At 41.0% G+C, this 57,671-nt stretch carries 46 protein-coding genes and 5 tRNA genes; 27 read left to right on the forward strand and 24 right to left on the reverse strand.

Annotation, left to right across the window (positions count from 1 at the left end; all coding sequences use genetic code 11):
• The first annotated feature begins 117 nt into the window (after positions 1 to 117).
• Complete coding sequence (locus IJT21_09450; protein ID MBQ7578477.1) at positions 118 to 2,022, forward strand: flavocytochrome c; 1,905 nt, start codon at positions 118 to 120, stop codon at positions 2,020 to 2,022.
• A gap of 152 nt (positions 2,023 to 2,174) precedes the next feature.
• Here the strand turns inward: IJT21_09450 and IJT21_09455 are convergent, their stop codons facing one another.
• Positions 2,175 to 3,686 carry an IMP dehydrogenase gene (locus tag IJT21_09455; GenBank protein ID MBQ7578478.1) on the reverse strand — a complete coding sequence of 504 codons (1,512 nt, stop codon included), beginning with the start codon at positions 3,684 to 3,686 and terminating at the stop codon, positions 2,175 to 2,177.
• Between the two features lie 161 nt (positions 3,687 to 3,847).
• Between IJT21_09455 and IJT21_09460 the strand changes: the two genes are divergently transcribed.
• From IJT21_09460 to IJT21_09510, 11 genes are all read left to right on the forward strand, one after another.
• Positions 3,848 to 4,303 (forward strand): YhcH/YjgK/YiaL family protein, encoded by a 456-nt coding sequence (locus IJT21_09460; protein MBQ7578479.1) that lies wholly within the window; start codon positions 3,848 to 3,850, stop codon positions 4,301 to 4,303.
• A 21-nt stretch (positions 4,304 to 4,324) separates the two neighbouring features.
• On the forward strand, positions 4,325 to 4,771 hold the full coding sequence (gene tadA, locus IJT21_09465; protein ID MBQ7578480.1) for a tRNA adenosine(34) deaminase TadA: 447 nt from the start codon (positions 4,325 to 4,327) through the stop codon (positions 4,769 to 4,771).
• A complete protein-coding gene (locus tag IJT21_09470; GenBank protein ID MBQ7578481.1) occupies positions 4,753 to 6,447 on the forward strand; it encodes a DHH family phosphoesterase in 1,695 nt (564 codons plus the stop codon). Before tadA ends, IJT21_09470 begins: the two co-directional genes overlap by 19 nt.
• A 68-nt stretch (positions 6,448 to 6,515) precedes the next feature.
• Positions 6,516 to 8,789, forward strand: a complete 2,274-nt coding sequence (locus IJT21_09475; protein MBQ7578482.1) for a bifunctional (p)ppGpp synthetase/guanosine-3',5'-bis(diphosphate) 3'-pyrophosphohydrolase — start codon at positions 6,516 to 6,518, stop codon at positions 8,787 to 8,789.
• Between the two features lie 3 nt (positions 8,790 to 8,792).
• A complete protein-coding gene (gene dtd, locus IJT21_09480) occupies positions 8,793 to 9,239 on the forward strand; it encodes a D-tyrosyl-tRNA(Tyr) deacylase (GenBank protein MBQ7578483.1) in 447 nt (148 codons plus the stop codon).
• 33 nt (positions 9,240 to 9,272) lie between these two features.
• Positions 9,273 to 9,899, forward strand: coding sequence for an MBL fold metallo-hydrolase (locus IJT21_09485; protein MBQ7578484.1), 627 nt, complete (start codon positions 9,273 to 9,275; stop codon positions 9,897 to 9,899).
• 15 nt (positions 9,900 to 9,914) lie between these two features.
• The gene (locus IJT21_09490) at positions 9,915 to 10,973 is read left to right on the forward strand and encodes a rod shape-determining protein (protein ID MBQ7578485.1); all 1,059 of its coding nucleotides are present in this window, start codon (positions 9,915 to 9,917) and stop codon (positions 10,971 to 10,973) included.
• A 9-nt stretch (positions 10,974 to 10,982) separates the two neighbouring features.
• Positions 10,983 to 11,753 (forward strand): rod shape-determining protein MreC, encoded by a 771-nt coding sequence (locus IJT21_09495; protein MBQ7578486.1) that lies wholly within the window; start codon positions 10,983 to 10,985, stop codon positions 11,751 to 11,753.
• Between the two features lies 1 nt (position 11,754).
• Positions 11,755 to 12,225 (forward strand): hypothetical protein, encoded by a 471-nt coding sequence (locus IJT21_09500; protein ID MBQ7578487.1) that lies wholly within the window; start codon positions 11,755 to 11,757, stop codon positions 12,223 to 12,225.
• 22 nt (positions 12,226 to 12,247) lie between these two features.
• Positions 12,248 to 13,960 (forward strand): penicillin-binding protein 2, encoded by a 1,713-nt coding sequence (gene mrdA, locus IJT21_09505; protein MBQ7578488.1) that lies wholly within the window; start codon positions 12,248 to 12,250, stop codon positions 13,958 to 13,960.
• A gap of 298 nt (positions 13,961 to 14,258) precedes the next feature.
• Complete coding sequence (locus tag IJT21_09510; GenBank protein MBQ7578489.1) at positions 14,259 to 15,170, forward strand: hypothetical protein; 912 nt, start codon at positions 14,259 to 14,261, stop codon at positions 15,168 to 15,170.
• An 11-nt stretch (positions 15,171 to 15,181) separates the two neighbouring features.
• On the opposite strand, the gene IJT21_09515 is transcribed toward IJT21_09510, so the two are convergent.
• From IJT21_09515 to IJT21_09535, 5 genes are all read right to left on the reverse strand, one after another.
• Positions 15,182 to 15,254, reverse strand: a tRNA-Val gene (locus IJT21_09515).
• A 93-nt stretch (positions 15,255 to 15,347) separates the two neighbouring features.
• The gene (locus IJT21_09520; GenBank protein ID MBQ7578490.1) at positions 15,348 to 17,216 is read right to left on the reverse strand and encodes a PTS glucose transporter subunit IIA; all 1,869 of its coding nucleotides are present in this window, start codon (positions 17,214 to 17,216) and stop codon (positions 15,348 to 15,350) included.
• A 21-nt stretch (positions 17,217 to 17,237) separates the two neighbouring features.
• Positions 17,238 to 18,077 (reverse strand): HAD family phosphatase, encoded by an 840-nt coding sequence (locus IJT21_09525; protein MBQ7578491.1) that lies wholly within the window; start codon positions 18,075 to 18,077, stop codon positions 17,238 to 17,240.
• 31 nt (positions 18,078 to 18,108) lie between these two features.
• On the reverse strand, positions 18,109 to 18,357 hold the full coding sequence (locus IJT21_09530) for a hypothetical protein (protein ID MBQ7578492.1): 249 nt from the start codon (positions 18,355 to 18,357) through the stop codon (positions 18,109 to 18,111).
• A gap of 5 nt (positions 18,358 to 18,362) precedes the next feature.
• Positions 18,363 to 19,358 (reverse strand): hypothetical protein, encoded by a 996-nt coding sequence (locus IJT21_09535; protein MBQ7578493.1) that lies wholly within the window; start codon positions 19,356 to 19,358, stop codon positions 18,363 to 18,365.
• Between the two features lie 167 nt (positions 19,359 to 19,525).
• Between IJT21_09535 and IJT21_09540 the strand changes: the two genes are divergently transcribed.
• Positions 19,526 to 20,848, forward strand: coding sequence for an MATE family efflux transporter (locus IJT21_09540; protein ID MBQ7578494.1), 1,323 nt, complete (start codon positions 19,526 to 19,528; stop codon positions 20,846 to 20,848).
• Between the two features lie 4 nt (positions 20,849 to 20,852).
• Here the strand turns inward: IJT21_09540 and IJT21_09545 are convergent, their stop codons facing one another.
• Genes IJT21_09545 through IJT21_09560 form a run of 4 tightly spaced genes read right to left on the reverse strand, consistent with a single transcriptional unit; the run spans position 20,853 to position 25,085 of the window.
• Complete coding sequence (locus IJT21_09545) at positions 20,853 to 21,800, reverse strand: Hsp70 family protein (GenBank protein ID MBQ7578495.1); 948 nt, start codon at positions 21,798 to 21,800, stop codon at positions 20,853 to 20,855.
• Positions 21,801 to 21,837: 37 nt separating this feature from the next.
• Positions 21,838 to 23,148, reverse strand: coding sequence for a MiaB/RimO family radical SAM methylthiotransferase (locus tag IJT21_09550; GenBank protein ID MBQ7578496.1), 1,311 nt, complete (start codon positions 23,146 to 23,148; stop codon positions 21,838 to 21,840).
• Positions 23,121 to 24,065, reverse strand: a complete 945-nt coding sequence (locus IJT21_09555; protein MBQ7578497.1) for a 50S ribosomal protein L11 methyltransferase — start codon at positions 24,063 to 24,065, stop codon at positions 23,121 to 23,123. The genes IJT21_09550 and IJT21_09555 overlap by 28 nt, the downstream gene beginning before the upstream one ends.
• Positions 24,066 to 24,071: 6 nt before the next feature.
• Complete coding sequence (locus IJT21_09560; protein ID MBQ7578498.1) at positions 24,072 to 25,085, reverse strand: SEL1-like repeat protein; 1,014 nt, start codon at positions 25,083 to 25,085, stop codon at positions 24,072 to 24,074.
• A 229-nt stretch (positions 25,086 to 25,314) separates the two neighbouring features.
• Between IJT21_09560 and IJT21_09565 the strand changes: the two genes are divergently transcribed.
• A complete protein-coding gene (locus tag IJT21_09565) occupies positions 25,315 to 26,496 on the forward strand; it encodes a CapA family protein (protein MBQ7578499.1) in 1,182 nt (393 codons plus the stop codon).
• Between the two features lie 217 nt (positions 26,497 to 26,713).
• Here the strand turns inward: IJT21_09565 and IJT21_09570 are convergent, their stop codons facing one another.
• On the reverse strand, positions 26,714 to 27,808 hold the full coding sequence (locus IJT21_09570; protein MBQ7578500.1) for a hypothetical protein: 1,095 nt from the start codon (positions 27,806 to 27,808) through the stop codon (positions 26,714 to 26,716).
• Between the two features lie 494 nt (positions 27,809 to 28,302).
• Between IJT21_09570 and IJT21_09575 the strand changes: the two genes are divergently transcribed.
• The gene (locus IJT21_09575; protein ID MBQ7578501.1) at positions 28,303 to 29,550 is read left to right on the forward strand and encodes a replication-associated recombination protein A; all 1,248 of its coding nucleotides are present in this window, start codon (positions 28,303 to 28,305) and stop codon (positions 29,548 to 29,550) included.
• Position 29,551: 1 nt separating this feature from the next.
• Here the strand turns inward: IJT21_09575 and IJT21_09580 are convergent, their stop codons facing one another.
• The 3 genes from IJT21_09580 to IJT21_09590 are packed head-to-tail and all read right to left on the reverse strand — an operon-like array spanning position 29,552 to position 35,112.
• Complete coding sequence (locus IJT21_09580) at positions 29,552 to 31,216, reverse strand: GGDEF and EAL domain-containing protein (protein MBQ7578502.1); 1,665 nt, start codon at positions 31,214 to 31,216, stop codon at positions 29,552 to 29,554.
• Positions 31,217 to 31,244: 28 nt separating this feature from the next.
• Positions 31,245 to 33,185, reverse strand: a complete 1,941-nt coding sequence (locus IJT21_09585; GenBank protein ID MBQ7578503.1) for a response regulator — start codon at positions 33,183 to 33,185, stop codon at positions 31,245 to 31,247.
• The gene (locus IJT21_09590) at positions 33,166 to 35,112 is read right to left on the reverse strand and encodes a response regulator (GenBank protein MBQ7578504.1); all 1,947 of its coding nucleotides are present in this window, start codon (positions 35,110 to 35,112) and stop codon (positions 33,166 to 33,168) included. Before IJT21_09590 ends, IJT21_09585 begins: the two co-directional genes overlap by 20 nt.
• A gap of 425 nt (positions 35,113 to 35,537) precedes the next feature.
• Here IJT21_09590 and IJT21_09595 point away from each other — a divergent pair, with 425 nt between their 5' ends.
• Both IJT21_09595 and IJT21_09600 read left to right on the forward strand, forming a co-directional pair.
• Positions 35,538 to 37,991 carry a response regulator gene (locus IJT21_09595; protein MBQ7578505.1) on the forward strand — a complete coding sequence of 818 codons (2,454 nt, stop codon included), beginning with the start codon at positions 35,538 to 35,540 and terminating at the stop codon, positions 37,989 to 37,991.
• 17 nt (positions 37,992 to 38,008) lie between these two features.
• A complete protein-coding gene (locus IJT21_09600) occupies positions 38,009 to 38,875 on the forward strand; it encodes a response regulator (protein ID MBQ7578506.1) in 867 nt (288 codons plus the stop codon).
• Between the two features lie 76 nt (positions 38,876 to 38,951).
• Here the strand turns inward: IJT21_09600 and era are convergent, their stop codons facing one another.
• The 4 genes from era to IJT21_09620 all read right to left on the reverse strand — a co-directional run bounded on the left by era (position 38,952) and on the right by IJT21_09620 (position 43,953).
• A complete protein-coding gene (gene era / locus IJT21_09605; GenBank protein MBQ7578507.1) occupies positions 38,952 to 39,830 on the reverse strand; it encodes a GTPase Era in 879 nt (292 codons plus the stop codon).
• 3 nt (positions 39,831 to 39,833) lie between these two features.
• Positions 39,834 to 40,274, reverse strand: a complete 441-nt coding sequence (locus IJT21_09610; protein ID MBQ7578508.1) for a cytidine deaminase — start codon at positions 40,272 to 40,274, stop codon at positions 39,834 to 39,836.
• Positions 40,275 to 40,339: 65 nt separating this feature from the next.
• The gene (locus IJT21_09615) at positions 40,340 to 40,966 is read right to left on the reverse strand and encodes a site-2 protease family protein (protein ID MBQ7578509.1); all 627 of its coding nucleotides are present in this window, start codon (positions 40,964 to 40,966) and stop codon (positions 40,340 to 40,342) included.
• Positions 40,963 to 43,953, reverse strand: a complete 2,991-nt coding sequence (locus IJT21_09620; protein MBQ7578510.1) for a hypothetical protein — start codon at positions 43,951 to 43,953, stop codon at positions 40,963 to 40,965. Before IJT21_09620 ends, IJT21_09615 begins: the two co-directional genes overlap by 4 nt.
• 341 nt (positions 43,954 to 44,294) lie before the next feature.
• Between IJT21_09620 and IJT21_09625 the strand changes: the two genes are divergently transcribed.
• From IJT21_09625 to IJT21_09655, 7 genes are all read left to right on the forward strand, one after another.
• Positions 44,295 to 46,064 carry a C69 family dipeptidase gene (locus tag IJT21_09625; protein MBQ7578511.1) on the forward strand — a complete coding sequence of 590 codons (1,770 nt, stop codon included), beginning with the start codon at positions 44,295 to 44,297 and terminating at the stop codon, positions 46,062 to 46,064.
• A 3-nt stretch (positions 46,065 to 46,067) separates the two neighbouring features.
• Positions 46,068 to 46,670, forward strand: coding sequence for a thermonuclease family protein (locus tag IJT21_09630; GenBank protein ID MBQ7578512.1), 603 nt, complete (start codon positions 46,068 to 46,070; stop codon positions 46,668 to 46,670).
• A 43-nt stretch (positions 46,671 to 46,713) separates the two neighbouring features.
• Positions 46,714 to 47,970, forward strand: coding sequence for a 3-deoxy-D-manno-octulosonic acid transferase (locus tag IJT21_09635; protein MBQ7578513.1), 1,257 nt, complete (start codon positions 46,714 to 46,716; stop codon positions 47,968 to 47,970).
• A 54-nt stretch (positions 47,971 to 48,024) separates the two neighbouring features.
• Positions 48,025 to 48,099 (forward strand) — tRNA-Val (locus tag IJT21_09640).
• 16 nt (positions 48,100 to 48,115) lie between these two features.
• A tRNA-Asp gene (locus IJT21_09645) sits at positions 48,116 to 48,193 on the forward strand.
• Positions 48,194 to 48,217: 24 nt separating this feature from the next.
• Positions 48,218 to 48,293: transfer RNA gene (locus IJT21_09650), tRNA-Phe, on the forward strand.
• A 33-nt stretch (positions 48,294 to 48,326) separates the two neighbouring features.
• Positions 48,327 to 48,401: transfer RNA gene (locus IJT21_09655), tRNA-Gly, on the forward strand.
• A 153-nt stretch (positions 48,402 to 48,554) separates the two neighbouring features.
• On the opposite strand, the gene IJT21_09660 is transcribed toward IJT21_09655, so the two are convergent.
• The 5 genes from IJT21_09660 to IJT21_09680 form a co-directional block, all read right to left on the reverse strand.
• Positions 48,555 to 49,475, reverse strand: coding sequence for a hypothetical protein (locus IJT21_09660; protein MBQ7578514.1), 921 nt, complete (start codon positions 49,473 to 49,475; stop codon positions 48,555 to 48,557).
• Between the two features lie 209 nt (positions 49,476 to 49,684).
• Entirely contained in the window at positions 49,685 to 51,547 is a 1,863-nt protein-coding gene (locus tag IJT21_09665; GenBank protein ID MBQ7578515.1) for an iron ABC transporter permease, read from the reverse strand.
• An 18-nt stretch (positions 51,548 to 51,565) separates the two neighbouring features.
• Positions 51,566 to 52,555, reverse strand: a complete 990-nt coding sequence (locus IJT21_09670; GenBank protein ID MBQ7578516.1) for an ABC transporter ATP-binding protein — start codon at positions 52,553 to 52,555, stop codon at positions 51,566 to 51,568.
• 126 nt (positions 52,556 to 52,681) lie between these two features.
• The gene (locus tag IJT21_09675; protein MBQ7578517.1) at positions 52,682 to 52,900 is read right to left on the reverse strand and encodes a heavy-metal-associated domain-containing protein; all 219 of its coding nucleotides are present in this window, start codon (positions 52,898 to 52,900) and stop codon (positions 52,682 to 52,684) included.
• A gap of 9 nt (positions 52,901 to 52,909) precedes the next feature.
• Positions 52,910 to 54,424, reverse strand: a complete 1,515-nt coding sequence (locus tag IJT21_09680; GenBank protein MBQ7578518.1) for a carbon starvation protein A — start codon at positions 54,422 to 54,424, stop codon at positions 52,910 to 52,912.
• 111 nt (positions 54,425 to 54,535) lie between these two features.
• On the opposite strand from IJT21_09680, the gene IJT21_09685 reads away from it, so the two are divergent.
• Together IJT21_09685 and IJT21_09690 are read left to right on the forward strand one after the other, a co-directional pair.
• Entirely contained in the window at positions 54,536 to 55,240 is a 705-nt protein-coding gene (locus IJT21_09685) for an amino acid racemase (protein MBQ7578519.1), read from the forward strand.
• Between the two features lie 53 nt (positions 55,241 to 55,293).
• Complete coding sequence (locus IJT21_09690; protein ID MBQ7578520.1) at positions 55,294 to 56,511, forward strand: hypothetical protein; 1,218 nt, start codon at positions 55,294 to 55,296, stop codon at positions 56,509 to 56,511.
• Here IJT21_09690 and IJT21_09695 read toward each other — a convergent pair.
• Complete coding sequence (locus IJT21_09695; GenBank protein MBQ7578521.1) at positions 56,508 to 56,723, reverse strand: hypothetical protein; 216 nt, start codon at positions 56,721 to 56,723, stop codon at positions 56,508 to 56,510. The genes IJT21_09690 and IJT21_09695 overlap by 4 nt on opposite strands.
• Positions 56,724 to 56,814: 91 nt before the next feature.
• Between IJT21_09695 and IJT21_09700 the strand changes: the two genes are divergently transcribed.
• Positions 56,815 to 57,498, forward strand: coding sequence for a hypothetical protein (locus tag IJT21_09700; GenBank protein ID MBQ7578522.1), 684 nt, complete (start codon positions 56,815 to 56,817; stop codon positions 57,496 to 57,498).
• The last annotated feature ends 173 nt before the right edge of the window (positions 57,499 to 57,671 follow it).

Genomic DNA, 57,671 nt, shown 5'->3' on the forward strand with positions numbered 1-57,671 from the left:
CCCGCTCGGCGGCGAAAAAAAAAGCGCGCAATAAAATTTTTCGCATATAAATTTTCTGCACTGATATAATATTTGTAATTCAGAAATTTATTAATCATCAAGAGAGGAGCAATTCTCATGAAGTCGAAGAAGAGTATATTTTTTCTTGTGGCTGCAATCGCTATTATTTTCATAATGGTAAACACTCCCAGAGACAGCGATAATTCAATCACAGGAACAGGCACGGGCAACGGTTACGGCGGAAAAGATTCAATCACTGTAACAGTAACTCTCAAGGACGGCAAAATCTCAAATGTTACAGCATCAGGCCCCAACGAGACTCAGGGCATAGGCTCTAACGCGATCGAAAAAATGCCCCCGTTAATGGTCGAGAAAAATTCAATTACTGTAGACACAATTTCAGGCGCAACAATGAGCTCAACGGGAATTTTACAGGCAGCAGAAGCAGCACTCAAGGCCGCAGGAGTCAATCCTGAAAATTTCAAAGCAGCAAGCACACCCGCAAAAGCTGACAACGCACCCGCAAAGCCCGTAGAGGACAAAGAATTTACTACCGATATAGTAATCGTCGGTGCAGGAGGCGCAGGAATGGTCGCAGCAATCACAGCAGCAGACGCAGGAAAAAAAGTCATCCTCATCGAGAAACAGTCAATGGCCGGCGGAAATTCAGTCAGAGCTACAGGAGGAATGAACGCAACAAAAACACCTGAGCAGGACAATAACAAATTTACAGAAGATGCCGGGGTCGAGAAAACTTTAAAAGCTGCCGAAAAATTTGCTGACAATAAAGTAATAACAGAACTCGCTCAAACCGTAAAATCTCAATGGGACGCATATAAAGCAAACCCAACCGGATATTTTGACTCGGTCGAGTTAATGCAGCTTGATACTTTAATCGGCGGTCATGGAATAAATAATCCTGAACTCGTGAAAATTTTTACGTCAAATGCTGCCGGTGCTGTAGAGTGGCTCAAGACAATAGATATTGATTTAAGCTCGGTCGGTGCATTCGGGGGAGCGTCAGTAAAACGCATTCACAGGCCGTTAAACGAAGATAAAAAAGTCGTCTCCGTCGGTGCTTACATGATCCCGAAATTAGTAGCAGCCTGCAAAGCCCGTGAAAATATTACAATGTTAATGGAGACAGCAGCAGCAGGAATCTTAACCGACAAGGACGGCCAAGCAGCTGGAATTATCGCAAATAGTTCTGACGGCGGAAAAGTTATAATTCACGCAAAAGCAGTCATTCTCGCAGCAGGAGGTTTCGGCGCAAATTTGAAAATGGTCTCAATATTTAAACCTGAGCTCGAAGGCTTCATGACTACTAACGCACCCGGCGCAACAGGAGAAGTAATAACAATGGCTCAGACTCTCGGCGCAGCAGTTGTTGACATGAAACAAATTCAGATTCACCCGACAGTACAGGCCGATACAGCTTCACTCATAACTGAAGGACTCAGAGGCGACGGAGCAATTTTAGTTAATACGGACGGAAAACGCTTTACAGATGAGACCGGAACACGCGACGCAGTATCAGCAGCAGAAATCGCACAACCGGGGTCATTTTCGTGGCTGATAGTTGACTCAAAAATGGCAGACGCTTCAAATGTTATTAAGGGCTATATCTCAAAAGGTTTCACGAAAGAAGGCAAGACCTACGAGGAATTAGCAGCAAATATTGATATTCCCGCAGAAATTTTCGCAGAGACCATGAAAAAATGGAACAATTGCGTAACAAATCGAAGCGACCCAGATTTTAACAGAACAAGTTTTGCAGCTCCGTTAGACAAAGCACCCTTCTACGCAATCAGAGTTACAGCCGGAATCCATCACACAATGGGCGGACTAAAAATTGACGGCCAAACGAGAGTCCTTAAAGGCGACGGGACAGCGATTCCGGGACTCTTTGCGGCAGGAGAAATTACAGGCGGTATTCATGGCGGAAATAGACTCGGCGGCAACGCAGTAGCAGATTTCGTGATATTCGGACGTATCGCAGGACAGAACGCAGCCAATTTCTAACGATAAAAAATTTCATTGCCGGGTTGTGCTCATCAGCCCGGTTTTATTTTGTCCGTAAAAATATTGAACCTCCCAGTGCATATGCAAAGGAAGGCTTTAAATAAGGTAATAATATGACTTATGATATAACGCGCTTATTTTAGCACAAGATTTTATTTCGTGCGTCTTACTGCTTCTTTCATGATAACGTCGTGCGCTCCGCCTTCTATTAACGTAACCGGCGACACAAGGGTAATTTTTGCTTTCTCGCGCATTTCACACAAATTCAACGCCCCGCAATTACAGAACGTAGATTTTATTTTGCTTAATGTCTCAGTAACATTATCGCGCAAACTTCCAGCATAAGGCACATAACTGTCAACGCCTTCTTCAAATGATAATTTTACCTGCGACGAATCGCCAGAGTCGTAACGCTGCCAATTTCTAGCCCTTGACGAACCTTCACCCCAATATTCTTTTACGTAATTCCCGTTGACCATGACTCTATTTGTAGGACTCTCATCAAAGCGCGCAAAATATCGCCCTAACATGCAAAAATCTGCTCCCATTGCAAGAGCTAAAGTTATATGATAGTCCATTACGATCCCGCCGTCTGAACAAATCGGGATATAAATTCCTGTTTCCTTAAAATATTTATCGCGTTCTTGTGCGACTTCAATAACTGCTGTAGCTTGACCGCGCCCGATTCCCTTTGCTTCACGCGTTATGCAGATTGAACCGCCCCCTATACCGATTTTCACGAAGTCCGCGCCTGCCTCCGCCAAGAATCTAAAGCCTTCAGCATCGACAATATTTCCCGCACCGACTTTCACTTCATCGCCGTATTTATCGCGAATCCATTTAAGAGTCCTCCTCTGCCATTCCGTGAATCCTTCTGATGAGTCAATGCACAAAACATCTGCGCCCGCGTCAACTAATGCCGGGACTCTTTCCTCATAATCGCGCGTGTTAATGCCTGCTCCCGTTATGTAACGTTTTTTACTGTCAAGCAATTCTAAAGGGTTTTCCTTGTGCATGTCGTAATCTTTCCTGAATACGAACGCGACCATATTTCCTTTATCATCAATTACGGGAAGAGAATTTAATTTGTGCTCCCATAAAATATCATTTGCTTCACTCAAGCTCAAACCGTCATGAGCAGAAATAACTTTATCGATAGGAGTCATAAAATCGCGTACTTTCGAGTCTAATTCGGTGCGGCTGACTCTGTAATCGCGGCTCGTTACGATTCCTAATAATTTGCCCGTCAAGCTGCCGTCATGAGTAACTGCTACTGTTGTGTGTCCGGTTAATTCTTTGAGCGCAAGAATATCTTTGAGAGTCTGATCCGGCCCGATAGCTGAGTCATTTGCAACAAAGCCGGCTTTATATCTCTTCACGCGTTCGACCATTTCGACTTGTTTATCTATAGTTTGTGAGCAGAAAATAAACGAGATTCCGCCCTCACGAGCAAGAGCAATCGCCATATTGTCGTCAGAAACTGATTGCATTATTGCACTTGTGAGCGGGATATTAATAGAAAGGGGAGCTTCTTCACCCGCCCGAAATTTACAAAGAGGAGTCCGCAATGAGACATTTGACGGCACACAATTTTCGGATGAATACGTCGGAATCAGCAAATATTCCGAAAAAGTGTGAGAAGGTTCGCTATAAAAATAGGCCATGAAAAAATTTTCTCCTTTCAAATTATAAATATAATCAACAAAAATTTTTGCCCTGTATGATAACACATAATTTATATAAAAATTTTACGACTAATTAATGCGTGTATAATAATCTGCAAAATTAAATCATTATAATTCTTTAACAGGAGATGAAATTTTTTATGATACTCGGCACAATTCTATATCCTTCACGTTACAGCGGACTCGGTGAAGGCGTGAAAAAGGGTCTCGAATATATTGCAGAACATAGAAACGAGCTTGAAAATTTAAAACCGGGAAAATATCAGATCGACGGCGACAATATTTTTTTCGAGATTCACGAGGAAATTACGACCAAACCCGAAGAAAAATTTTTTGAGGCTCATAAAAAGTATTTGGACATTCACATAACTTTAACCGGCGAAGAATGGTTTGGCTATGCAATGATAAAGCAGCTGAAGGAAGCAAAGCCCTACGAGGAATCAACTGACACAGCTTATTATATCGGTGAAGGACTATATAATCAGGCTCCGGAAGGACATTTTATATTATTCATGCCCGAAGACGCTCACAAGTGCGGAATTTATTTCAACAATAAGGGCGCAGTCAAAAGTTTAGTCCTGAAAGTGAAATTATAAATGCCGGCCGATAATTTTTTTATGCAGGAAGCACTAAATCAGGCAAAAAACGCACTCTCGCGCGGTGATGTTCCCATCGGAGCTTTAATCGTTCATGATGACAAAATTTTATCGTCAGGGAGCGACAAAAAATTTCTTGACCCTACAGAACACGCAGAAATTATCGCAATCCGTTCATGTGCCGAGAAATTACAGAAATGGAATCTATCAGGCTGCACACTTTATGTAACGCTTGAACCTTGTCCGATGTGTGCGGGTGCGTGCGTGAATGCAAGAATCTCACGTGTAGTTTACGGCGCAAAAAATTTCAAGTCCGGTGCAGGGGGGACTCTCTACAATATTTTAAGCGACTCAAGATTAAATCACGTCTGCAAAGTTAAATCCGGTGTAATGGCCTCTGAGTGTCTGGAAATTTTGCAGGAATATTTTATCAGAAGGAGAAATAACAAATGCTGCCGACATGCTTAATTTCTGACCTAAAAATTTATCAGCCCGGAGAAAGCACGAAGCAGCTTGCTAATTCTCTTTCCTGCCCTGAACTCGCCGCGGGTGTACTTGACATGCTGAAGGGAAGCAGTGATTTAGACTCTTTGCGCGAATGGATTAGACCCGACTTCACGAAACAAATAGCAAATTTGAATCTCGGCGAATCAAGTAAGGCAGCAAAAATTTTATGGGACTCTAAAAGCTCTCTCGGCAATGTTTTAGTTTACGGCGATTATGACACTGACGGAATCTCTTCAACTGTTCTAGCAATGGAAATTTTCAGGAGCAAGGCCGCGCAGGTACGTTATTTTATTCCGAAAAGGGATGTTCACGGCTACGGGCTTAATGCTGATATTCTCGAAAAAATTACGTCAACCGGCTGCAACACTCTTGTAGTAGTCGACTGCGGAACAAATGACTCCGGAATGCTCGAAAAATTGCGCGACTCAGGAATAAATATTTTTGTGTTCGATCATCATTCAGTTTCTGCACCCGTTACGATTGATACGATTGTGAATCCCGTTTACAATTCGCAGGAGGAGTCGCAAAAAATTTGTGCAACCGCCGTATTATGGTGCTGGGCGTGGAAAGAAAATATTGTCTCGCGCGATTTCCTGAAATACGAAATTGATTTAGTAGCACTTGCCACAATTGCTGACTGTATGCCGCTTCATAATTTGAATCGTTCACTAGTAAGACTCGGCATGAATTTAATGCGCACTAATCCCCGGCGCGGTTTGAGTGCATTATTTGACTGTCTCAGCATAAATAAATCGCAATTAACAGAAGAACATTTGTCAATGCGTATAATTCCATGCTTGAACGCCCCCGGACGAATTGCAACAGCTGATGTAGGAGTCAGAGCTTTACTCGGTACCGGCAGCAATGACGCAATTTATTCGTGTGTAAATGAATTGACGCGCATAAATAGAAAACGTCAGACTCTCACTGAAACTATCGCGAAAACAATCGACGACGGACTCACAGAAGGAACAATTACTAACAAAGTTTTATATAATGACTCTTGGCCGATAGGTGTTCTTAGCGGTGTTGCGAGTCGAATCTGCGCACAATATAATATCCCGATTGCTTTAGCTGCACCCGTCGGACGTGATATAATTCGCGGAACTTTGCGAGTCCCTGAAGGCGGTGATGCAGTAGGAATTTTGCGCGAAATTGCAGAAAAGCTCGACGCATGGGGCGGACATAAATACGCAGCTGGATTTTCCGTAACTGTAAAAAATTGGCGCGAGGTCAGAAAAATTCTTGACTCAATGCTCGCAAATATCGAGATAATACCTGGCAGCTTGACTCCCGTTATAAATATTGAGCCTTCAGATATTACTATTTCAGATTGGCGGGCTGTCTCTGCTCTTGGACCGTTCGGAAATAATAACCCTTCGCCGAAATTTTTTGTTGATCCCGATATAAATCATACAGAAATTAACCCTATGGGCAAGGACGGCAAACACAGTTATATACGCGTGAACAATGCAAGATTATTAGCTTTCAACACGTCCGCAAAAGATGTCGCCGATATGTTAGAGAAGGGCGTTAAAGGCTGGATTTATCATCCGAGATTAGATTATTGGAGAAATGAGGAGACTCTGCAATTTATTATCGACTGCGCAGTAACTGACACAAAAGGAGGTGTCTAATTATGCCCGATGACGATGATAAAACGTTAGATACTTTAGAGATGGGCGGAGAAAGTTTTTCGTCAATTATGAACAGCGTTCCGTCAATCGAAGACAACTCTACAAATTATTTGCGTGAAATGTCAGACCTTAGGGACGAATTTTTTTCGCGCATACCGGCAGCATCACAGCAAGAATGCGTGCGTTCATTATGGCAGGAATTATGGACAAAATCTCTGTTATCATTAACGCCCGAACAGCTTCACACACTAGGAGAGGCGTTTGTTTTTGCTGCCATTGCCCATAAAGACCAGCTCAGGAAATCGGGAGATCCATATATAATTCACACGTTAAATGCTGCTTTGATTCTTGCGGGAATGAGACTCGATATTGCGACTCTTGTTGCTGCTCTGCTTCATGATGTATTAGAAGATACTGATGTAACTGATGAAGAATTATCGGCCAAGTTCGGCGAAGATGTATTAATGCTCGTGCAGGGAGTTACGAAATTAGCGGGCGATGAAGTCAAAAAATTTATGTCCCGTGAAGATCTGACCGGCGAAAATATTCGTAAAATGTTCGTTGTAATGGCGCAGGATATTCGAGTCGTGTTAATTAAACTTGCTGACAGACTTCACAACATGAGGACTCTTGACGTTATGAGGCCCGACAAGCAGCAGAGAATCGCACGTGAAACAATGGAAATTTACGCGCCTTTAGCTCACAGACTCGGAATCTACCAGATAAAAAGCGAACTCGAAGACTTGTCATTTATGTATTTGCAGCCCGATATTTACAAAGAGTTAGAGTTCAGAGTCAAAAAACGTCTCCCGAAAATGGAAGAAGTAATCAGCAAGGCTATAGCAGTACTTGAGGACAAATTACAGAAGGAAAATATCCCGTGCAGAATCAAAGGCCGTTCAAAACATTTTTACAGCATATACGAGAAAATGCAGCGTAAAAAATTATCGTTCGATGAGCTTTATGACATTTTAGCAGTTAGAGTCCTAGTTTCTGACGTGTCGACTTGTTATGCTGTTCTCGGAATCGTACATGCTTTATGGGTACCAGTGCCCGGACAATTTGATGATTATATTGCGACTCCTAAAAGCAACATGTATCAATCTCTTCATACAACTGTAATGGCGTTCGGTGTGCCGTTAGAGGTTCAAATACGTACTTACGAAATGAATCACTTTGCAGAATACGGAATCGCGGCTCATTGGGTCTATAAGTCAGGCGGCGGCAAAAAGTTAATCAAGGGTCTTGACGCAAAATTAATGTGGGTTCGTCAGGCTCTTGAGGCCGGGCAGGAAGGCGACTCTAAAGAATTTATGGAAGTCTTGAAGAGTGATATTTTGCTAACAAGTGAAGTATACGTTTTCACGCCTGATGGGAAGCCTGTAATTTTGCCAAATGGGTCAACAACTTTAGATTTTGCTTATTCTGTGCATACTGAAGTCGGAAATCACTGCGTCGGTGCAATGATTAACGGCCGTATAGTTCCCCTCAATACACAATTACACAGCGGCGACATCGTGAAAATTTTGACATCTCCTCAGGGCTCACCTTCTAAAGACTGGCTAAAAATTGTAAGTTCAGGCAAGACTCGCGCAAAAATTAGAGCATATTTCAGACAGGCAGAGAAGGCAGAACGAGACGAGAAAATCGAACGCGGCTGGAAATTAATAGAACGCGAGTTACGCAGACGGGGACTAAATGACGTTAAGCGCGAGGACTTCAGCAACATTGACGAGCAATTAATCGCAGTAGGATCCGGAACAATCGGCCCGGGTGCAGCAGCGCAGAAAATTTCACTCGCATATCTTCAGCATCATTCGCCGGAACCGCAATTAACTCCCGTTGAAATCGACAACACACCGCCGGTACGCAAGAACGAAATAAAATCTGATATTCTCGTAGAAGGCGAGTCAGGAGTAAGCGTTACTCTTGCAAATTGCTGTTCACCTGTTCCCGGTGATGAAATTATCGGTTACTCGACTTTAAAGCGGGGGATTACGATTCATAGAGCCGACTGTCCAAGCGTCAAGAAACAAAATCAGGATCACAAAATAAATGTAACATGGGCCGATTACGATAAAAGCATAATTCCAGGGCGCGACACAAAATATTACACTGCACGACTCAAAGCTGAAGCAATCGACCGCGACGACTTATTATCAGACGCAACAAAAGCAATAGGCCTTAACGGTTCGAGCATTCTCGGTATAAAGGCTTCAATCGTGGGTAATAGTTTAGTACGCATGATTATAGATATTAGAGTCAGGAATCTAGAGCATTTATACTCAGCTATTGCAAGATTAAACGAGGTTCGCGGAATTATGGAAGTTACAAGGGGGTAAATTATGAGATTATTAATTCAACGTGTAAAGCGCGCTTCAGTCCTGATAAACGGTCAAGAGAGACGCTCAATAAATCAGGGAATGTGCGTATTAATAGGCATAACAACAGGCGACAACGAGTCAAAAGCTAACTGGCTCGCAGAAAAAATGACGGGCTTGCGAATCTTTGAGGACTCAGACGGCAAAACAAATTTATCACTTTCTGACATCAACGGCGAAATTTTATTAGTCTCTCAATTTTCATTATATGCATCGTGCGCAAAAGGGAGACGGCCAAGTTTTACGGGAGCAGGAGACCCAAACGAAGCAGAAAAAATTTATAATTATTTCGTCGATAAAGTAAAATCATATGGCTTTAAGACAAATTGCGGGGAGTTCGGCGCAGATATGGAAGTAGAAATTATTAATGACGGCCCATTAACTTTTATAGTAGACTCTCCTGACAAATAATAAATTTTACGAGTGAAAGAAGGATTTATTTACATGAATTATAAACGGTTCCCGCTGGGAGCATTATGGACAAATAGTTTTTTATTCTGGGATGAGGACTCAAAGCAGGCATTTATTGTAGATCCGGGCGGAAAGACTAAGGACGTAAAAAAATTTCTCGCTGAACATAATTTGAATCTCACAATGATTTTATTGACTCATGGTCATATAGATCACATAGCCGGCATTCATGAGTTAGTGCCGTTTGTCGGGAATAATATTTATATAGGAAGTAAAGACGCTGACTCATTGCGTAATCCTTCAAAGAAATTGCAGGCTTTATTAGGTGTTCACTGCGACGGCATAAGCGATTTCAAAGAAGTAAAAGAGGGCGATATTATACATTTTCCCGGCTGTGAGATAAAAGTTTTAGAGACCCCCGGACACACTGAAGGCGGAGTCTGTTATTTACTTCAGGGACATAATATTTTAATTGTCGGTGATACTTTATTTGCTCAAAGTGTCGGCAGAACAGATTTAGAGGGCGGCGACGAAATAAAATTAGAGGCTTCATTACGCAGGCTCGATGAATTTCCCGACGGTTTAAGAGTCTTGCCCGGTCATGGCCCTGAAACGAGTATCGGTGCAGAGCGCGAATTAAACCCGTACTGGCCGAGATAGGGGAGCAGTCATAAAATGTTTAATAAAATTTTACCCGGTATGCTTGGCCACGATATTGGAATCGATTTAGGCTCGTCAAATATTGTTGTTTACGTGAAGGATAGAGGAATCGTGTTAAATGAGCCTTCCGCCGTTGCTGTACGAAAATTGCCTCGTGGCGGAGGTTTTGAAATTATTGCTGTCGGTCATGAAGCTAAAGAAATGGCCGGTAAAGTTCCAGCAGGAATTAATGTAATTTGGCCGATTGAGGGCGGAGTCATTGCAAATTTTGATGTTACTCAAGAGTTGATTAAACACTGTCTGCGAAAAGTTTGCGCCGGAAGTGCTTTTATGATTCATCCGCGAGTCGTTGTCTCGATTCCAGCAGAAATAACCGGAGTCGAACGTAAAGCAGTTGTTGACGCTACACTCGGAGCAGGCGCGGGCGAGGCTTATATCGTCGAGGAACCTATAAGCGCGGCACTTGGAGTCGGTCTTCCATTTGATAAACCTAATGGCTGCATGGTCATTGACATTGGCGGCGGAACAAGTGAAGTCAGCGTTATATCACTGGGAGGAATCGTCGTAACAAGTTCACTCAGGACAGCAGGCAAAATGATGGACGGTGCAATTTCTGCAATGATTCGCCAGCGTTATTCGCTATTAATCGGCGACACTACAGCGGAAGAAGTAAAGAATACAATCGGTTCTGCTTTACCCATGAGTCCGGAATTAGAGATGCACGTTAAGGGGCGTGATTTGTCCGACGGTCTGCCGAAAAGTGATATAGTCTCGTCAATTGAAGTGCGTGAGGCAATGGATCCTATTTTTGTGAGTATTGAAGATATGGTAAAAGTAGCTCTTGAGAAAATGCCGCCTGAACTCGCAAAAGATGTAGTCGACAGAGGCGTAATTTTAACGGGCGGGGTTGCTTTAATGAACGGTTTTGCGGAGAGACTCTCACGTGCGATAAATACTCCTGTAATAATTGCTGAGAAGCCGTTATATTCTGTTGCACTTGGAATCGGAAATATTTTAGACAATCTTGCGTCAATGCGTAGAATATTAAAATCTGTCGAACGCGGTTCACGTTAAATTAAGTTAATGGACAATTTTCGCAGTACTGCAAGAGAATGGGCGCACGGTTTAACAGCTTTGATTCTGGGATTATTTCTGCTGGGGATAAGTTCAGGACTCGGCATAGTGAAAAATATCGTTGATTTCTGGGGGGCTTTGCTGTCGATTCCTGAATATCCTGCTGTAATAATGCGTGAAATTTATATAAGCTGGCGCACACGTTCGAGAGATAAAAATTTTCTGAATGACGAAATAACCCGTTTGCGTGAAGAGAACGCTAAATTACGTCTTGACCTCGCAAAATTATCATCGAGTCAAAATTTTTTGCCCGTCAGCAATGATATAAGAATAGCGCGTGTTACTTTGCGTGCGCCAATGTCATGGTGGAATGAAATACGAATCGATCGCGGTGAACATGACAAAATTACTCAAGGCCTCCCAGTTTTCTATAACGGATATTTAATCGGGCGCGTTAGTTCAGTCTCGTTAATGTCGTCGTGGGTAGAATTAATTACATCTCCGTCGTTCTTGATTCCTGCTGTAATAGAAGAGACCCGCGAGCTTGGAGTCGTGGCCGGCGATGGTAACGGGGGAGTTGTTCTGCGTTATATTCCGGCGGCAAAGGGTGCAGCGCGTGCAGGAATGAAAATAAGTACTGCTATGATAGGCGAGCAATTTCCTTCAGGTTTGCCGATAGGGACTATTACGAATGAATTTACAGTAGGGCCGGACGGTTATGCGACGTACAGAATCGACACGGGCGCGGATTTGTCGAGATTTTTTACGGTGAGTTATTGACATGCTGTTAGTTACTTTATGGCTATTACAGGATTTATTGACAGTTTTCAGCGGCGGAGGAATGCAGATTCCCGGATTATTTATGCTTGGAGTCGTGTATAAATTGCTGCTTGACAAGAACGACGAAGACGGACTCTGGGCGGTTTGGAGTGCGTTTGCGGGCGGAATTTTATGGGATTTGCGGTGGGTAGGTATTCCCGGATTTTTCACGCTGGGATATGTTGCAGTTGTCATGATAGTTATACAAGTCTGGGCATTGATTCCGCCTCAAGGCCGAGCGTCGGGGAGCAGTTTATTAATTTTTGCGCTGTTAGAAATTTCGCAGTTATTGCCGCCTATGCTGCCTGTTTTGATATTGGGAGGACGTACGGGAGGAAATTTTTTCATTATGCAGCAAATTTATTCGTTACCTGCTATATTATTGACTCTGCATATTTACTCGCGAAAAGTTAAAGACTCGCAGAAATTGTGAAAGGGGAAATTTTTTATAACGTATGGAAATCTTAGACAGCAGACTCAAATTATTTATTTATTGTATGACTCTCTCAATGTTTATATTAATCGGCGGCTTATATTTCTGTCAGATATATCAAGGCGATAAATATATAAGGCTCGCTCACAGCAATAGATTACGGGTCATGAGGTTTGCTGCTCCACGAGGCGAAATTTTTGACCGCAACGGAGTCCCCCTCGCAGTAAATGACACGACATTTTGTATAATGGGTTACCCGTTAGATTTGAACACTCCTGAAAAATTAGAGAGACTCAGCAGAATATTAAAGCGTCATGGAATCCCGATGACCGTAGAAGATTTAGAGAAAACTATCAAGCAGCAGAGACTCGCCCCCTATCGAGTAATGCGAATCGTTCCTAATTTGACAATGCCTCAAATGGCCGAGTTAGTTGCAGATTACGAATTTCCCCGCGAATTATTCCCGTTAAGTGTATGGCGGAGGACTTATCCGGCCGGAAGTCTTGCAGCAAATGTATTAGGCTATGTCAGCGAAATATCAGAAGAAGAACTGCGCTCACGTTCTGAAGAAGGCTACACTGGCGGAGATTTAATCGGCAAATCAGGCATTGAACGCTCCTACGAGGAAATTTTACGTGGCAGACCCGGCCAAGAAGCTCTTGAAGTTGACGCACGCGGCAGAAAAATCCGCACACTTGACGCAAGCGACGCAGTAAAGGGTGAAGACTTGCATTTGACTCTCGATATGTCAGCGCAAAAATTAGCAGTCGACTTAATGAAGGACTACAAGGGCGCAATTGTTGCAATGGACGTTAAAAACGGTGAAATATTAGTATTAGCTTCAAGTCCCGTCTATGACAACAACACATTAACGTGGGGAGTATCAGCGCGCGAATGGAATTCAATAATTAATAATCCAGACAGACCTATGTTAGATCGCGCTATTGCCGGAGTTTATCCGCCTGCGAGTACGTTTAAGGCGTTTATGTCGATTGCTACACTTGAAGAGGACGTTATAAATACTTCTACAATGTTTGCATGTCGGGGAGGTTTGCGGCTCGGCTCTCACTTGTTCAAATGCTGGAAACATTCAGGACACGGGAGTCTAAATGTTATAGGAGGTTTGCAGCACTCTTGCGACGTATTTTTTTATCAGGCGGGACTCAAGGCTGGAATCGAAAGACTCGTGAAATGGGCTAGAAAATTTCATTTCGGCGAACCTACCGGAATAGATTTACCCGGAGAACGTGCCGGGATTCTTGCGGGGCCTGATTGGAAAGATAGAAGATTTCACACTCAATGGCTTAACGGAGACACAGTAAATTATTCAATCGGTCAGGGCTATGTATTGATGACTCCTTTGCAAATCGCGAGAGTTTATGCAGCAATAGCTAACGGCGGGAAATTAGTAACTCCGCATTTAAACCGGAAAAATTTTATAGAGCCTGAAGAAATCGGACTCACTCCCGAAAAATTAGCAATTGTTCAGAAGGGACTCGAATACGTTGTAAGCAGGGGCACAGGTTCGCGCGCAGGAAGATTCGGAATCAGCATAGCAGGCAAAACAGGAACGGCGCAAAATTCTCATGGGCCCGATCACGCTTTATTTGCGGGTTATGCTCCTGTTGAGAATCCAAGATATGTAGCAGTAGCAGTTGTTGAGGCAGGCCGCCACGGAAGTAGTGTCGCAGCTCCTATGGTTGGTCAGGTTTTAGCGCATTTATTGTCGCACTAAAAAATTTTTCACGATATGATTATGAAATCGTGTTAAATTTATTAAAGTCTTTCGGAAATGTGCATTTATAATTACGGGCGGGGAAAAAAACGGGTCGCACACATACAACAGCTCAACAAAGATATTTTGCCGTAGTTTTCCGAAAGTGTTTAATCATGTCCGAGAAATTATAACTATTTGCAAGAAAAAATTTTTTTGTTATGGTTCATTTGCGTGGAAAAATTTATAATTGCATTCATAAAAATATTTCTATATAATTCGTGAATAAATAATTTTTTCGGAAGGATGTTGACTCTACATGAATATGGTTGCAGAATCGACGCAAGCAAGCAAGCAAGCATATATTATCACAGCTTATAAAAATAATACAGAGCTAGTATTCAATACATTAATTCAAATGCTCGATCACCCCAAAAATGATATATACATTCAAATGGACGCGAAAAATAAATCATACGTTCCTGAAGATACATTAAAGCTCGTGAAGTTCAGCAAAATTTTTCATGCGCCTCGTATGAAAGTTCAATGGGGGAGTTATAGTCAAATAGTTTCTATTCTTGCAGCATTTGAAATGGCCTCTTCCAATGAGCATTACGAACATTATCATGTGATCACCGGACAGGATTTACCCATAAAGAAACAGGACGAGATTATAGACTTCTTTGAAGCTCATCACGGTATAGAGTTTATAAGTTTTCAGACTCCCAAAATTTTAGATACGTTTTTAGATCGTGTGAAATATTATTATTTATTTCAGGAATATATCGGTAAAGGCACTAAGAACAGAATCATTAATAAATTAAACTGGTATTCTATGCGGCTTCAAAAATGGCTTAATGTAGATAGAACGAAGGGAATAAATTTTCAAAAAGGGTCGGATTATTTCAGCATTACAGATGATCTTGTGCGTTATCTTTTGTCCCAGCGGAAATGGATTCGCAAAACATTTAAATATACAGTTATTCCTACTGAAGAATGCTTGCATACACTCGTTATAAATTCAGATTTTCGCAATAAACTTTTTCATCGTGAATTAGATAATTCGCGCGAATCTAATATGCGTCTTATAGATTGGCATCGCGGAGGGCCATACACGTTTACTATTAATGATCTCGACGAGATTAAAGCCTCTCCTTGTATGTTTGCTAGAAAATTTGACCCCGCAGTAGACGAGCAAATTATACACGAAATCAAGAAACTTTATTCATAAGCATAAAAAAATGGGTGATACTGGATTTGAACCAGTGGCCTCTTCCGTGTGAAGGAAGCGCTACTACCCCTGAGCTAATCACCCTTCAATAACTACCTAAAATTTTATCACACTTCACAAAAAATAAAATCCCCCTGACTCAACATCAGAGGGACAAAATATTTTTTCGCTTAAATCTTACGCATTAACGCCGATTTTAACGCCTTCGTAATCGTCTGAGTTCGTGAGCAGTAAAACAACTGTGTCCGGGTGTCCTGCTGCTTTAATTTTTTCGCGGTCGAACTTCATAATTTTTTGGCCCTTCTTGACCTTGTCGCCTTCTTTGACGAAATCTTCAAAGCCGTCGCCCTTCATTTCGACAGTATCGACTCCGACGTGAATTAATACTTCCATATCATTTGCGCCGCTTATGCCGATTGCGTGTTTGCTCTCTGCTACTGATGAGACTTCGCCGTCAATGGGAGCATAAACAAATTCGTCTTCAGGCTGAATCCCTACACCTTGTCCGAGCGTACCTGCTGCAAACGTAGGATCCGGAATTTCTGTATACGGGATAACTTTTCCGGCTGTGCACTGTGCTATGTCGCCTGCTGATGAAGTAATGACGGTTGCGAACTCTAAAACTTTTTCTTCAGTCTCAACTGGAGCAGCTTCGGGAACTGCTTCAACTTCGGGGGCTTCTTCCTTCCACATAATCCAAGAGAGAACAAATGCGATACCGCCGGAAATTGCTAATAAAATCGTGTATTGAACTGGCTGCTGAATCGTCAAATAACCGGGTATTCCTGTAACGCCGTATGCAGCTGCACCGATTCCGGAAAATGCGCCGTAAATTGCTCCGATTGTGCCGCCGATCATACCTGCAATAATGGGCTTGAAGAATCTTAAGTTAATACCGAAAATTGCCGGTTCAGTGATTCCGAGAGCTGCGGAAAGTGATGAAGGAATTGCGACAACTTTTGTGCGGTTGTTGCGTGCCTTGAGACCTACTGCGAGACATGCTCCGAACTGTGCGAAATTTGCCGCGCTTGCAATGGGCATCCACGTATTTAAGCCGCCTTCAACTGATAACATACCAGCTTCAATTACGTTATACATGTGATGCAAGCCCATTACGACCGTCCAAGGATAAATCGCACCCATTACGCCGCTTCCGATGGGATTCTTGACGAGGATTTTTGCGGCCTCAAGTACCCATGTCTCTAACTGCGAGAAAATCGGCCCAATAATAGTAAATGTGAAGAAAGTTGTAACTAAAACTGTAGTAAACGGGACGACAAACAAGTCAATCATTTCGGGTGTGTGCTTATGAAGCCATTTTTCAAGAGCGCACATAAACCAGACAGAAATTATAACGGGGATAACGTGTCCTTGATAGCCGACTTTCTGAACGTTGATAATGAAGTTAAGAATCTTGAAGTCCCATGTTGGAATCTGAGACATTGAGCCTACTACCCACGCGTTTACTAAATTTGCGTGAATCATAGCAAGACCGATTACTGCACCCAAGAAAGTATTTCCGCCGAAGACTCTAGCTGCTGAAATTGCAACGATGACGGGTAAATATGCAAATGCTGTGTTTGCTACCATGTCTAAGAAGTCATACCATGAAGTTTGCGCGAACTCCGGATAAACTTTACCCATTGCCTCGACAAATCCCATCATGAGGCCTGATGCAACGATAGCAGGGAGAATCGGCACAAAAACGTCTCCGATAGCTTTTAATACGCGCTTCCAAATGGGTTGTCCTGCTGCAGCTGCTGCTTTAACGTCGTCCTTTGTGGCTTCTGTCATGCCTGTAACGCTCAAGAATTCTGCGTAAACTTTATTGACTGTGCCTGTACCGATAATTAATTGCAATTGTCCGTTATTCTCGAACATGCCTTTGACTCCGTCGACGTTCTCAAGTGCTTTCTTGTCAACTTTGCCGTTGTCCTTGATCATGAGTCTGAGTCTCGTTGCGCAATGGGCTGCTTGTGTTATGTTATCGCGCCCGCCGATGTGAGAAACAATTTCTTCCGCACATTTTCTGTAATCCAGTGCCATTAATAAAACCTCCTGAAAAAGTTAAATTAAATTTAAATCCGCAAACGCCTTTGCAAGCCCGTCATCACTCACTGAAGGACACACAATATCAGCAAGTTTCTTGAGAGCTTCCGCACCGTTTGCCATACAGACGCTTGTACCTACTGTCTGTATCATTTCTAAATCGTTCATGCTGTCCCCGAAGCCAATAGAGTCGCTTATTGGAACTCCGAATTTTTTGCAGATAATTTCTACTCCTTTGCCCTTGTCGAATGCTTTATTAATAATTTCGCCGTTAATGCAGCGTGAGTCAGAGCCTCCGACTTTTACTTCTTGCACGACGATATTAAAATCGTTTCCCAGAGCCTTTTTGCAGTCGTCTAACTGTTCCATTTTTTGGCACATAATAACGACTTTATAAATTGGTGAGCCGTCATATTGACTCATAGGTTTAATGCCGAGATTCTCTGATAATGCTTTGCGCCAACGTTCTAACTCGCTATTGCCTTCGCCTTGACCCTTTAGGAAGTCGCCGAGATTCTCATCGCCCCAAGAACCTTTTTCGGCCTCGATTGTGCAAAAAACGCCGTTATCGTGAAGAGTCTTTAAAGCTATGTCTCTTTCTTTGTCTGTCATGGGGTGATCGAATAAAATTTCCTCGCAATTTTCCCCGACAGCTACATAACCGCCCGCACATGATATAACACCGTCAAATTTGTATTTGAGAAGCGGCTTTAACATGTCAGGATTACGGCCTGTGCATAGAAAAATTTTGTGTCCGTTTGCCCTTGCTTTGTTAATTGCGTCGACTGCGCTTTGAGGCGGGATATTTTCTCCCGGTTTTGTTAGTGTGCCGTCGATGTCAAGAAATATTAATTTCACTAGTTTTTGCCCTCCTTATATTTATAAAATTTTAAGCTAACCCGATTTCACGCCTTAATCCAGTAATAAACTCTACAGGGCGTTTTACTACTGCTGCGATCTGTTCATCTGAAAGCAGGCCGGATTTTATGAAATCGCAAATATTTTGCCTGATACCTTTTTCGATACCCTCTTTGTTACCCTTTTCGAGTCCTTCTTTGTTACCTTTTTCGAGTCCTGCTTTGAGTCCTTCTTCCTTGCCTGCGTCCCACGCTAATTCAAGTTCACCTTTGTATCTCATAGTCTTTAAGCTAACCCGATTTCACGCCTTAAAGCTCTAATAAACTCAATCGGGCGTTTTACTACTGCTGCTATCTGTTCATCTGAAAGCAGGCCGGATTTTATGAAATCGCAAATATTTTGCCTGATACCTTTTTCGATACCCTCTTTGTTACCTTCTTCCTTGCCAGCCTTGAGTCCCTCTTCCTTGCCTGCGTCCCACGCTAATTCAAGTTCACCTTTGTATCTCACGCCGTTTCTCCTTTCTTCAAATAGGGTGTCTACATATTCCCTAAATTCCAAACGATATTGAATATCGCTAAGACTCATGACTCTTTCAAGATACATGATAAACCCCCGCCGCTTTTCTTTGTCTAGTCCCCTGTCAGATAATAATTTTGCTATTTTCTTCATGTAGCCGACTTTGCTTTTATCTGACTTACGGTACTTGGCCGCAATCTTTACGGAATATATGAACAAGTCAACGAGGCTGTCTCCTGACAATAATTCTTCGTCGCTGAGTGCATAAGCCTTCACAATATTATATTTATACTCTATGGAAGTCCCGAATAAATCAACTTTGTAAATTCCCGGGTCTCCCTCGCGTTTTGGCCTGCCCGCTGTGAGTATAGCTAAAGCCGTCGGGTTCTTGCCGTAATGAATAAATAACAAGCAGTAATAACGGAACATCCTCAACGAAAAATTTTCTCCGCCCTTACCCTGAATCTCAATGTGAAGTAACACCCATTCTTCACCGCCGTTTTTGAGAAAAATTTTCAGCAGCTTATCTACATATCTTTTCGGGGTCTTGCTGTCGTTGTCATTGAATGACGCTAATATATCGTGAAGTTCTTTATCGAGAAATTCAGGTTCGCGATTCAAATCTGCCTTCTTATATAATGACGGTATAAATTTTTTGAGAATCTCCTGCCAGAAATCAGCAATAAAATCTTTCCAGAGTTCGTCATAATCAAACGCCTCTTGCTGTTCATCAGTTAAAATTATTGCAGTCTCTTCCGTCATGAGAGATTAATCCCTTCAATAAAATTTTTATGCCGTGAAAATATCTTGAATAGAGAAAATTATAATATCAAATTTTTATACAGGCAATAAAGAACGGTGTTATAATCACGCAAAATATTAAATTTCGGGAGCTTCTAAATTTGAGACTACATAATCATTCGCACAATATGGACATGCTTCACGGGTCTTTGCTGGACAAGATTCTAATTTTCGCGCTGCCTCTAGCATTCAGTATGATATTGCAGCAATTATTTAACTCGGCTGATGTCGCAGTCGTAGGAAGATTCGACAGTCCTCAAGCTATGGCCGCAGTAGGCAGTAACGGAGCAGCAATTAATTTAATGGTAAATTTATTTGTCGGACTCTCAATCGGCGCAAACGTAATTGTCGCAAAATATATCGGCAAGGGCGAGACACAAAAAATTCACGATGCAATTCATACATCAATAGCAGCAGCACTAATCAGCGGAGTAATTTTGCTTGTATGGGGCTTATGTGTGGCGAGATATTTATTAACTCTCATGAATACACCTGATGATATTATTGACTTAGCAGTTATTTACTTCAGGATTTATTTTCTCGGAATGCCGTTTATCATGTTATATAATTTCGGTTCTGCAATTTTACGCAGCAAAGGAGACAGCAGCCGCCCTATGTGGTGTCTTATTGCCGGAGGAGTCATAAACGTGATATTAAATTTGATTCTCGTGATAATATTCAAATTAAGCGTCGTAGGAGTTGCCGCCGCTACAGTGATTTCTAATATAATAAGCGCGTTGATGATACTTTATTATTTATTGCACGAAGAAGCTCCGTTTACGTTCAGATTTAAAGATTTGTGCCTGATAAAAATTTACATGACCCAAATTATAAAAATAGGGCTCCCTGCCGGCCTTCAAGGTATGTTGTTCTCGATCTCAAATGTAACGATTCAGACGGCCATAAACAGTTTAGGATCTTATGCGAGTGCGGGAAGTGCAGCGGCGTTAAATTTTGATTTCATCACATATTATTTTGTCGGAGCATTTACTCAAGCGGCCGTAACTTTCACGTCACAGAATTTCGGAGCGGGCGATTATTTGCGTTGTAAGCGGGTATTTAATTTGTCAATGCTTGCGGGACTATTTTTCACGGGGCTTGCGTGTTTTATCTGCGTTTTCTGGGACGAAGAAATTTTGCGGCTTTACACTACGAATCCTGAAGTAATGCATTATGCACGTGTAAGAATGATTCACGCGGTTGGATTCTTGTGGTTGTGCAACGTTTACGAGGTTCCCGGAGGAGCTTTGCGCGGGATGGGATATTCGACTCTGCCGACTGTAATTATATTGCTGGGGTGCTGTGTTTTGCGTATTGTCTGGTGCTGGACAATTTTTGCGTACATGAAAGATTTTGCGGTCTTGATGGACGTTTACCCGGCCTCATGGACTATAACGGGAATTGCGACTCTTATTGCATATTATTACGTCAGGAAAAAATTATTTGTGTAAATTATTAATTATTTGCGGGGGATTTGATTTCTTGTATGAGATTCTGCAAGATTTCAAGTATTCCCGCGTCGTTAATGCCTTCAGCTTGTTTTACGAGCAAATATAATCTGTCCTTCTGTGAACGTGTTAAAAGCTCTTCTATTATGAGAATCTGCCCGCGTAACTCTTTAAATTTCTGAGCTGTATCAACTTTTGATTTAATTTTCCCGCCGTCAGAACTTGCAGCAATTGCCGCGCCCTTTGCGATTAAGTCATGATTTATTTCGGGAGTTAAATTTAATTCGTCAGCAAAAATTTTCGTTACTGCCTTAATATTACACATTCCGCCGGTTAAGATGACTCGTTCAGGCTTGTATATTCTGAAAAATTTTTTTGCAGTGTGTGCAGCCCGCTTAATTTGAAAGTGTATCAACCTCTCTAAATCTTCACGGAAAATTTCAATTCCGCGCCAGTTAATAGACTCGTTTTCTGACAGTGAAATTTTTATCTGTTCTGCCTTAGTGTTGTCGATAAGATTCAGATTCAATCTTTCGCAGAGCCATTCAGAAAAAGTTTTGTCGATTATATTTCCGCTGAGGTCAGAAATTATTTCGCTGTCGAGAATCTCATTATCATCAATAACTGACATAGAAAATTTTGATGCTCCGAAATCGCAGATTAAAGCGCTTCCCGTGTCGGAATAAATTAATGCCTCGTTAGAATCAATTATATTTACGTCATCAAAGCCAGAACGCCCGGCAATTTTTATAATTTCGTTGCGCTGACTTTTGCTGTAATTTTCCGGAACTGCGATAACGCAAGCTGTTACAATGTCGTCTAAGAAAATTTCTGACTCTTCGCGAAGTGCGTTGATGTCAAAGCCTTCGAGTCTCGCCGTTATTCTTCCGGAGTGAGCAGCCTTTAAATATTTTGTTCCTGCGTCAATGCCTATAGATAGTTTTTCTTCTGTCATAAAATTTTACTGTCCCTCACTTGCAAAAAATTATTTCTCATATGACCGCCTTTAATATTCCGTCTGACTCGCTGACTGCCTTTGCTGTGATTATTTCGCCGCGATTCAAATTTTCGCCCTCGCATACTGCCTCTATATAATTTTCTGTATGGCCGAAATTTTCGCGTTCGATTAATATTTTAACGTCTTGGCCGATAAAATTTTTCACGTAATTATTATATAGTTCACGTCCTAATTTTATAGCTTGTGAGACCCTGAAAATTTTTGTCTCGTGTGAGATTTGATTTTGCATTATTGCCGCCTGAGTCCCTTTCCTGATTGAATACGGGAAAACATGAACGCGCCCGAGTCTTGACTCTCGCATAATATTTAGAGTGTGATTAAATGCTTGTTCGCTCTCACCGGGGAAGCCTATTAATATATCGCTTGAAATATGCAAATTTTCGCCGAGTTTTTTCCGTGCATTACCGCAAATTTTTATGAAATCGCCAGAAGTATAACCCCTTCTCATGAGTGATAAAATTTCGTCGTCCCCGCTCTGTAACGGCAAATGCAAATGATGACAGAACGACTCGCAGTCAGCTAGTGAGTCAAGCAAATTATTATCGAGCGAAAAAGGTTCAAGAGATCCGAGTCTTATTCGTTCAAGTCCGGGAATCTTTGCTGCCTCGTTAATTAATTGTGCAAGTGAAAAATTTATGTCCCGTCCGTAAATCCCTAAGTGAATCCCAGTAAAAATTATTTCCTTCGTGCCATTGTCGATTAAGCGTCTTATCTCGTCAAGAATGCTGTCAATTGGGCGGCTTACAGGTCTTCCGCGCAAAAATGGAATTATACAATATGTGCAAAAATGGTCGCAGCCGTCTTGAATCTTCATAAATGCGCGTGAATGCATGACGGGTGAATTAATCGCGAGCTCCTCCCATTGTGAAGGCTCAAATATATTTTGCGTTCGTAAATCCTGAAAACTTGAGTCTTTCAACGCAATTTTTGACGCAATAATATCCGGTAAAATATTTTTACTCTTGGAACCCGCTAATAAATTTATTCCCAGTGAAAGAGCTTCGGACTTGCCGAGACTTTGACTCCAACACCCGCAGACAGCAAGAATCTTATCAGGTGCTAGAGTCTTTCTCACGCGCCTAACTAATTGACGGCACTTTTTATCAGCTTCACCAGTTACCGAGCAACTAACTATTACGGCAGCATTTATATTTTCGCTGAGATCTTCTGTAATGTCATATCCCATTGACTTAAGCGCGCCCGCAATAAATTCGCCCTCACAGAGACTCGAACGGCACCCGAAAACGTGAATATAAATTAACCCCATGCTTTGACCGCTCTGCATCCCCACCAGTCCCCGAATCTTAATTCTTTCTCGATCTGCATACCTGACGAATTAAGAACAGAAATAAAAGTGTAGCTCTCTACGTTTGTCATGCCTGAAAAAATTGCGAATCCCTTAGGCTTTAAGACTCGTTTTACATCGGGCAGCATTGCTAAATTCGGATTCAGCAAAATATTAGCCGTCAATAAATTCACTTGGCCGCGAAAATTTTTTAACAAGTCAGCAACTGAAAGCTCGCAAACTTTCGGGTTAATGCCGTTGAGATTCATATTTCGTTTAGCTTCGTCAATAGTATCCGGGTCAATGTCGCGCGCTATGGCCTTATCTGCTCCGAGCTTTAATGCAGCAATAAATAATATTCCTGTTCCTGTGCCTACATCGAGAATAACATCACCGCTTTTAACGACTTCTTCAAGCAGAGTCAGAGCTATTCTTGTGCTCTCGTGATAACCTGTTCCGAATGCGCTTGCAGGAAAAATATAAATCGGAGTCCTTCCCGGTTTAATTTCTTCTTTTGCGTGCCAAGGTGCCATAACGACGAGACTTTTTCCGACATTCAACGGCGGAAACGCGTCAAAGTGCTGACGTTCCCAAGGCTGATTACTTGTCTTGTAACATCGTGATAAATCAACGTCTTCAAATTCTGAGTCTTTCAACACATTTTCAGCGTTATATAAAACGTCGTCGATTCCTCTTGAGCCGTCATAATCTGCCCGCATGAATAAACGCCTCCCTCCTGTGTAATCATGTTCGTAAAAGAAAAATGAGCCTATCGAGTCCGTTAATGCTGCAATAGTGCTTAATTTTTCCTCGTTTATATCACTATTTTTGTGCGATACGGGGACGCTAAATTCTATTGTCCACCAGTAAATATTTTTCTCGTCTTGAGATTTCTTATAGCTTTCTAATTCGTCCATGTTAATTTACCATTTGAGTCCTAACTCTTTGAGCTGATTTTTTGCTATCTCGTTGCCGTGCCTGGCTGCTGATTTCCACCATTTTACGGCCTCGTCGTAGTCCTGCTTTACTCCATATCCGTATCTGTACATGAATCCTAAATTTTTTTCTGCGCTTGCGTGGCCTTTGTCTGCTGCTAATTTGTACCATTTGAAGGCTTCTATATAGTCTTGTTTGACTCCGTGTCCGTCATAGTACATGTTGCCTAAACTATTTTGTGCCGATAAATTATTTTGTTCTGCTGCTGCCTTGTACCATCTGACAGCCATAAAATAGTCCTGCTTGACCCCGTAGCCGTTATAGTACATGTGTCCGAGATTGCTTTGTGCTGCTGCGTGATTCTGTTCTGCTGCTGCCTTGTATAACTTGAATGCTTCAGAATAATTTTTCAGGACTCCGCGCCCGAAATAATACGCATTACCTAAATTATTTTGTGCGATTGCGTAATTTTGTTCTGCCGCTAATTTGTACCATTTGACGGCCTCGAAAAAATCTTGTCTGACTCCACGCCCGTTATAGTACATATTTCCAATAATATTTTGAGCTTGAGCGTGATTTTGTTCTGCCGCCAGCTTATACCATTTTAGAGCCTCTTTATAATCCTGCCTGACTCCATAGCCGCTGTAGTACATATTGCCTAAATTATATTGTGCTTGTGAGTGATTCTGTAAGGCTGCTAATTTGTACCACTCGACGGCCTCAAAATCGTCCTGCTTGACTCCGCGTCCGTAATAGTACATGTCGCCTAAATTATTTTGTGCGGGTGCATAATTTTGTGAAGCTGCTAATTTGTACCATTTGACAGCCTCAAAATAGTCTTGCTTGACTCCCGTGCCTTTGCAGTAAATATCGCCTAAAATATTTTGTGATACTGTGTCGCCGCTCTCTGCCTTAATTATTATATCTCTGGAAATTTCCCCCCATGCAGGAACAGCAGCTAATAAAGTAATTATTAACAGTGCAGAAAATTTTTTATACATTTTTGTAGCCCTCCTTCAAGTTTCATTTTGCTAAATACTGTTATGCTATCATATAAATTACTTGAGTGATAAATTATGAGACGTAAATTTTTTTTCGCTGCAACAGGCATTAAAGCAATTATTAACAGTGCCGATTTATAGTCCTCCTTCAAGATTTATTTTGCTAAATATTGTTATGCTATCATATAACTTGCTTGAAAGTCTAAATTTTTGCGGGAAGTGATAAATTATGAGAAATAAATTTTTTGCATTCACGTTATTATTATTAATTATTGCGTCAGGTTCGGAGGCTTCAACGAGAGCGAGATTTTTATTTATCGGTGATATTATGGCACACAAACAGCAGTTAGACGCAGCACGCTACAAGGGCAAAGATAAATCACTTCTAGGCACGTACGATTTTTCGCCGCAATTTCGCAGAGTCAGACCTTTATTAGCTGATTCGTTCTTGGTTGGGAATCTTGAGACAGTTTTTGCAGGTAAGACAAAAAAATTAAATTATTCCGGTTATCCCATGTTTAACACGCCTGATTCACTTGCTGACACGTTAAAAAATTATTTGGAGGCCGATTTATTGACTCTTGCGAATAATCACATTTTCGACAGAGGCGCGGCAGGAGCAAGACGCACAACAGAAATTCTTGACTCGGCTGACTTAAAGTGGACGGGGCTGGGACTTGATAATATCCCGTCAAATGATGCAGTAATTCTCGACAACAACGGAATCAAAGCAGCGTTCATAAATTATTCTTACGGGAGCAACTTATGGCCGAAATCTAATGACGTTCATTTAAATACTTTGAGTGAGGCAAATATTAAAGCAGGTCTACAGCGCGCAAAAAGTTTGAGTCCAGATGTAATAATTGCTTGCTATCACTGGGGCTATGAGTACCATTTTACACCGAGCATTTACCAGAAGAACGACGCAAATACGACTCTCAACAATGGCGCGACTCTTGTAATCGGGACTCATCCGCATGTTTTGCAGCCCGTCGAAGTAAGAATCTCCGAAAAATATCCGGTGAAGGCTGTTGCTTGGTCGCTTGGAAATTTTGTATCGTTTCAGAGGACTTTACCGCGCGAAAGGACTTATATTTTGTCTGCAGAATTTGAGAAGAATGACAACGGAGTCACGCGGCTTGTAAAATTATCTGCTGCACCTCTTTACGTTATAGCGCCGGGTCAAAATAAGACTGAAGTTACATATGCAGGCACACACGAAGATACGATTAATAAACTTGATTTCACGGGATTGTCGAAATCGCAGCTTGCAAATTTGCGCAAAATAGGCCGTGCTGTGCTTGATTTTCTCGGAGCTAGTGAAGAAATTGACGAGTACGGATTTTATACGCTATGGAAGGAAGAATCATTTGACGTTTTGCCGGTGAGTCGCCGTAAGAGTCCGAAATAATTTGTTTTCTCCCCCTCGGGGTTGGGAGGGGGTCGGGGGGAGGGGTGGGGGATAGCGGGACGGCAAAATAACGTAACCGATATAGTCAGCACACTTTAATAACAGTAAAAACTTTTTGTGTTGGGAGTGTCAGATTTTTTGTGTAAATAGAATTCGAAATTCAGTGATTGCAAGGCTTCAATTTTTCAATTACACAAAATTTATAACAAACCTATATTCAGGGTCCCATGAAAGAAATCAAATTATAGCCTTTTTCACTGCCGACTCTCAACATGTATTCCATTCTATAAATAAATCGGCGATAAAAATCTATAATCAAATCAACCGGAGTATCATCTTCCTTGGGAATATTAGCATTATACTCATCTATCTGTTCTTGCGTCATATTCTTTGAGTAAAGCAATTTATAAGTCTCAGTGCCTCGTTTTTTCCTTAATTTAGCAGTAAATTCATTTTCTCTGCCGGAAGACAAAGCCTCAATAGTATCCCTAATGTCTGCTAACATATTCATAATAGATTGGTGCGTGTAGAAATTGTGCGTCAAATACCATTCAAAGCCTTTAGTGTATATAATATTTCCGTCTTTATCTTTTGGATTCCAATATTTAACCCTTTTTTTATTAGCTTCAAGTTCATCATCGTAATATTTATAAAGAAATGGAGTAAGATATTGCGCAACATCATCTTCTTCTATTGATATTTCAGAGCTTTTCATTTTAGCAACACTGTCTAAGCCGTTACTATCAGCATAATCAATAACTCTAACCGGCATAATCCAGAAATATGAAGAACTATCATGACCGTCGACTATTCCAATTTCGCGCTTGAAAATATCCCTGCCGATAATATCAAAACTTAATTTCTGAATCTGATTGATGACATTTTCGTTATCTTCGTGAATTGAATCTGCATTGTCAAAAAGTTTTCTCAATTCATAATAAGATCTATGACGAATATCCGACTCATCTAAAAACTTTTGAGACGCATAATAAATTAAATCATTCGACATATAATCCGGATAATCTTCTTTGAGCAAATCTAACATTTTTATAATATATAACTCTGATGGATCACAACGCCTTGTAAAATCAGTTTCTTTCTGCGGGAGAATACCCCCTAATGCATTCATGATTTCTTCTTTGCTGACATCTTGATAATTATTAACTGTTATACAATCATAACCGGAATTCTTATACTTTTTCCAATTTTTATATTTGGGATCATAAATATAATAAATATATCTGCCCTTAGTTACAAAAATTAAATTTTCTTCAGTAAACTTTACGGCTTCAAAATTGTCAAATAATTTCATTCTCTTACTCCATCAAAAAGTTTTTATTCATGGAAAATTATAACATTAAAGTCTTTCGGAAACGTGCATTTATAATCATGGGCGGGGAGCTCGCACACATACAACAAATTTATTGTATCGTTCTCTCATGGAATATCGGGCAACAGCATTATAGCAAACACACTTGAATAACTGTAAAAACTTTTGCATGTCGGAGCTACCCCCTTAAATCAGGGTGGGTGGGCAGAACTAATTATATAAGCGCGATAAATTTTTGCATTGTATCTGGATATAACAAAATAAGTGCGTTGACTATATCAAAAGCGAAACCTTTTTTACACCGGTGCAGATGGCCACATATAAATATATTCAGAATAATTTACAGCGCAAACAGACTAAATTTTACAAGTATTCAAGTGTAACTGCTATATAATATAATACTCACATGAAAGGAGAAAAATTTTTTGTCAGAGTCTTTATTCACAATTCCAAATAATGAGCCTTTAGCCGCACGAATGAGACCGGACTCACTCGAAAATTTCGCAGGCCAAGAGCATTTAATCGCATCCGGAAAAATTCTACGACGCATAATCGACAGCGATAATATTCCGTCAATGATTTTCTGGGGGCCCCCTGGTGTCGGAAAAACTACCCTCGCAAGCATAATAGCTCACAAGACTAAGGCAATATTCATAAATTTTTCGGCAGTTACCAGCGGCATACGGGAAATTCGCGAGATCATGAAGCAGGCCGACTATAACAAAAAATTTGGTCAACGCACAATTTTATTTATTGATGAGATTCATAGATTCAATAAAGCACAGCAGGACGCATTTTTGCCATTTGTCGAGAAAGGAAGCATTATTTTAATCGGTGCTACAACAGAAAATCCTTCGTTCGAGATTAACGGAGCTTTATTGTCGCGCTGCAAAGTCTTTGTGTTGAAGGCTCTTACTCCCGAAGAAATTATTAAATTATTGCGTCGTGCATTAGAGACTCTCGGAAAAAATTATTTCGCCGATGATGATATTTTGCACTCAATAGCTATTTTCTCAAACGGTGATGCGCGCTCGGCCTTGTCCTTACTCGAAATGATGAGCATTAACGCAGAAGTAAATCAAGACGGAAAAATTATTTTGACACGTGAAATTCTCGAACAGTGTACATCAAGAAAATCGCTTTTATATGACAAAAACGGAGAAGAACACTACAATTTAATATCAGCCCTGCATAAATCTATGAGAAATTCAGACCCCGACGCTGCTGTTTATTGGCTCGCAAGAATGTTAGAGTCCGGCGAAGACCCTTTGTATATTGCCCGGCGATTAATACGTTTTGCAAGTGAAGATATTGGACTCGCTGACCCCGGCACACTTTCACTCGCTGTAGCATGTTACAATGCATGTCATTTTATCGGTATGCCGGAATGCAGCGTGAATTTGACTCAAGCAGTTATTCATATGTCAATAGCTCCGAAATCTAACGCACTCGACGTAGCATACAATCTCGCAAAGAAGGACGCTTTAACGACTCTTGCTGAACCTGTGCCGCTTCAAATTCGTAATGCTCCGACAAAATTAATGCGCGAACTTGATTACGGGAAAAATTATCAATATGCACACGACTATGACGCGAAATTAACAACTATGCAATGTCTGCCGGATTCATTAACCGACTGCGAATATTATAAGCCTCAAGACACTGAATCACGTTACAAGCAAAGACTCGAGGCCATCAAAAAATGGAAGTCAGAGCACAAATAATTTATTCGCCCTTTATCGGTTCAGGCCGCCCGAAATAAAATCCCTGCGCTAAATCACAGCCGGCTGACTTGAGAAATTCTAACTGCTCGCGAGTCTCGACTCCTTTCGACAGTGCCGGGATTCCTAATTTCTTGGCCATATTTATTACTGCTGCAATAATTATATTTCCCCGTTCATCATCAAGACTCTTTATCATGTCAATATCAATTTTGAGTCCGTCAAGATTAAAATCTTTCAGCACCCTCAATGACGAATAACCCGACCCAAATGCGTCCATCCAGACTTTAAAGCCGTGATTCCTGAGTCTGTCTGTCTCGTGCTTCATTGCGTCCATGTCTACAGCTATCAAACTTTCTGTAAGCTCAAATCTTAACATTTCACGCGGAATATTATTTTTTGCGATTGCGTCTTCTATCACACGCACTATATCTGTTAATTCAAAGTCTAGCCGCGATAAATTCAATGAAACCGGTATTAATTCCTCGCCGTTATCCTTCTCACGTTTAAGCTCCTCGCAGACTCTTTCAATCACGAACGAATCTAATTTATGAATCTGATATGACTCTTCAAGCACATATAAATAATTTGCCGGCGATAATCTTCCGTATTCCGGATCTTCCCAGCGCGTAAAGGCCTCGACTGATGCAACTTTCCCCGTGATAACATCAACAACCGGCTGAAAATATACTTTGATTCTATGAGACTGCAACGCTTCAGAGAACGAATCTAATATATGATCCTGCAAATGTAATTGTCTGTCCATATTGCCGTCATAAAATTTTACAAGAGTCCCGTATTCGCGCTTGATTGAATCACACGCCATTTTTGCACAGTCGCAAATTATACTGATGTCCATTTTGGGATTCTGAATCACGTAAATTCCTGCTTTAAGCTCGACAATGACTCCATGACGCATATTATTTATTCGCACACTTAAACGCTCTATTTTTTCGGGCAAATCGTCTTGAGGGGTAATAACTGCAAAATGATCGTCATCGAATCTTGCTGCAAGTCCGCGCGGAAATGTGTCCGACAAAATTCTTGCAATAGATTTCAGCATTCTATCACCGCCGGAGAGTCCGTAAGCCTCGTTATATGTGCGGAAATTTCTGACGTTGAAATAAATGCATTTCGGTTCGCCGCCCTGTTTGACTAATTTTTTTATCAAGTTCGGTGCCTCTTGCCTGAAATATTTCATGTTCGGGAGTCCCGTTAAAGTGTCGATTATGTTCGCTTTAGGTTCAGGGAGACTCGTTTGGCCAGAAAGTTTTAAAAGTTTGTCGCGTATGTCCATATCATGAAGGTATACATAAAATAAGCCGCCCATTTCAGAATCGTTTACAAGTTTCCCCCAGTCCTCGATTTTCTTGATGCTGCCGTTTTTCGTGATGATTCGATATGTTACATAGTCATAGCCGCCGCTCGCGTGAATTTGCGATTTAATTATCTCGTTGACTTCTTCTATGTCTTCAGGATAAACGACTGTGGCAAAGCTCCCGCCCGTGAATCTCATAAAATCCTGCGGTGAGTCGCATTCAAATATCCGCGCAATTTCCTCACTTGCAAAAATAATTTCCTCGTCAGGGTTATCCTTATAAACGAGCAAAGCACCGGGCATATTGTCAGAAATTTTTTCGAGCGTCATAAAATTTTCGTGATTGAACAAATTATTTTCTCTCCTTCATGTAACAAAACTATCTAATTTTCAGGCCTTCAGGAATATAACGCGCTAAAATTTTTCTAAGTGCGTCGGACTTCATCGGCTTGGGCATGTAGTCATTAAATCCGTTATTTATGTATTCTTCCCTGAAACCTGTTCCGGAATGAGCAGTCAAAGCTATATATTTCGCGAGTCGTGAAGGACCGTCAATGAGTCTAGCTTTATGCAGAGTTTCTATACCATCAAGACCGGGCATTCTGTGATCGAGAAAAATTATATCGTAGTGATTAGTCTCTAACAGCTTTAAGCATTCTTCACCGGACTCGACTGTCTCGACTTGTGCTTGATATTCCTTCAGCATTCCGCGAGCTACAACAAGATTAACGGGCGTATCATCAACAACTAAAATTTTTGCGTCAGGACACGTAAAAGGCTCGTCATCATCGGGCAAATTTCCGGCCATTGCTTCAGGAAGATTCGCTAACATTGTTTCATATTCTGCGATTGTGCCTCTAAAACCTTCCTGCGCTAACTGCTGTGTAAATTCAATTGTGAACGTGCTGCCCTCTCCGTATTTGCTTTCTGCGTAAACTTTTCCGCCCATTAACTCAATTAAATAACGCACAAGAGTCAGGCCAAGTCCCGCGCCCTGAATGCTTTGAGTCTCACCGAGATTCACGCGTTCAAATGACCTGAACAAATGCGGCAGATCTTCAGCTCTGATTCCGATTCCTGTATCCTTTATCGCAATTTTCATGTGAAGTCTTGAATGTTCGTCAAGCTCGCCGGTAATCTGCAATGTAATCGTGCCTTCGTTCGTATATTTTACGGCGTTGTCGATTAGATTCATGATTATCTGCCTTAAATGATCCTCATCACCGTATAAATGTTCAGGCAAATTTTTATCAATGTCGAGAACGAGGACTAAATTTTTCTCATGAAGCGACTCAAAATTGCTCTCTTCTATGTCCTTGAGTAACTGCCATAAATGATAATCAGTGTTGAATAATTCCATTTTGCCCGACTCAATTTTTGAAATGTCGAGGATATTATTTATTATCGTGAGTAAATGATTTCCCGCGCGCCTGATGTCAAGTGAAGCCTGCCTAATATCGGGGTCTCTGCTTTCCTTGAGAATCATTTCATTCATTCCTAAAATTGCGTTCATGGGCGTGCGAATCTCGTGTGAAGTGTTCGCGAGAAAATCACTTTTTGCGCGGTTGGCTGCGTTCTTGAGTCGTGTAGAGTTTTCCGCGTTGATTCTTGACTCCTCCAAATCCTTCTCTACAGTGTTCATGCGCCTATAAGTCGGAGCTTCATAATAGAAGAATATGATAAATAATAAAATTGTCGCCGTTACATAGACAAACAAAAACTCTCTGATTATTATATATTGAATCACAAACGACGCTATTAATATGCAGCCTAAAATATTCATGACTATATACTGCGATTTCGCCGTGTAAAATTCTTTGTGAGTCAATTGCAGGTAAACAGCAGCAGCAACAAAATATACAACATAAACGCTCCGCCATAAAGTATTATAGGGGCCTCTCTGCAAACCTCCTGCCGTGTCAATCAGGAAAAAGAATCCAGCTGTAGCAGGAAATAAATTAAACACTAACACAGCAAAACTCGACGCAAGCAAAATAGCATTCAACATGTCAAAATTTTCGTCTTGAACGTGTACATATTCCTCAACGTAACGCATTAAATAATAAGCATTGAGATTCACTACAGCATAATAAAGAGTCCTCACCGCCAAATTTAAGCCGTGCCGATGTCCCCAGCCGTCAATTAAAAGTGTCGAGATAACCTCAAGCAATGCCGCTAAAAACGTTGACAATGATAAATATCTGAATCTTTTATTTATTTCCGCATTAGTCGCATATCTTATAAACAAAAACGCCGTGAGTACTCCTAAAAACGGGAGCATCGTAGCTTCAAGACCGACATTAATTCCGTAAGTCAACATCAGTTAGTACCCCCCCCCCCTGCGTAATTTTACTGGGAGGAATATATTTCGCTAACATCTCCTCAAGCTCTGCACCGTTTACAGGTTTGCTCAAGAAATCATCAAAGCCTGCGGACAATAATTCAGCCCTCACGCCTACAAGAGCATTTGCAGTACAGACTATAACTTTTGCGCTTGCTCCGGGTGCATTTGTCATCTGCTTTAATTTCGCGAGAGTCTCTTTGCCGTCCATGTGAGGCATCATGTAGTCCATCAAGATAACGTCATAAGGATTCTTTGCGATTTTATTTAAGCACTCTTCACCCGATTCGGCCTCGTCAATTTTTATCTGCGTTTCCTTCATTAATGAGCGCAAAACGATTCTATTCATGTCATTGTCATCAACTATTAAGACTCTTGCGTCGGGAGCTTTCAAAACTTTGCGGGACTCTTTCTTCTGCTTTGAGTCTTCTGATTCGTATTGCTTGATTGTCTTGCTGCCGACTACTTTTTGAGGGATTACAACGTGAAATGTCGAACCGATTCCATATGTTGAAGTAACTTCTACTGTGCCGCCCATTAACTCAATTAAGCGTCCTGTTATGGCGAGTCCGAGTCCTGTTCCCTCGATGTTATGCGTTTCTTTCGAGGTTATGCGGCTGAACGATTGAAATAATTTCGGTATGTCTTCCGCGTGAATGCCGATTCCTGTATCAGTTACTGTTATGTGCAAAACAATTAATGACGGGTCATCAGCTTTTGCTCCCGAAAGAGTAAATTTAACGCTGCCCTTTTTCGTGTACTTGACGGCGTTGTTAAGAATATTTACCATTATTTGATGAACTCTGATTCTATCGCCAAAAAGTTCTTCAGGCAAAGACTCATCAATCTGCGAAATATATTTTAAGCCCTTCTGCTCGGCTCTGATTCGAATCATGTTATCAACGTCGCGCAAGACTCGTGCTAAATCGTAATTTCTTGACGATAATTCAAGCTGGCCGGACTCAATTTTCGAGAAGTCAAGAATATCATTTATTATGTGCAATAAAGTATTTCCCGCGCTTTGAATATCACGTGCATATTCATAAATGGGGCCTGACTCATATTTTCGCAAAATTACTTCGTCCATTCCTAAAATTGTAGTAAGAGGCGTGCGAATCTCATGAGACATATTTGCAAGAAATTCACCTTTTGCTGCGTCGGCGGCGATTGCTGCTGCGTTTGCTTCGTCGGCGATTTCCTTTGCTTTACGTAAACGTTTAAGAGTGCGCTCAAGATCTCTATATGCAGGAGTCTCTAACAGGAAGAAGAAATAATATACGTTCACCGAAATTATTATGAAATTTACAGGAATATCCGGGAAGAAATTAATCTGCGCAATCTGAATCACCCAGCAGACCGCGAAATTTGCAAACAACGCCCATAATTGACCGCGAGAAAAATTTTTACTGTAAATATAAATTTCTACCCATGTCCATACAGCCCAAACAGCCGGGAAACCGTACGAAATAAACCAGCTTAACACGCCGGGAACTAATTCGCCGTTATTTATTGCGTAATTTGCGCCGGTAAAGTGTCCTACGAGCATTAAATAAAAGAATATTCCCAACACTATATTTTGCGCGTAAAGCATTCGTTTTTTGCCGATAGTTTTATCAGTGCTGAAGCCCGCTATGTAACGCATGAACATGAAATATACTCCGCAAGAGGCCATTTGCCAGACGAGCATACAATAATATTTTGACGTAATTGACCATGTAGAATCTTTCGCAAGAATCACAGACACAAATACATCAACAATGCTGCTTGCCGTCGTCATGTAGCAGTAACGCAATAAACCCTTTTTATCAGACGTTGAACCCGAATATATAAGCTCAAGATATACACATAGCGTAACACTTAGAAAAATTACGGCGATTTCTGATTCTATTATGTAATGACTTTCCAAATTTATGCCTGCTCCTTACTGCACGAAAAATATTATTTGTGAGAAATTATATTTATGAAAAGTATAGCACCTATGAAGTATTTAGCGTGATATAATTATTAAAAATTTTCCCCCATTTGAGTCAAAGAAAATATTTTTACTAATACTTCTACTAATACAAAAATGTTAGCTTGTGATTTATCGTGCAAAGACTCGCAAATATTTTTTTCGCGATAAGGCGTTAATTTTTACTCACATGTTTGCGCAAAAAAATTTTTATGAGATTCAACTTATTCATTTATTGCGATTTCATGCTATAAATTTATCGTGCAAAAACGTTCGTCCCGCCCACCCGCCCGCCCGGATTGAAGGGGTAGCGCGAACACGCAAAAATTTTTTTCTCACAGTTATAGCACCTGCACTCTAAATGTGATATTATTCAACGCATGAACACTCAATATTTACGACAATTTATAACAGCTCCAGCCAATGGAAACGGAGCAGCAAATATAAAATCTTTGTGTATGTGCGCATTTGGTGCGGTCTCTTCGTTTTCTATGGGATTGCTGGGCATTATAAGACTCGTACAGGGCTTTAACAGATCTGCTGTGATGTATTTAATTCTCTGTATGCTGTCTATTTTTGTGCTTGTTTACTCGATGAAAAATATTTCGCGCCGTACTCCCGAAAAACTTTCATGGCTTGAGTACCCGTTATCAGCAGGAATATTTATATTCGGCCTTACAGCTTTATTCTTCATTGATGGAGGCACAGACGGAGGAGTCCCGGTTTTCTTTATTCTTGCGGTAGTTGCGACTCCGTGCTTTATGAATTTTTCTGACGCTGTTGTAATGCTCTGTCTAGAAATTTCCGCGTATATTTCTAATGCAATTTTCGCACATTTTTACCCCGGATCTATTAATTACGCTCTTGCAGTGAGGGGCAGCACATTTTTGCCGATTTTGATCGTAACCGGATCGCTTGGTATGTTGTGCTTGATTTACACGTATTCATATAGAAGACAGCAAATAAGACTCGACAGCGCAATAAAGGAAGCAAACGCAGCTAACGAGGCGAAAAGCTCATTTCTTGACAACATGTCTCACGAGATAAGAACGCCGATGAATTCAATTTTAGGCATGAACGAAATGATTTTACGCGAGGAAGACCGCCCCGAAATAAAAGAATATGCGCTTGTGATTCAAAGGAGCGGACGTGCTTTACTGGGAATAATTAACGATATTCTTGACTTCTCAAAATTGCAGGACAACAAAATGGAAATTTCTCCGGTCAGATATGATTTAAGCTCGTTAATAAATGACATGGTAAATATCGCAGCTGAACAGGCCAAGAAAAAATCTTTGAATTTCACCGTAAATGTAGATAAATCAATTCCCAGAATCTTGGACGGCGACGAGTATCACATCAGGCAGGTAATGTTAAATCTTCTCAACAACGCAATAAAATATACTGAACGCGGCGGAGTTACTATTACAATCGGATTTGAAGCAATTGACAATTATACGATTCTGCTAAAATGTGCAGTGAGCGATACAGGAATCGGAATCAAAGCAGAAAATATCGAGTACATTTTTACACCGTTCGAGCATTTGGAAACATCAAGAAAATTCAGCGCGGACGGTTCAGGGCTTGGACTTCCTATCGTGCAGAAATTATTACAATTAATGGGCAGCGAATTAAAAATTGAAAGCGTGTTTCACAAAGGTTCTACATTTTCATTTGATGTGCGTCAAAATGTTATCAAGTGGGAGCCGATCGGAGACTATGAACGCGCTTATTCAATGGCGACAACACATAAGGACGTGAAATTTACGCAGTCGTTCCAAGCACCTGGCGCAAGAGTCCTAGTTGTTGATGACGCAGACGTTAATTTGTTAGTGTTCGCTAACCTGCTGAAGAAGACGAAAATAAAAATTGACACGGCCTCAAGCGGAGTTGAAATGCTGCAAATGGCTCGAATGAATAAATATGATATGATTTTCCTTGATCACAGAATGCCCGGTATGGACGGAATCGAGGCTTTCCACAACTTGAAGAAATCTCCTGAAGGCTTGAATTATAATACTCCTGTTGTAGCGTTGACTGCAAATGCTGTGTTAGGCGCAAGACAATTATACATTGATGAAGGATTCAGCGATTATATTTCTAAACCGGTCGACACTGTGAGACTTGAACAAATTTTGCTGGAATATCTGCCCGATGATTTAATAATTAGGGGCGACGCAATGACTCAAGATTACGAACCGGCAATTAATGAGTCAATCAGCGAATCAGAGTCAGAATCAGCGCAAGAGTCAGAGTCTTCACCGTATAAAAATATTCCTGGAATAGATTATAATGCAGCTGTAACAAATTGCGGGAGTGAAGATACATTCATTCAGGCACTAGAAATTTTTTACAACACACTCGACAAGAAGGCCGATGACATAGAAAAATTTGCGCGTGAGAAGGACATAAAAAATTATACAGTTCTTGTTCATGCGTTAAAGAGTGCGGCGCGTCTGGTCGGGGCGTTGAATCTTTCGGCCGATGCAAAATATTTGGAGGAATGCGGCGACAAAAACGACGTTCACGAGATAGAGACAAAGACTCCTGCGCTGTTATCGCAATATAGGGGTTATAAAGAAGTTCTCGCAAAAGTTTTCGGCAAGAATGAACCTGATTTATCACTTCCGGAAATTTCTATAGAAGATTTGCACGAAATGTATTCGCTCATAAAGGGTTTTGCGGCAGATTTTGATTTGGACAATATTGACAATTTGATAAACGAGGCTAAAAATTTCCGTATACCCGACTCCGAGCGTGAGAGATTCGAGCAAATAAAAGACTGCGTAACTGCAGCGGATTGGTCAACTCTTGAGCAGTTATTGGAAAAATAAAGAAAGAGGGCAGAGATATGAGCAAAATATTATTTATCACTGAAAAAATGAGCTTTATATCACAAGGAATAATTAACCATTTGAAGACTCAAGATTTCGAGGTCTTGACGGTGCATCCGGACGTTACTGCAATATCAAATTTCTTGAAGGAAGATAACGCGCCCGCCTCGGACGAGTCTTCAGTTGATCCCGAAGTCGCAGCACTGTTGAGCGAAGAAGGAGCAGACCCCGCAGCAGGAGAAGCAGCAACGCAAAAAACTTCAGATATTCCGCGAATATTTATACTTTATTTGCAGGGTGAAGACAATTTAATGATTGATGTACTCGGCTATATTCGTGATTTAGTTGAGGACAGAGGCATAAGATTCTTTGTAATCGGCACGCAGGAAGAACTTGACGCAATTATCGGCAAGAAAGCTGATTACGTTGCAGGAATGTACACGAGGCCGGTAGATCTTCAAGACTTGATTGCACGCTTACAGAAAGAGGGCGAGGCGGTCGACAAGTTAAGAGACTTCAAGAGCATATTAATTGTTGATGATGATGCAACGGCTTTGCGCTCAATGAAGAGTCTTTTATCGACGAGATATAAAATTTTAGTCGCAAATTCCGGCATGAACGCAATTACTATATTAGCGAAAAATAAAGTTGATTTAATCCTGCTAGATTTTGAAATGCCGATAGTGAACGGGCCGAAAGTTTTAGAGATGATTCGCTCGGATCCTAACACTGCAAATATTCCGGTAATGTTTCTTACTGCTAAGGGCGACAAACGCAGCATCATGGAAGTATTACGCTTCAAGCCCGAAAAATATTTATTGAAGACTATGCTGCCGAAAGATATTCTTGATAGCATTGACGAATTTTTTAGAATGAGACGCTAACTAACATAAAACACTCCTTTCTCAAAACAATAAGGCTCCTGACTATAAATAATGGCCGGGAGCTTTATTAATTATTTTACGCATAACCCAGACGCTTTAACGCGATATTATTTTTTCGCCAGCCCGGAATAACTTTCACCCATAATTCAAGAAATACAGGAAGTCCTGTAATTTGTTCGAGTGAATTTCTTGCAGTCTCGCCGATTTTCTTAATCATTGAGCCCCCTGCACCGATTAAAATTTTTTTCTGGCCTTCTGTCTCTGTTATCAATGACGCGCGGATATATAATTTTTTCCTGTCTGGAAATTCGTCCGGGCTCTTGTATTCGTCAATTTCGACGGCGACTCGGTGGGGCACTTCATAACGCAGCAGCATTAAAATTTTCTCGCGTATAATTTCACTCGCCATAAATCTTTCAGTCGTGTCCATTAATATATCAGGATCATAAATCGGCTGGCCGTCGGGCAATAAATTTTTCAAGAGTGCTATTAATTCATCGAGACCGCTTTTACGTTTGGCAGAGATTGCGATTTTATGCTTGAACGCGCAAATTTTGAGATATAAGCCTAACGCTTGTGCAGGGTTGAATCTGTCTGACTTATTTATCGCGAGTATAACCGGTTTTGATTTAACGAGTTCTGCTGTATGAAAGTCTTCAGGGTCTAAACTTTTTGTATTTGCGTCGACGAGCCATAAAATTAAATCAGCTTCTTCTATTGCGTCAAGAATTGAATCATTTAAGAAATTTCCGAGCTTATCACTTGCATTCAAGACTCCCGGCGTATCAGTAAAAATTATCTGCGAGTCCGAATCATTATATATGCACCTGATTAAATTTCTTGTTGTCTGAGGTTTGGGCGATATTATGACTGCATGAGTCTTTAACAGCGCATTAATTAACGAAGATTTACCAGCATTTGGACGGCCTATAACCGCAACAGTTCCGCACTTCATGATTTAATCAGGATCCAGCGTGAAATAATGAGGCAATAATTTTTTCAGCTCGTAGACTTTTGCGCCATCTTTGGAAGCCATAACAACGAGCATATTTTTGTTAAATTCCATTAGCGCCTGACGACAAGCTCCGCAGGGTGGACACTCAATCGTAAAATAATCGTCTCTATCCTCGTGCGAACCAACAACGGCGACTGCTAAAGGGTTTCTTTTTCCCTGCGACACCATGATAACGACTCCGGCACGCTCTGCACAAATTGTAACGCCGTAAGAAGCATTCTCAACGTTGCAGGATAAAATTATTTCGTCATTCTCGAATAACATAGCTGCTCCGACATGAAAACGCGAATACGGCACATAAGCTCTATCTGCTGCCTCACGTGCTTTATTTAACAAGTCTTCAGGCGTAATTTTCTCTGAAGGCCAGAAATCTTTTGCGGACAATTTATTAACCTGCCTTAATGAATGAAATAATTAGTAACGGGAATATTTTACACCATAAAAATTTTTTAATACAACGACGGCAGCAACATCCACAATAATCTTATAATCGGCGAGAAAATAAAATCTATAATTCCCGTCATAAGCAGCACTAGCAAAATAATCATTCCATAACGTTCAAGCCAGTAATAAATGTGCAGATATTTATATGGCAAAAACGCCTCAAGCACCCGCGAACCGTCAAGAGGAGGAATCGGAATCAAGTTAAACGCAGCCAAGCCCATATTTATATTTATCATCTTGGACAAAACTATAATAAGCGGCTCACCACCGAAATTATAAATTCTGTAAATGCCTATGAGTCTTATAATCAAGACAGTTATAATTGCCGTTAAAATATTTCCGACAACACCTGCAAGCGAGACAATAATTAAATCTCTTCTCGGATTCTTGAAATAACGCGTATTAATCGGAACAGGTTTAGCCCATCCAAAGCCGACAAATAAAAGCATAAGAGTCCCGATTAAATCAAAATGGTGAAACGGGTTAAGAGTCAATCTTCCGTAACGCTCTGCTGTGTCATCGCCGACCATTTTTGCAGCAAAGCCATGACAAAATTCATGAAACGATAACGCCCATAATAACGCCGGAACAGTCAATAAAATTTCTCGTATATTCAAATTTATATATCTCATTCTAAGAGTCCTCCTAAACCTAGTTTTAAACCTTTGCGGATCTCATCGCGCGCACGTTCTCTGAGTTCGTCTTTAAATTTTTCGCGCATATTATCTGAGTCAGCCTGCAAATTTTTATCTCCTGCCGATAAATCAAGCGAGTCAGCACTTCCCGAAATTCTTAGCGTTACCGGTCTGAAATCGCCCGAATCTTTTGCACCGTCCCGCAATAAATCTATAACGTTCACAAATTTTGCGTTAATGCCCATTTCCGCAATTAAATCTATTATGACATCTTGACCCGTGAAATTTATAATGCCGTCATGAATTAATTTCGCGTACTTGTATAAAGTTTCGTGCTTGTTGGGGTTAATTGCTGATCCCGTTTTGATAATTAATTTTCCTGCCTGCAATAATAAAGGCGCGTTAATTCCCGAAAATTTTAGACCGTCAGACTTATTTACGAGACTCAGCCAGTCAAAACCGGTTATGATTCCTTCTCCTGCGCTGAAATTTCCTGTGCCCGAAAAATTTTTGTTGTCGCCTGAGATTCGCATTATTAATTTCGCAGAACTCGATATTTTGCCGTCAAGTGTGCCGATTAAGTCATTTAACAGCAAATTTAAATCAAGTCCGGACGCGCTTATGTTATCAGTAAATTTTTGTGCGTTGACATCGAGATTTAATGCGTTCTTGGCCGTACCGTTATAGATTTCAAATGTCCCGTTTGATGATAATTTACCGTCAGAATAATTTAACGGCAGATTTACATCATTGAGTCCGACCTCGTAAAAATTTATAGTGTCAGCATTGATTGAGCCTTTACCGGTGATATTTTTTCCTGTGCCTGAGAGATTAAACGCGAGATTTGCGCCTCCTGAAAGATTTTGCGTGATTCTTTCGAGTCTGAAATTTTGCGAGTTGAGAGCGAGATTTAATTTTACAGCCGGATAAACTTGCATACTTCCCGAAAAAATAATTTCTGCGCCTTTAGTGCCTGTTCTTACGTCGTCGAGAGTCAAATTTTCCGGAGTGCCTGAAATTTTCGCGTTAAATTGTCCGAGATTCAAGCCCTGAAAGATTGCAGACTTAGAATTTGCGAGTAAATTAATTTTCCCGTCATCGTTATTAATTTCCGCGTTGAGTCCCGAAAGAGTCAGCCCTCCAGCAGTTAAAGATTTTGCATGAACATTTATTTTGCCGTCAATTTGCGTTAATTCAATATTTCGCGCGTGAATAGAGTCCATTGCGTGAAGATTTGGCGAGAAAACTAATAGACTCATGACCGGATTATTTATTGTGCCGGAAATTTTTGCGCCCGCGTTGATATTGCCCTTGAGAGAATATTTATTTATTTCGGGAACAAAATTTTTTAATTGTTCAGGAGTCATTGTAAGTGCAGCATTTAAATTTAATTTCGGGTCTGCTGATGTGATAGGCTCTATAATTCCCGTTAAATTTATGTTCATTCCGTTAATAGTGCCTTCGCTGCGTGAGAGAGTCAATTTGTCATTCCTGCACGAAAAATGTAAAGCGGGCTTGATTAATTTGTGATTTGCTGCTGAAATTTCCTGACTTGAGAGACTACCGGCTATAACAGGTCTCCAAGCACTTCCGGTGATGTTTGCCGAGAGATTAATTTTTCCAGCGAGCTTATAATCTGATTCATATTCATATGGGATGAAGTCGGCTGCTCTGTTAATGTCCAAATCTACAATTTTTGCTGTTAGCTTGAGAACAGGTTTAATCAGGAAGGACTCAATTTTTCCCTGTAAATAACCTTGTGCGCCGTCGATTATAAATTTTCCGTTGAGATTTGCCGAGTCAGTGTTAGAAAACTTTATTTGAGTCTTTATGTTCGCAAAATTTTTATCATCATAAACAATTTTAGGAGCCGAGAAATTTATCACGCCGCTTAATGAGTCCGGATTTCCTGTAATATTAGCGTTGAAAGCCTCAATTTTTCCGGATAATTCTTTCATGTCAGGAACGTCTAAATTTGTTTCGCTTGCATCAAGTTTTATCATGAGGGAAATTTTTTCGTTCGGCCTTGAAGCAATTGCGATTTCTCCCTGAATGGGCACATTGAACGCGCTGGCCTGTAAATCATTTATTGTCAAGACGTTTTCAGAGTATGCAAGATTTGCGCTGACTCGTTCGACTATAAGCCCGTAAATTTTTTTGCCGATATAATCAAGACTTCCGGATAATTTGAGATTTTCTTTATCGCCGGTTATGTCAATGTTTAAATTTGTAACGCCTTCAAAGCTGCCCATTTCTGACAGTGCCGGGAATAATAAATCTATTTCGCTCAAATCAAAATCTTGAATCGACGCATGTAAATCTACAGTTTTATTATCGAGCAATCCCCCTGTAGCGAAAAATTTTCCTGAGCCTAACGAAATATCAGATCTATTAATTGCGTTGAAGCCGGCTGACTCGTTGAAGTCGATAACGCCTTTGACCGGAATATTATTTATAGCTGCGTCAATGTCGATATCAAATTTTTCGAGGTCTGCGCGTAATGACTGCACGTTAATGACTCCCAGACGCGAATTAAATTTGCTGTGAAATATATTTATTTTGGGCGGTATTAAATTTTGTGATAGGTCGCTGAATTTTCCCAGTGAGTCAAATAATGAGTCGAGATTCATATTTACGCCGTCAATAGAAATTTCTGACGGTTTTATTTTCCCGCGCAGTAGAGTCGAAAAAATTAGATTGCCCGTCAACTTTTGAGCCGAGAAAACTTTTCGCCCGTCGTTGTTGCGGAGTTCGAAATCTTTCAGCGTGTACCCCTTGAAAGGATTTCCCGTAATGCCTTGTGTGTAGAGGGATAAATTATATTTCTCGAATAAATAATTTCTTGCCAGAGATAAAATCATATTTCCGCCGATGTCAGCGAACGAAAAAATTACTCCCATGAATATAAGCAGAATCACAAGAAAATTTATAAATCTCCTGCGTGCTTTTCTCTTATTCTTGTGTGTGCGCGTAGTTTCACGCAAAAAAATTCACATCCCTTATCGTGATTAAATATACGCGAGCAATTATAAGCTATAAAACGCGTTTAGTTAGCTGTAAATAGTATGATTTGCAATATAGTTAATTACAGCAAAAATTTTCGTAAATATAATATTTTGCATTCCTGCTGCAACCAAAGAGAGCAGCTAACACCACGAATACGGCAAAAGGTTTTAGCTTTTGACTTTGCTGTTATATTTAGTGTGTTGATTTATACATTTAGTGAGAACAGCCAAAATTTTCACGAATCCATTCTCAATAATCCAGCCTTCATATATTATAAACGTGTGATATAGTAATAAAAAATTTTAGGGGGAACTCGTTATTGATGACATTATTAATTTTTCTCGCAGTATTTATATATTTCTTTCTCTTGCGCGCAAAAATTTCTTTCGCCTGCATGACCGTCTTAGTCGGCCGCAAAGCATCTGAGTCCGGCAATGTCTTAGTAGCTCACAACGAGGACGCGCCAGGACGTTATACAATGCAGACTCATTTAGTTCACAAATTGCGCAGACACCCGGGAACAACTATAAAATTTGAACCCGACACAGCAGAACTAGAATTAAACCCTACACGCACGAGTCTTTTATGGTCAGAGGCAAAAACTTATAATCCCGACAAGCCGGAGCCTTCATTTTGTGATTTGTACGTGAACGGATTCGGAGTTGTAATCTGCTCAAATAACTGCGCTGACTCAAAAGAAGACTCACCCGAATTATTTAACGGCGGCATTGCTTACGGTTTACGGCGTTTAGTCGCGGAAAAGGCCATGAACGCAAGAGACGCACTCAATATCGCGTGTGATTTAGTTGACAAGTACGGTTATGCATCAAGCGGGAGATCTTACGCATTTGCAGACTGCGACGAAATTTTTGTAATGCAGATAGTAAACGGCAAACATTACGCAATTCAGCGAGTCCCCGACGACGAAGCCGCAATTATCCCGAATCATTACACGATTCATGACTGCGACAAGAAAGCACGCGGTTATAACGAACTTGTGAATTATGCTATTAAACGAGGCTGGCACGATCCCGAAAATATATTTGATTTCGCAAAAGTTTATCAGAGTGAAGCAACTTACGGACTCGAAAAAAATACTCACAGACACGTCCGGGCATTTGAAATTTTGCTTGATATTGACTTGAGCGGATTATTAGATCATGAATGGGAGTCGCTGCCTTTCTCGATTAAACCTGCTCACAAGGTAAATATTGATACCCTCAAGAAAATTTTGCGGACTCACTTTGAGGGCACAAGCTCGAATAATTCAAACGGTAACACGCCGCATTTCGACTCGCCACTTACGATTTGCAACATTGACACGTTAGAAAGCACTATAGCCGAGATTCGCCGCCGACCTGAACGAATAATTTTGCGTAAAGCTCTTGGCCGGCCTTGTTTTGCGCCTTATGTGCCGTTTTATTTCGGGATAAATTCAATTCCTGAAGGTTACGAGGATGTAGAATCAGAAAAATCTTTGCGCGAACATTTTAATACGCAGCCTCAAGACTTAGATTACAAGAATAATGCGTGGTTCATGAATCAGGAAGTTCAAGCGGCCTGCGATTTGTTGTACCCTGAAAAAAGTGAGATAATCCGCGAAAAAATTTCTGAAGTCGAGTCAGTTATCGAGAAAAAATTATCTGACATTGACCCGCAAATAGAATTACGAATCAAGACAAATCCCTACATAGCCGGTGCAATGATAGAAGGTGCTGTAATGTCATGGGCTGAGGACGCGAAAAATTTAATGAACGAGCTAAAATCGGAGCTTGCTATAATTCCGGCTGAAGCAGAAAATAACATTTCGCCAGAGAAAAATTTTGTCGTGAGAATCAATAATGACAAGTTTGACTCTGAATCGCTTGATATTTCGCAATGCAGGTGCGGACCTTCATATTTGCCGGTTAAAAAATGGTCTGAATGCTTGAATATTGTCAGGAACGATAAATTTTTTACTCTCAAATTTGCTGATTCAGAATGGATTCATGACGCTGTGCCGTGTTTTATGGATTTATATATTTTGCTGGTGAATAAAGACGGCTCTAAACGTGCTGCAACAGTGAAAATAAAAATTTTGGAGGTCTAACAAATGCCGCGAAGAAAAAATTTTAATCTCACTCCTGCCGATATTAAGAAGCTGGGCGGCAAAAAAAGTATAATTATTCTGCTTGTTCTTGCTGTATTCTGGTTCTTCAACGTCGATATTTCGCAGTTTATAGGCGATAATAATAACGTACCAAATAATAATATCGGCTCTGACATTGTGTCCGGAACAGTAAAAAGAGTCATTGACGGCGATACACTTGTAATCACAATAAATAATCAAGATAGGCGCGTTAGATTATTAGGAGTCGACACCCCCGAAACAGTTCACCCGAAAAAAGGTGTGCAGCCCTATGGACGAGAAGCAAGCAATTTCACAAAGCAGTCATTAACCGGCAAAATAGTATGGCTTGAGTATGACTCATCACCGTTAGACAGATACGAACGTCATTTAGCTTATTTATGGCTTGAGAGGCCCGACAGAATCAACGAGTCATCAATACGGCGCGACATGTTCAACGCGAGATTATTATTAGGAGGTTACGCAAGAGTCATGATAATAAAGCCTAATAAACGCTATGAAGATTTATTCAAGAAATTTCAATCAGAGGCGCAGAACTCAAGGCGCGGACTCTGGGCAGCAAATTAAAAGAGGGTGAATTACTCTGAAGAAATTATTTAGTAACTCGTTTATGACGTGGCACGCAGGATTTGCATTATACCGCTCATTAGTCAGCACATTTTTTAATCTCGGAGGGCTGCAAATTCTCAAGCGCAAATATAAAGGCGATATTTCAGAACGTCTCGGCCAAGTTGAAAATATTTCGCAAAAACCTATATGGGTTCACGCGGTCTCAGTCGGTGAAGTTCAGTCGGCAAGCTCATTAATTCGGCGCATAAAGAACAAGAATCCCCGTCCCTGCATAATTTCAACAGTAACAGCTACAGGCCGTGAGACAGCGCAAAATCTTTTAAGCGACATTGTTGACAAGATCATTTACAGCCCATTTGACGCAAAAAAATTTGTCTCGCGTGCAATAGAAAATATCAACCCATGCGCTTATATCACAATGGAGACGGAATTATGGCCGGAAATGTTATATCAGTTAAAGGCGCGTAATATTCCGGCATTCTTGGCAAACGGGAGACTCTCGGAGAAAAGTTTTGCGAGATTGAGACGTACAAAATATTTCTGGCAAGGTGTGCTTGAGTGCTTGAATAAATTAATGGTCAGATTCGACGATGACAAGAGAAAATTTTTAGAGCTTGGAGTCCCTGAAGAAAAAATTATTGTAACAGGAGATTGCAAAGTTGACGCGCTTTTAGATCGCCGCAAATCAGCAGACCCGGAAAAATGGCGGTGGCTCAAGAAAAGTTCTGACTCGCCGTTATTCACAGCTGGGAGCACTCATCAAGGCGAAGACGATGTAGTTATCGCTGCATTCAGAAGCCTGCGCAAAAAATTTCCTGACGCGAGACTCGCAATAGTTCCCCGACACCCTGAACGCGCTTTAATGACAGTTGCGTCTGTACTGCCTTATAGCGATTTGAAGGCGGAATTACTTTCACGAATCGAACGGGAAAATAATAATTATGATGTAATAGTCGTTGATAGAATCGGCGTGCTATTTGATTTGTATGCAGCTTCTGACTCAGTTTTTGTCGGAGGAAGTCTCGTCAACAAGGGCGGCCAGAATCCATTTGAACCGGCTTTATTTGGACTTCCTGCGATTCACGGGCCGAGCATGTCAGATTTTCCCGACACAGAACGAATGGACTCAATGGGTGCGGCTTTCTGCGTGCATAATGATTTAGAGCTTGCGCGTACATGGGAAGAGTCAATTAATCCCGAAAACGTAAAACAAGCACTGAAGAATTGCGCTGATTACTTCAAGACACTAGGCGGGGCAGCAGATAAAACTTGGCAGCAAATAGAATCTCAAATTTAAATTTGACAGAATCAACGCTCAATAGTAAAATACGCTTTGTGTTCGACGAAAGCCGGGCGGATAGTTCAGCGGTAGAACACCTGCTTTACACGCAGGGGGTCGTAGGTTCGAACCCTGCTTCGCCCACCAGAGATTTATAAAACGCGGGGTCGTAGCTCAGTCGGTTTAGAGTGTCGGCCTGTCACGCCGAAGGTCGCGAGTTCAAGTCTCGTCGGCCCCGCCATAAAATATAAATCGCAAAGTGTGAGGCGGGATAGCTCAGTTGGTAGAGCAGCGGACTGAAAATCCGCGTGTCCCCAGTTCAACTCTGGGTCCCGCCACCAGTGTGAACAATAAATAAATATAATTATTACAATGCGGAAGTAGCTCAGGGGTAGAGCACAACCTTGCCAAGGTTGGGGTCGCGGGTTCAAATCCCGTCTTCCGCTCCATTTTTTTGTGATATAGAGTATATTACCCGGATCAAGTGTCCGGGTTTATTTGTGCGCTATAATGTCGTGAAGTCAAAATCAGGGCGGGAATGTTGCATTAAAATTTTTTGCCTCAAAGAATTATCGAACGGCCATAATGCACCGAGCTTGTAATCATATTCGTCTGGTGTTAAATTTTTGTGTTCCGTTTGCATGTGTAAATGTCATCTCACCGCAATATACTTTACCGCCAATCGAATATAAATCGACTCTAACATGCGGTAAACCCTCGCACAATTTCGCAGCAACTTTTTTCATTTCGTCAAAATTTTCAGGTTGGTGAACTTCTGCGTTATGAGTGGGATAACCTAAACCGAATGGCTGTAATTCCCAGTTCATATTATAAAAATTTCGTTCACTTATGTTGTGTTGTTCATTGTGAAAATCAATAGCACAATAATACGGGATACCATCAAAACAAAAAAATCTATAATCATTAATTGCTGCTTCATCCATAAATTTCTCGATTAAAATTTTCGGCTTAATATCGCGATAATGCATCTCCCAGCCAAGCCAAGCATAATTTCTCTTGATTAAAGCATCATATTTTTTCTTTAGTTCAGAAATATTTATTTTGCTTTTATCATGTACAAGAGTAACGCTCCCCGAGTCATGATTGCACTTAATAACAAATTTATCCGGCAATGAGTTAAAATCGATCTCATCAAATGAGTCATAAATTCCATAAAGCGGGATTAAATATTGCTCGCCTAGTTTATCGCGTATCCATTCACGGACGATATATTTATCTGCGAGTCTAGTTTTTTCTGGAGTGGGCATGTAAACTTTTGCGACGTTAATTTTTTCGTTGTAAGTCTGCGGGGCGTCCCAGTTTAATTTGCGATTGAAAATTTTTTGATATTGCTCGCCGATTGCTTGCTCGATTTGCGCGTAAGTCATTCTTTGAAGTCGGAGATATGCGGTTTCTTCTGCACGTTTGATTCTGCGTTGATTGAGACTCGTTAAAAATTTTGAGTTGTCGATTAAATGAGTCCTAATAAAATGCCGTGCTTTCTTGAGTGCAGCTTTAATCATGAACGATCCCGCCTCTCTGTACACATAAAAACGCCCGTGCACGAATCACACGGACGCAAATTTATTCGTGAAAAATTGTTAGAATTTCTGTGTATTAAATGGGAATTTGAGAGGACAGAATCCGCACGAGCCACAAGTTATTATACAAATTTTGCTTCAATTCTGTCAATCCTTTCATTTTATGAATTCCATGTAAGTATATCACACATTTATTCTGTTTTCTTGCCTGTGAGTCTTGCCCAACGTTTACGCCATTTTTTACGCGCTTCTAATCTTTCGCCGAGATCCCTTGCTCCCACGCCATAGACTAAATAAAGAATTATCCCCGAAACTATCATGATAAACACTGTCGACGCACAACGCCGCCCAGACGCATTTATGTTATAGCCCTCCCGGCCTTCTTCCATTGTCATATTTTGTATTATCATTGCGTAGGTCTTCCCGTACGATGATTGAAACGTCGCGCCCATATCGTATTCTGTAAATAATGCATTGAAATTTAACGCAAATACAGCTAACACACTCGGCAATATAATCGGCAATTTCACTTTCAAGAACGTATAAACCGGTGAAGCTCCTAAATTTTTTGCTGCGTCCTCAAGTTCGTCATCTATCGCGTAAAATGCTGCTTTGATCATTCTCAAGGCAAACGGCAATTTTGTAACTGTATACGCCATTATTATTAAGAATCTCACGTTTTCACGCCAGTATAAATTATTCCCGAACACATACCAGACTTCGCGATTAAAAAATATTCTATACGAGTAGCATATTAAAATCGTAGGTAACAGCCACGGAAATAATAAGCAGCTTTCTGTAATTAATGCACGTTTCTTGTTGCGATTCTTGAAAATGTACGAGACCGCAAGCACTACTATAACGCAGGCAAGTGCAGCAGCTACAGCAGACATAATAAATGAAAGTCTTATGCCCCCGACCGCGTCAGAATTTGAGAATACTCCCGAAATTGAACCGATTCGAGTCCTTAATCTGCCTCGTGATGTCATGTACTCATAATTTTGCGTGCCGAAATAATTTATGAACGTCCAGTCAGTTAGATTCAGCATTTTACTTCTTATTGCCGGATAATTCTGGAACGAGAACAAGACAATCATTACAACAGGAGTCATGTAAATCACAAATAATATATACGCGTAAAGATGTGCTGTTACATTCCAGAACGGGCTGTTAATTTTTTGCTTCACGAGTTTTGCTTTAGTCTTCGAGACCGATAAATAATGCCCCTTGCGCTCATAGTGATTCAGGACGCTTAATAATATAATCGTGAACATCGCAAGTATCACGCTCAAGAGTGCCGCACGTGCCTGAGGAAATGACTCATCTGCTGCGCTTGAACCTGCTAATCTCACTATTTCGGGATTTATTGAATTATAACCTAACAGAGTCGGTGCTGACATCGCACAAAGTCCCGTTATAAATGTCATTACAGTTAGTGAAAATAAAGTAGGCAAAAGAGTCGGCATTACAACGCGGAATAAAACTTTGAAGGGACTCGCACCCAAATTTCTAGCTGCCTCGACTGTGTTGTAATCTATATTTCTAATGGCGTTGCGCAGAAATAACGCGTGATTTGACGTACATGCAAATGTCATTGTGAATAATACAGCGTTGAAGCCCGAAAACCATTGACGATTCATATGCGGGAAAATTTGAGCCAGCCAAGTCGTCATCATTCCGTTTGTGTCGTATAAAAATTGATAGCCCGTAACCAGTGCCACGCCCGAATAAATTAATGTCGTCATATAACCCATTCGCAAAATTGACGCGCCTTTGATGTCAAAATATTCGGTTAAGAGTACGATACTAATTCCGACGATATTTACTGTAATGACAAGACAAATTGCAAGTTTAAGCGAGTTCCACACAAAAAGCGGCATAGTTCCGGCCATGAAAAATTTTATGACTGCAAGAGGGTCATTATTGGTCGTAAAAATTGACGTTAAAGTATTCAAACACGGCATGACCATAAATCCCAGAAATAAATATAGAAATAGCGCGAGTCCGAAAACTTTTGCGATAAATCCTGCGTCGAAAGTGTTATTTTTCTGCATTGAGAGTCACCCCTTTTATTAAGCGTGATAGCTCATGATGTCGGACGGGTTGATTATAACTTTCACTGAGTCGCCCGTGCTGTAAAGGTTGATTCCGTCGTTTTTCTCGATTACCTTCAAGACTTGGCCTTCTGTGCGGATATAATATTTGATGTAAAGCCCGTAATATTCTTCTGACTCGATTGTGCCGTCAAAGCCTGTGTCTGACTCGTTATTGACTCTTATTCTCTCAAGCCTGATAAAATGATTCTGATTTGACGGGAGATTTAGCGTGCTCGTTATATGAGGTTCGAGTTTGTTAATGTCGCCGATAAAGTTTGCTACAAATTCCGTGCTTGAGTGATTATAAATTTCGTTGGGTGTTCCTGTCTGCTCGATTACGCCTTTGTTGAATACTGATATGCAGTCGGAGAGAGTCAATGCTTCTTCCTGATCGTGAGTCACGTAAATTGTAGTGATGCCAAATTCGCGCTGCATTTTCTTGAGTTCGTTGCGGAGCTGGACTCTTAATTTTGCGTCGAGATTCGATAAAGGCTCGTCCATGCAGATAATTACAGGTTCTGTAACAAGTGCGCGGGCGATTGCGACTCTTTGCTGCTGGCCTCCTGAAAGCTGACTCACTGCTTTTTGCAATTGTTCGGGGGTTAAGTCAACTTTTTCTGCAATTTCCGTAACTTTTTGCTTAATTTCGGGCTTGCTCAACTTCTTTATCTTGAGTCCGAATGCGATATTATCATACACTGTCATTGTAGGAAAAAGTGCGTAAGACTGGAAAACGATTCCGATATTGCGTTTCTCGATTGGGACGTGTGTAATATCTTGACCGCGCATTAAAACACTTCCCGACGAAGGCTCAATAAAACCCGTTATCGTGCGTAATGTTGTAGTCTTTCCGCAGCCTGATGGGCCTAAAAACGTGTAGAACTGTCCTTCTTTTACATGAACGTTGATATCGCGAAGAGCCTCGAACTGGTCAAACTTTACAAAAATGTTGTTCAGCTTTATCACGATTTGACACCTCCTGAAAGTTTTTAATTTATCATAGCACATAATATTTCATAAGACCGGTAGTTTGCAAATAAAAAACGAGTCCCGCGCAAAAAACGCAGAACCCGTAAAATTTTTGAGATTCAATTATGCTGCTTCGATCTTTGTTACGTCGTAGCCTGCCTCATCGATTGCGTTAATAATTTCTGAGTCGTCTATGTCGCCCGAAAGTGTGATAAGTGCCGAGTTTTTCTCAAGACTCACTTCAGCTTCAATAACTGACTCAAGATTCGTTAATGCCTCGTGAACGTGTTTAACGCAATTTTGGCAGCCCATTCCGTCAATGTGAATTAATTTTTTAATCATGATTACGGCCTACTTTTTTGTTGCAGGGAAATAAACTTTGAATAAATAAATCAGGCAGAATAATACTGCAACACCGATTCCGATTCCATAAGCAAGAGTTCTGTCAAGCATTAAGTAACATTCAGGAGCAATACAGAAATATGTAACACTTACTGCGCTCATGAAAGTAGCCGGAATTGCCGCAATAAATCCGCGTCCGGGTGCTACGTTCCTGCAAAGATAAACAGCTCCCGCCCATAATGCGATCATTGCTAGAGTCTGATTCGACCATGAGAAATAACGCCATACGATCGTGTAATCAGCTAACGAAATAAAATATCCTGCTGCAAGTAACGGCACTGCAAGAATCAAACGAGGCGCAAAACCTTTTTGATCAATCTTGAACCAGTCAGCAATTGTTAATCTTGCACTTCTGAAAGCTGTATCTCCTGAAGTAATCGGACATGCAACAACGCCCAAAATCGCGAGAATACTTCCTACGGGGCCAAGCAAACCAATTGAAATTTCGTAGACTGAGTTAGAGTTACCGCCCTTTATTGCTGCAAGTGCTGCTGTTGAGAACTCGCCGCCCGTTCCTGTGTTGTAGAATGCTATACCTGCTGAAGCCCATATTAATGCGATAATACCTTCTGCAACCATTGCACCGTAAAATACAAATCTTCCTTTACGCTCTGAAGTCAAGCAGCGAGCCATTAACGGAGACTGAGTCGCATGGAATCCCGAAATAGCACCGCATGCAACTGTGATGAACATTAACGGCCAAATAGGCTGATTTGCTGCGTCAGGGTGCATGTTGTAAAGTCCTTCCCATACTTCAATCATGGGCTTGACTCCGTTTACGTGATTCATGACTGTAACGCCGCCGATTCCTATTGCCATGAAAATTAAGCAAAGCCCGAACAACGGATAAATTTTTCCGATTACTTTATCAATAGGAAGAAGAGTCGCGAGGAAATAATAAACAAGTATTACAATCGTTAAAATTTTTGTCCATTCAGCAACACTATAGCCCCATAAACTTGTAGCAGCTGATGCACTGCCGGAAACTGCGCTTGTACCCTGAACAAATAATTTCGCGAGCAAACCTGCAGGACCGACCATGAAGACAACTCCGACCATTACGAGCAATACAACAGAAAATACACGCATAATTTGAAGCATAAAGCCGCCTAAATATTTTCCGGTAATTTCTGAAACGCTCGCGCCGTCGTTCCTGACTGAAAGCATACCCACTAAATAATCGTGAACAGCACCGGCAAAAATTGTTCCGAATACAATCCATAAATCAACCTGAGGCCCCCAAATCGCTCCGGATAATGCACCAAATATCGGCCCAAGTCCCGCAATGTTGAGAAGCTGAATCAAAAACGCTCTTCCCGCTGAAATCGGCACAAAGTCAACGCCGTCCGGATGTTCAACGCAAGGAGTCTTTCTGTCGTCAGGCCCGAAAATCTTATCAACGATAAAACCGTAAATCATATAGCCGAGAACTAATATTACAAGTCCGCCCAAAAACGAATACATGAAATAATTTCTCCCTTCATAAAATATGATATATTGTATTTATAAAATTTTAGTCGATTCGCGATTTAAAGCAAGTATATTAATTACGTAAATTAAGGAGGTTTATTTATCATGCTGTCAAAACCTGTGAAAACTTTAGGCGTTCTCGGAGGAATGGGCCCCGCTGCATGTGCTGAATTTCTTAGAATCTTGGCCAAAGACTCACCCGCAAAAAATGATTCTCAGCACCCGAAAATTATAATGCTCTCAGATCCAGAGACTCCAGACAGAAGCGACGGCCTTATGGGACTCGGCCCTGATCCTGAACCGGTTATCAGGAAAAATTTATTTAAGCTCGCGGAATGGGGAGCAGATTTACTCGCCGTGCCCTGCAACACCGCACATTATTTTATTGACAGATTCAGAAAAGATTTGCCCGTACCGCTGATTCATATTGTGGAGTCAACTGTCGAAGCTGCTAGAGAATTGAGTCAGGGTAATTGTTCGTGGTTATTAGCTACTGACGGGACGATAAAAAGTTTAATTTACCAGACCTGCGCGGAAAAATTGAATTATCACTTCTTGAGACCATCGCGGGAACAGCAAAATAATATTCAATCATGCATAAGACTCGTTAAAGCCGGAGATCTGCACACAGCCGGTGAACTTTTACGCGATACAGTAAATCAATTATGGCGTGAACGTAATGTGCCTGTTACAATGGGCTGCACTGAAATCCCGTTAGCTTATGCCGTGTCGGGACTTCCTGATGATAAACAAGTTTCTAGCTTGCAATCTCTTAGTAACGCGTGCATTCGTGTTTTATACGAGCTGTAATGCTATAATCACACGGAAAAATTTTATTTCTCGAAAGGATTTGATTTAATACAATGCCTCATAATAGAGAAAAAGAGCAGGAACGCTACGAGGACGAATTATCATTATTTGACATAATTAATATTTTATGGCGCAGAAAATTTTTTATCATAATTGTTACGATGTTATTCGGCATTGTTGCTGTTATCCGAGCACTTCTCGCACCGTTTACTTATAAAGCCGACTGCAAAATAATCCCTCAGCAAACAGCATCTAGAATCGAGGGTTTAGCTGCAAGTTTGGGAGGTCTCGCTGATTTTATGGGAATGTCCTCAAGGGGCAGCGGAGGAGCGTTATTATTAGGGATTCTAAGATCTGATTCTGTCGCCGATGCAATTATTGATAGATTTAATCTCATGGGAGAAGCCAGCGCCGACTCAAGAATAGAAATGAGAAAAGCCGTACTCGGAGGACTTCAAGCATCAGAAGTTTTTGGAAGCGGAATAATAACAATTTCTTATATCGCACTAGACCCCCAGAAAGCAGCCGACATCGCAAACGCCTTTGTAGACGAACTGCAAAATAAATTGCATGATATGTCCGTAGCAAGTGCCCAGAAAAAACGCGAATTCTTCGAGGGACAATTAATCCAGGCTCAGAAAGAATTAAACGACGCAGAAGACGCAATGATTAATTATCAGCAAAGAAGCGGTGTTGTAGTATTAGACTCGCAAACTAGCGCGTTGATTAATGCAATAAATGATCTAAGAAAGCAAGTAGCAGCCAAAAATGTGGAAGTTTCTTCGTTGAAAAGCTATGCAAGAAAAGATAACCCGCAATTAAAACTAGCTCAATCACAACTAGACGCAATGAGACGTGAGTTACAGAGCCTCGAAGAACAACAAAAAATTTCTGATTCAACACGAAGAAGCAGTAATCTACTATCAAGCGATGTCTTGTCAATGAGGCGCGTTCCTGAACTCGGACGGGAATATAACCGTTACGCACGAGCATTACAATTCGCGACTGCAAAATATGAACTCATGCTAAGACAGTATGAAAGCGCAAAACTTACCGAAGCAAACGACATGGCCTCAATTTCTGTAATAGATTATGCATACCCGCCTGATGCAAGATTCGGCCCTCAACGCACCAGAATGGTTATAATTAATTCTACAATAGGGCTGGCTATCTCGGTATTCTGGTCATTTTTCGCTGAATATATGCGCAAAAAGAAAGAAGAACGCGAGCGCGCATACAATGACGATTACGACGACGATGATGACGATTAAATAATATTTATCTCGTAATACGCTTTTATCCCGTAAACATCAACAAGAGCGTCAAGCACAGAACCTTTTATACCGCGCACTTCAGAGTCAGGTTCGGGCAAAACTTGAATCACAAAATAATCTTTGTCAAGCTGTTCGAGCCTGAAATTTTTTACTTCTTTTACCCGCGACATTCTTTCACGTAAAATATTTTCTCTAGGTATATTTGACATTTTTTATTCTCCCCTTTTATATTATCATAATAGCAATTTTTTAATTCCGTACAAGTCAAGTTATTTATATTTATCAAGGAGGCGTTTTTTTATGCGTAAAATTTTTTTAGCTGTTGTGTTGTCGTTGTGCATTGCTTCTCTTGCCTTTGCTGATGTTACCCCCTCACCGAGATGGCTTTATTCGCTTACTGCTGTTCAGGATGCAACACAAGTAATAATTATTTCGGGCTGTCCTGATAATCAAGGAAGAGGCGCAAGTTTTACCATGCACGAGAAAGACGGCGATAGATGGCATGAAGTTATTTCTTGTCATGCGTTTATCGGCAGAAATGGTTGGGGCAAAAAAGTCGAAGGCGATGGAAAAACTCCCTGCGGCGAATTTAGATTTACAAAGGCGTTCGGAATTAATAGAGCTCCAAGCGGAACTCAAGTCGATTACACAAAAGTTGATGAGGCTGACTACTGGAACGGAGACTCGGACTCGCTGCTTTATAATCAATTTGTATCAACGAACGATTATACAGATTTCGAGATCAGCAAGAGTGAGCATATAATCGATTACAATATGGCGTACAGATATGCGCTTAATATCAGCTGGAATCCATTAGGCAAACCCAACAGAGGCAGCGCAATTTTCCTTCACTGCTACACAACACGCAAATATACCGGCGGCAGCGTTGCAATTCCTGAAAGTGTAATGGTCGAAGTATTAAGACGTGTAGAAGATGATTGCGTCGTTATCATGGACAAAGAAGAAAATATACAGTACTATTAATTGACTCAAAAATTTTTGCTCCGTCGTAGAAAATTTGCGGCGGAGTTTTTTTGTGCTTACTAAAAATTTTTTCTCCGTGAATAATTGCGAGTGCTGAAAAATTTTAAAGTTTTTGTAGTTGCAAATGTAGTTGTAATATTTATTTTTCCGGGAATTGTTATAAAATTTTTTCT

It is taken from the genome of Synergistaceae bacterium (assembly GCA_017443945.1).
Classification (GTDB): domain Bacteria; phylum Synergistota; class Synergistia; order Synergistales; family Aminobacteriaceae; genus JAFUXM01.

What these genes read in the sequence shown, in the direction of transcription:
- IJT21_09450 (MBQ7578477.1), top strand. Translation starts at nt 118, where the DNA reads ATGAAGTCGAAGAAGAGTATATTTTTTCTTGTGGCTGCAATCGCTATT.
- IJT21_09455 (MBQ7578478.1), bottom strand. Translation starts at nt 3,686, where the DNA reads ATGGCCTATTTTTATAGCGAACCTTCTCACACTTTTTCGGAATATTTG.
- IJT21_09460 (MBQ7578479.1), top strand. Translation starts at nt 3,848, where the DNA reads ATGATACTCGGCACAATTCTATATCCTTCACGTTACAGCGGACTCGGT.
- tadA (MBQ7578480.1), top strand. Translation starts at nt 4,325, where the DNA reads ATGCAGGAAGCACTAAATCAGGCAAAAAACGCACTCTCGCGCGGTGAT.
- IJT21_09470 (MBQ7578481.1), top strand. Translation starts at nt 4,753, where the DNA reads ATGCTGCCGACATGCTTAATTTCTGACCTAAAAATTTATCAGCCCGGA.
- IJT21_09475 (MBQ7578482.1), top strand. Translation starts at nt 6,516, where the DNA reads ATGAACAGCGTTCCGTCAATCGAAGACAACTCTACAAATTATTTGCGT.
- dtd (MBQ7578483.1), top strand. Translation starts at nt 8,793, where the DNA reads ATGAGATTATTAATTCAACGTGTAAAGCGCGCTTCAGTCCTGATAAAC.
- IJT21_09485 (MBQ7578484.1), top strand. Translation starts at nt 9,273, where the DNA reads ATGAATTATAAACGGTTCCCGCTGGGAGCATTATGGACAAATAGTTTT.
- IJT21_09490 (MBQ7578485.1), top strand. Translation starts at nt 9,915, where the DNA reads ATGTTTAATAAAATTTTACCCGGTATGCTTGGCCACGATATTGGAATC.
- IJT21_09495 (MBQ7578486.1), top strand. Translation starts at nt 10,983, where the DNA reads ATGGACAATTTTCGCAGTACTGCAAGAGAATGGGCGCACGGTTTAACA.
- IJT21_09500 (MBQ7578487.1), top strand. Translation starts at nt 11,755, where the DNA reads ATGCTGTTAGTTACTTTATGGCTATTACAGGATTTATTGACAGTTTTC.
- mrdA (MBQ7578488.1), top strand. Translation starts at nt 12,248, where the DNA reads ATGGAAATCTTAGACAGCAGACTCAAATTATTTATTTATTGTATGACT.
- IJT21_09510 (MBQ7578489.1), top strand. Translation starts at nt 14,259, where the DNA reads ATGAATATGGTTGCAGAATCGACGCAAGCAAGCAAGCAAGCATATATT.
- IJT21_09520 (MBQ7578490.1), bottom strand. Translation starts at nt 17,216, where the DNA reads ATGGCACTGGATTACAGAAAATGTGCGGAAGAAATTGTTTCTCACATC.
- IJT21_09530 (MBQ7578492.1), bottom strand. Translation starts at nt 18,357, where the DNA reads ATGAGATACAAAGGTGAACTTGAATTAGCGTGGGACGCAGGCAAGGAA.
- IJT21_09535 (MBQ7578493.1), bottom strand. Translation starts at nt 19,358, where the DNA reads ATGACGGAAGAGACTGCAATAATTTTAACTGATGAACAGCAAGAGGCG.
- IJT21_09540 (MBQ7578494.1), top strand. Translation starts at nt 19,526, where the DNA reads ATGGACATGCTTCACGGGTCTTTGCTGGACAAGATTCTAATTTTCGCG.
- IJT21_09545 (MBQ7578495.1), bottom strand. Translation starts at nt 21,800, where the DNA reads ATGACAGAAGAAAAACTATCTATAGGCATTGACGCAGGAACAAAATAT.
- IJT21_09550 (MBQ7578496.1), bottom strand. Translation starts at nt 23,148, where the DNA reads ATGCAGAGCGGTCAAAGCATGGGGTTAATTTATATTCACGTTTTCGGG.
- IJT21_09555 (MBQ7578497.1), bottom strand. Translation starts at nt 24,065, where the DNA reads ATGGACGAATTAGAAAGCTATAAGAAATCTCAAGACGAGAAAAATATT.
- IJT21_09560 (MBQ7578498.1), bottom strand. Translation starts at nt 25,085, where the DNA reads ATGTATAAAAAATTTTCTGCACTGTTAATAATTACTTTATTAGCTGCT.
- IJT21_09565 (MBQ7578499.1), top strand. Translation starts at nt 25,315, where the DNA reads ATGAGAAATAAATTTTTTGCATTCACGTTATTATTATTAATTATTGCG.
- IJT21_09570 (MBQ7578500.1), bottom strand. Translation starts at nt 27,808, where the DNA reads ATGAAATTATTTGACAATTTTGAAGCCGTAAAGTTTACTGAAGAAAAT.
- IJT21_09575 (MBQ7578501.1), top strand. Translation starts at nt 28,303, where the DNA reads ATGAGACCGGACTCACTCGAAAATTTCGCAGGCCAAGAGCATTTAATC.
- IJT21_09585 (MBQ7578503.1), bottom strand. Translation starts at nt 33,185, where the DNA reads ATGTTGACTTACGGAATTAATGTCGGTCTTGAAGCTACGATGCTCCCG.
- IJT21_09595 (MBQ7578505.1), top strand. Translation starts at nt 35,538, where the DNA reads ATGAACACTCAATATTTACGACAATTTATAACAGCTCCAGCCAATGGA.
- IJT21_09600 (MBQ7578506.1), top strand. Translation starts at nt 38,009, where the DNA reads ATGAGCAAAATATTATTTATCACTGAAAAAATGAGCTTTATATCACAA.
- era (MBQ7578507.1), bottom strand. Translation starts at nt 39,830, where the DNA reads ATGAAGTGCGGAACTGTTGCGGTTATAGGCCGTCCAAATGCTGGTAAA.
- IJT21_09615 (MBQ7578509.1), bottom strand. Translation starts at nt 40,966, where the DNA reads ATGAGATATATAAATTTGAATATACGAGAAATTTTATTGACTGTTCCG.
- IJT21_09630 (MBQ7578512.1), top strand. Translation starts at nt 46,068, where the DNA reads ATGCCGCGAAGAAAAAATTTTAATCTCACTCCTGCCGATATTAAGAAG.
- IJT21_09635 (MBQ7578513.1), top strand. Translation starts at nt 46,714, where the DNA reads ATGACGTGGCACGCAGGATTTGCATTATACCGCTCATTAGTCAGCACA.
- IJT21_09660 (MBQ7578514.1), bottom strand. Translation starts at nt 49,475, where the DNA reads ATGATTAAAGCTGCACTCAAGAAAGCACGGCATTTTATTAGGACTCAT.
- IJT21_09665 (MBQ7578515.1), bottom strand. Translation starts at nt 51,547, where the DNA reads ATGCAGAAAAATAACACTTTCGACGCAGGATTTATCGCAAAAGTTTTC.
- IJT21_09675 (MBQ7578517.1), bottom strand. Translation starts at nt 52,900, where the DNA reads ATGATTAAAAAATTAATTCACATTGACGGAATGGGCTGCCAAAATTGC.
- IJT21_09680 (MBQ7578518.1), bottom strand. Translation starts at nt 54,424, where the DNA reads ATGTATTCGTTTTTGGGCGGACTTGTAATATTAGTTCTCGGCTATATG.
- IJT21_09685 (MBQ7578519.1), top strand. Translation starts at nt 54,536, where the DNA reads ATGCTGTCAAAACCTGTGAAAACTTTAGGCGTTCTCGGAGGAATGGGC.
- IJT21_09690 (MBQ7578520.1), top strand. Translation starts at nt 55,294, where the DNA reads ATGCCTCATAATAGAGAAAAAGAGCAGGAACGCTACGAGGACGAATTA.
- IJT21_09695 (MBQ7578521.1), bottom strand. Translation starts at nt 56,723, where the DNA reads ATGTCAAATATACCTAGAGAAAATATTTTACGTGAAAGAATGTCGCGG.
- IJT21_09700 (MBQ7578522.1), top strand. Translation starts at nt 56,815, where the DNA reads ATGCGTAAAATTTTTTTAGCTGTTGTGTTGTCGTTGTGCATTGCTTCT.